Origin of the sequence: Flavobacterium sp. UBA7663 (assembly GCF_002483315.1) — a bacterium.
In the GTDB taxonomy this organism is placed as follows: Bacteria; Bacteroidota; Bacteroidia; order Flavobacteriales; family Flavobacteriaceae; genus Flavobacterium.
This window is the reverse complement of sequence record NZ_DLHR01000019.1, coordinates 346,029-403,699: the sequence shown is the minus strand read 5'-3', so window position 1 is coordinate 403,699 and position 57,671 is coordinate 346,029. Positions and strand designations below refer to the sequence as shown.

Here is a 57,671-nt window from a genome sequence, read left to right as displayed (position 1 = left end):
ATAATTATCATATTTCTTTATAATCAATGCATCAATACCAATACCCATATTGCTAAAAAAATAATGGTCATTTGCTTTTCCTACATCAATGAATTGTGCTTTGCCATTTCGAATAATTTTACTTGCCTGTTCTAACTTTTTAGGAATATTAAGGTTTGAAGCTAAACCATTTCCAGAACCTACTGGAATAATTCCTAATTTTATTTTGGTATTAATTAAACACGATGCTACTTCATTTATTGTTCCATCTCCACCACAGGCTACAATATAGTCTGGTTTGTTAGAAATTGCATTTTGAGTAAGAATGATTGCATGTTTTACATAATTTGTATAGTCAACTTTAATCTTGTAAACTTCCTTTGGAAAATGTTTTTCTAGTTCTGTTTTGCCAATATTGTGTTTGCCACTGCCAGATATTGGATTGATTATAAAATGGATATATTTCATTAGCTTTAATTGAAAAAGAGATTTTTTTTCATTTCATTTATTATTTCTTCTTGTGATGTTCCGTTTTTATCAAATCCAATACTTTTATTTCCATATGGTTCATATTTTGTTTTAAAACTGCCGCTTAATACACCTATTGTAGTTGTTTTTGAAGATGAAGACAAATGCATAATGCCACTATCAGCACCAATAAAAATTGATGTATTAGCAATTAATGCCGCTATTTCACGAATATCTTTACTGTAGAATGTTTTTGCTTTAAAATTTATTTGTGAAATATTTTCAATTGGTAATACTTCTAAAATGTTATACATTGGAAAATTTATTTTAAGAAGTTCATAAAATTGATTCCACCAAAGTTGTGGTAACATTTTATCACCAGTTGCAAATGTGAAAATAGTAATCACCTTATTATCATTATTGAATATCTCTTTTAATTTCTTTTTTCCGTTTTCCTTTTCCATCTCATCAAGTCTCACATCTAATAGAGGATATTCATTTTCATTTATTAAGTTAGTACCTAAAAATCTTCTTACTATTATAATTGGTCTTATTGCTATATGTTTTGATTTTTCATTTTCCTTTTTTGATATATATTTTAAATCTTCACTCTGACCAATTATTTTAAACTTAGATCTTGCAAGTTTAGTTGCAATTCTTCCAGAAGATGAAAATTCATCTACATTAATAATTAAATCATATTTATTGAATAATAATTTAATCCATACTTCAAAGTATTTAAAAAGATTATCAAATGGTTTTTTTGGTAATTTAATATGTTTATTAACAGCATTATAATTTTTAAATATTACTTCAGATAAATTCCCCTTCACAAATAAATCAATTGATGGATTTGAGAATGTATTTTCTATTTCTTTAATCAATGGTGTAACTAAAAGTAAGTTACCCAATCTATGGTTAGGTCTTATAATTAAAATTTTTATTTCTCTGTTACTGTAATCATTTAATTTAAATCCATTCATATTTGATTCTCCAAAGCTTGAAGTAAGCTTACGCATGATGGTTCTTCTTAATTTATTTACATTGTCCGGTACTCTCATAGTTTACTTTAATAATTTATTTGTAAATAGGTAATCGGCAGTTTGATACCACGCAATGGTTTCTTTTAAGAAATTTTTATCCATTAGTAATGGTTTCAAACTATTGTCTGCTTTATTCCATTTATAAAATGCTTGCTTTTTTTGGTCGGATAAAATCATTACTTGATCTTTTTTCATCAAGACTAATTTTCGGTAGGTTCCCATTAATGCACGATTTTCAAAATTTGAGTGGAGTACATTCTTGCCAAAGAAATCATTTTCATACGACCAATTTTGAAGAGAGAAGAATGTTGGAAAAATATCAATCTGAGAACATTGTTTATGTATTTTTTGATTTAATTCGGGAGATAGATTCACGATAAATGCAGGAATATGATAATTAGCTACATCAATTTCATCTTTACCCGCACTACTAGCACAATGGTCGGCAATAATGATGAAAACTGTATTTTTATACCAAGGCTTATTTTTTGCTTTTTTAAACATTTTTTTCAAAGAATAATCGGTATATTTCACTGCACCCTCACGACCAGTTCCTGATGGAATATCGATAGCATTATCTGGATAAGTATATGGTCTGTGATTAGAAGTGGTCATTACAAAATTGAAAAAAGGTTTATTGTTATTGTAATGTTCATCAGCCACCTTCAGCATTTTAGAATAAATGTCATCATCACATATTCCCCATGCGTTTTCAAACGTTACTTCATCATCATTAATATTATTTCTTGTAGTCTTAATTTTATCACTTAATACACTTCCACGACCTCGATCATATATTGTAAATCCGTTTCCTCCAAAATAAGCGTTCATATTATCAAAATAGCCATCTCCACCATAAAAGAAATTAGAGTTATATCCTTTGCTTTTGAAAACATTTGAAACAGTAAATAGATTTTGATTTTCGGGACGTTTCACAATGCTTTGTCCCGGTGTTGGCGGAATGCAAAGTGTAACAGCTTCCATGCCACGAACAGTTCTCGTGCCTGTTGCGTATAGGTTATCAAAAAAGATACTTTTTTGTGCTAAACTGTCTAAAAAAGGTGTGATATTTTTTTCATTTCCAAATTCTTTCATGAAGCTTCCACTTAAACTTTCAACTAAAATAAAAACAACATTTTTTTTCTTTGGTTCTTGGTTGGTTGTGTCTGTTATAGTTCGGTGAATAGAAAATCCTTCTGATTTGTATTTACTGTTTTTATCGCTTAATTTATTTCTGACAATATCAAATGCATTTTTGTTATTTATAGAAGTATAAAACTCATTATACTTCATTTGGTTATTTCTAAAAGCAGCAAAAAAGGAATAGATTCCCGATTTTGAAATTTCTGCATTGTATCGGTTACTTGACCATTCAGCTTGGTTATTGGTAATAAATGAAGTAAAGAATAAACAAGAAATAAAAGCAGTTGCTATAACCACTAATCGTTGTTTAAAAGAAGCCTTTTGAGTAAACGTATTTTGGAAATACTTTCGTTTGTAGAAAATAAATAAAATTAAAAAGGTACTAAGCAGTACGCCTGAAATCAACAAGGGTAATGGATACGATTGCTGAATGTTTGCTACGACTTCATGTGTGTAAATTAAATAATCAACGGCAATAAAATTGAATCGTGTTTTAAATTCATCCCAAAAAGTGATTTCAGCAAAAAAAACAAAAACTAATATAAAAATGGTTAAAAAAGTAAAAAACCAAATGAATATTTTATCCCCCCAAGTACCAATCCATCTATTTGGAAAGATGGTATAATAGATAATTGCAGGAAAAGCAATAAAACTAACGGTTCCAATATCAAAAAACAATCCTGTTAAGAGCGTCCCTAATACGGTGAAAAGATTGAACGAAACTTCATCATATTGCCAGAAAAAGAAGGTTACCCTAACTAGTTGAGAAACGACAAGAAACCATGTTATAAATGCGTATAAAACAGAAAATCTGCTTGGATGAATTAATTTTGGAAATTTCATTTTTATCAAATTAAAAGACAAATTTGAAAACCAATTTTGTAGAAATATTGAATTTTGAGTCAAAGTAGAAATATTATTAGACTAAACTAATTAAGGTCATGACTCATCGTAAAATACTCTATATATTTTTTGTTTTAATACTAAAAGGCTTGACCAATTCCTAAGTAAAACAGGCTATCTTCTTTTGAACGTCCATAGTCAAATGATAAAATTGTGGATTGATTCCAAGCAATTCTCAGTCCACCACCATAGGACGTTTTAATATTTTTAAAGTTTAAGTCTTGCCAACGGTCTCTTACTGTTCCTGCATCGAAAAATGGTGCAAGTCCGAAGGCAAATCTTTGCTTACCTAATTTTGTTTCTGCTAGTCGTATTCTCAATTCAACATTTGTAAACCACATAGACCTTGCTAGAAATCTATTGGCTCTGTAACCACGCAATGACTGTCTTCCACCTAAGGCGTTGATACTTCCTTCTGGACTCCATTGGTCCTGAAATTCAAAAAATGGTGCATTGTTTCCAAAAATATTACCTACACCAAATCGTCCTGCAAAAACCGTCCTTTTTCCAACAGGTATTTTCTGATAGGCTCGTGCTTGAATGAAAAGTTTGTCAAAATCAAATTGTGAACCTATATATTTACTTGAATATTCATTAGCAATTTCAAAATAATAACCTTTCGTTGGATCAGGTTCAAAATCTCTTGTATCAAAAATTAAAGCAGTTTGAATAATCGAAACCCATCCACCATCAACACCTGAAATTAAGCCATTTTCAAAATCTCTTCGTAAAAGGGAAGTTCCGTTTGGTGCTGTTGTAGTTTGTCCTGTAATTGGGTCGATGGCTTCTGCTTCTACACCTTCAAAAGTGGCATAACTCAAATGTTGAATTTCGTAACCGCCCATTATACGCCACTTTCCGTTTCCAAGTGCATAATCTGCTTTCAGGTTGAGCATATATTCTGTTTCTCTATAACGATTTGATAACGCATCTGTCACAAAATCAGCTTCTCCAACTCCACCTGGTCTTATTGTTTTTCTTGCCTTGTCGAATTGTTTGTAAGTTGCAAATGTTGTATTTTCATCAGATGGTAAGCGAAGCTGTCCAAGAGTAGCTTCTGTTAACCCGAAATATAAATTGGCTGGATTTTGTTGAGCCTTAAAATCAATTTTAAATCGCCAACGTGTTCCTTTATAATAGGGAATATCAAGTGAGAGAGCCAATTCTCTTGCATTAGATGTATAGTAAGCCGCATTTGCTTTTAGTTTTGCTAAATAGGGAGTATATGGAAATAAAGGGTTTTCACGATTTCCATTCCAATAGGTATTTGTTCTTAAACCAAAGCCAAAGCCTGTTACTGGGTCAGATGAAAAATCAGGTAATCCTGTAAAAAAAGTACCTTCTCGCTTTTTAGAAAGGTCATCATCCGACATTCGTTTTGATTTTATAAATGAAAGAGTGTCTTTTTCTTGAGCTTTTACGATTGTAATTGAGAATAAAAAGAGTAAGGGTGTAATTAAATGCTTCATGAATTGGATTTCTTTTTTAAGTTATCCTGCAAAATTCAGAAGCAATTTTGAAGTAATTTTGAATTTTTAACCTAGATGGTATCAAACAGAAGTTAAAATTGTTTTAAAAATTATAAATTACTACATTATCAAATTGCCATAAATTTGTTTAATATTAGTTTATCTTACTATTGCTAAAGGAAGATTTATAATACGTTTTATTTCCATTTTGCATCTTAAAATGTTACTTCAAAAATGTGTAATGAATCGTCAAAAGAATATTTGATTGACCAATTGTTTGCATCAACAATTTTTTTAATTATTGATAATCCTAAGCCATTTCCTTTAGAACTTGGATTTGATTTTGAAAAGCGTTCGAACATTTTTTCAGTTTTTAATGGCAATAGCACACCAGTATTAGAAAAAAGTATTGCTTTGGAAGTAATAGTAACATTTATCTGACCACAATTTATATTGTGATTAATTGTATTTATAAATAAATTATTAATCAGAGTTTCAACTAAAAAAGGATTGGCATTAACAATTACCTTTTCGTTACAATTTATATTTATGTCAATATCTTTTGAATTTGCTTGTTCCTTGAAGAAGGATATTTGATTGTGAATGATATCATAAAGATCGACTTGCTGCTTTTCAGTGTATGAGTTGCTTTCAATTTTGGATAGTACTAGTAAATTCTTGTTTAATTTTACTAATCGAGAGGTTGTGTTGTTTAAATCATCTATTATTTTGAACTGTTCTTCATTTAAATCTTTACGCTGAAGAATATTTTCGATTTTACCTTTAAAAATTGCAATTGGTGTTTGTAATTCATGAGCAGCATTTTCAATAAATTCTTTTTGACTTTTATATATACTACTGTTTTTATTAATAAGTTTAATTATTACTTTATTAAGACGGTCGAACTCCTCTGTAGTGTTTTCTATCAACTTTACTGATGTTGTTTTGTCAATTTCAAATTGTTCAAGTTTTTCTAATGCTTTATAAAAAGGAAGCCATAATTTGGAAGAAATTATTTTAGTGATGATAAAAAAGCCTAAAAAAAGTAATAATAATAATGAGATAAAAAGGATGACTGTACTTCCAATAAGATTTTCTTTTTCAACCATATTAATTTTAGCAGAAAAAGTAAACCATTTATTCTCTATTTTTAAAGGGGAATTAATTACTCTGAAAGGTTCATTGTCTTTATTTAATGCATCATAATAACTATGGTTAAATAGACTATCTTTTAGATTTCCTGTAAACTTTTCAATCTTAACATCACGGTTATATTTATTCCATTGATCTATTTCCTTAATTGTTAGCTCATCCTTTGTGAATGCATGAAATTGTTCTTTTAATACATGCAAATCTTCATCAGCTTCTTCTTCATAGAGTTTGTTTGAAACAAGATAGAAAATAGGACCTACTACTATAAGTGTTATTAAAGCGTATATGAAATAAAAATTTAGTATTTTTTGAAGTAGTTTTTTATTCAACTTCCCATTTGTAGCCTGTTCCATAAATTGATTTTAAATAGTCTGAAGCTCCCATTTCTTTTAACTTCTTTTTTAAATTTTTAATGTGTGCGTAAATAAAGTCATGATTATCTAACATATCTGCCATATCTCCAGACAAGTGTTCCGCTATAGCACCTTTAGATAATATTTTATCTTTATTACCGATTAAAAACAATAATAAATCGATTTCAGTTTTTGTAAAATCAATTTTTGAGCCATTAACTTTAACGACTTTACTAATAGTGTCTATCTCTATTTCATTAAATTTTACAATATTGCTGCCATTGAATTGTTTCCTTCTCACTAATGCTTGAATTCTAACTAATAATTCAGACAAATGAAAAGGTTTAGTTAAATAGTCATCGGCTCCCAAAGTAAATCCTTCTATCTTTGTTTCAAGTGTTTCTTTAGCAGAAATAATTATAACGCCATCTGATTTATTGAGCTTTTTCAATTCTTTTAGAATTGAAAAGCCATCACCATCTGGCAACATTAGATCAAGTAAAATACAATCATAATTATAGAGCATAATTTTTTCATATGCATTCTCAAAACTGTTAGCAGTTTCGCAATGAATTTCATTTGTTTTTAGATAAGTAAAAATACTCTCTAAAATTTCAGGTTCATCTTCAATTATTAATATTTTCATACTGCAATTTAAGAAATCAATTTAGAATAAAAACTGAATTATTTTTAATCTACGTAATAAATTATTATAAAGAAACTTTTTTCTCTCTTTCTAAAGAAATAAATTTATTTTTTAAAACAGCCATATCCTCACTAATTTTCTTGTCTAAAATCTTAGCGTAATGTTGCGTTGTTTTTAGATTGGTATGTCCTAACATTTTACTTACAGTTTCAATTGGAACTCCGTTACTCAATGTCACGGTTGTTGCAAAAGTGTGTCGTGCTATGTGGAATGTTAGTTCTTTATTGATTCCGCAAACCGTTGCAATTTCTTTTAGATACGCATTCATTTTTTGATTGGAGAGAATAGGGAGAATACTGCCTGTGTTCAAACAAACTGGATTCTCAGAATATTTATCAATAATCATTTCTGCAACTGGTAACAATGGAATTTTTGAAGCTATATCTGTCTTTTGACGATTTTTAAAAATCCATTTACTACCATCAATCCCAATGCTAATATTTTCCTTTTTAAGTTGCTGCACATCCACATAAGCTAAACCTGTAAAACAACTAAAAACAAAAATGTCTCTAACAAGTTCTAATCTTGGCACCACGAATTGTTTGTTCAACATACTTTCAATTTCAAGCGCGGTTAAATATTCTCTCTCTACAACTTTGAGTTTGGCTTTGTAGTTAGATAGTGGGTCTTTTTCTATCCAACCATTATCAAGACAGATATTGATGATTTTACCGACACTTTTTACATATTTAATAGTCGTATTGTTGTTGCACTTCAAAGTAGATCTCAGATAAAAATCAAATCCGGTCATCATTGCAAAATCTATTTTCTTAACAGGAACATCCGAAACATTATAACTCTCAACAAGATACTTTTCAAAATGTGACAAAGTAGTTTTGAAATTCTTCCAAGTGTTATAGGAATATTCAGTTCCAATAAGTTTATCCATTTTATCGTTGTGTTCTTTAAACACCTTTACAATGGTGATTGCTTTTTCTTCTTTACCAAATAACTTATTCCTTAATGTTTCAAATGTGATAACTTCATTCTCCAGAAGTAGTTGTTTTTGCGCTTCAAACAATTTGTTGCTTAGCAATGTTAGATATTCATTCACTGAACGAGCTTCTTCTGAATTTCCTTTCATTTTGCGCATTTCAGTTGACCATTTGGATTTTTCCACTTGTTTTTGTGTAGAAATTTCGAATCGTTTTCCATCTACAGTAACTCTCATGTAAATTGGAATTAGTCCTTTTGAAGTCGTTTTAGCAGACTTCAAAATAAATGTTGAAGAGATTTTTGCATTCATAGTCTGGTAACCTTTTGATTAAATAATTTACTAATTTTTTATTATTTAGTCAAGATGTTTAATGATTGAACAGCCTTATTTTATTGGGCTTTTCATCATTTTAGGGGACCCTTTTTTTGATTTTCAAAATAGGTCACCTAATTGGACACCTTGCGAATGCTATTTCTTGAATAATTTGACGGGATTGAAAATGAAAAAACCCCTTAAATCGTATGATTTAAGGGGTTTTGTATGATTTTGTAGTTAAAATCGTACAGATAACAAGCGAAAAATCGAACACAATTTATGAGGAATTATTGGTTGTGGAAAATTTAAGAGTTAAAAATAAATTGAAATAATGGCACTTGTTTTGATAAACTAATAACTAACTATCAATCTATGAAAACAGATAAAGAAATATCAGAGTATTATATTGAATCAGCTGAAAGGCATTTGATTGAAAATGATATATATTCAATTGAAAAAGCTGTTGTACACTACAAGAGAGCAATTCTTTTTGACCCAAAGAACTTAGAGCTTAGAAAAAGGCTAAATGAGGTATTTTATGAGGTCTGTAAAAAGAATAAACGTATTGAAAATGATGATATTGAAAAAAGTTTAATTATAAAAAGTTTTCTAGATTCATGTAAAAATGAGAATTCATCTTATGTAAAATCTCATTTTTCTAAAGACTTTAATTGTGAAAACAATTATTTTGGAGAGACATTAAATTCATTCATTTTAAATTTCATTAAAGAACTTAAATATAAAAAAACAAAATGCGAAATTGGTTACTTTTTTATAGCTAATCGATTTAATACTTGCTTGATAATTAATAAATATATTTTAAGATTCAATATCAAAGAAAATAAAATCAATTTTATAACCTCACAGAAATTTGAAGGAGCAGATATTAGTAACTTAATAATTTGGGTGAATAACTAGTAAATTTCTATCCCCCAAAAATAAATCCTCAAAACACATTGCAACAATATGAAACTTCTTGAAAAGCAAATTGTTTTTGTATTGAGTCTTTTTAGATGAGTTCTTAGTGAAAGGTTTTTTCTTTCGGTATGATTTGTACCAAATAGCTTTGTATTATGCACAGAATCTTTTAATATTGACTTATAATGCACTATCTTATCTTTATATATTGCTTTGGGGTTGGATAACAATTACGTATTGGTTACATATTGCAATGTTCTTTTGGTTCTTCTGACTATGCTAAAATTTACAACTTGTTTGGTTTTTCTTTCTAAGGCATATACAATCCAAATAGGCTTTTCTTTGTTTTTTACAAATGTTCTCATTTCATCAACTTCATTGATTTTGTATTTAAAAATAGGTTGATTGGGTTTTTGCTTAGCAATTGCTATTATTTTTTTATAGTGTAGTTGTCGATATTTTTATATTCTTGTTGTACTTCTTATTCCAAGACCTTCTTTTGTAAATTGAATAATTCTTTTATTTACCCAATGATTATAGGCTTTGTAGGTATAAAAATCTATAAATCTATTTTTACATGATTTACAAATAAATTGTTGTTTTCTGTTGGCAGTAAAACCGTTCTTGATAACATGATTTGAAGTACAACTTGGGCAGAATTTTGCTATCACTAAATCTGATACACAAGGTTTTATTTTTTATCATTTTCTTTATTTTAAGACATCTTATAACATAAAAAGGAACGCAATATTGCGTTCCTATTTATTACTTATTTTGAAAATATAGTTGATTTTCAGATTGTTGATTTCTAAAAATGGGTGCATCACTAAATCTGATATATTACCCTTTAAAAATTATTCCGTCAAAATATAATATTGCCAAGGCTCTATAGAAAAAATTTGCTTTTCATTTAGTTTCATTTTTTCTCCTGTCATATAATTAGTGAATTCACCCTTAATCCCAACTTTGGTTTTTATTGGATTGTTTGAAAAATTCGCGATATAAACTACTTTTTTACCCTCTTTCTCACGAGTAAAAGCTAAAATATTGGTATCGTCATCCGTTTTAATTCGAGTATATTTAGCCTTGTTTTTCCCTCCATTTAAAGCTGGATTTTCAGTTTTAAGCTTTCCTAATTTTGCTCGTAATTCCCAATCTTTTCCTTTTGTTTTTGGAATAGAATCTTTTTCGAAAAACTTCAAACTGTGATTCAAACCATATTCATTTCCGCTGTAAATCAAAGGCATACCTGGCATTACATAAGATAAAGCTGTCATTGCTTCTTCTCCTTTACCTAATCTTCCTTTAATCGTTCCGTTCCATGAATTTTCATCGTGATTATCCACAAAATTCATTAAAATGTCATTCGCTTCATAATCTTTATTTACCTTTTGAATATAAGCACCCCATTCTTTTACTGAATTTTTTCCTTGAGCGATTCTGTTCATGGTGTGATGAGCTTCCCAACCATATGCCATATCAAACAAACCTCCTTTTAATAATTCAGGTTCCCAAGCTTCTGCTAACATGAAAATATTCTTTTCTTTACGCAATTGCGGAATTGCTTTTTGCCAAAAATCTAAAGGCACATTACTAGCTACATCGGAACGGAATCCATCAATGTTTTCGTTTTTGATCCAATGCAACATATCTGCGGTCATTGCCTCACGCAATCCTTGATTGTCGTAGTTTAAATCCGCAACATCTGACCAACCCCATGACTTTCCTGTTTCTGGATTGATTGGATCTATGATTTCCCCTTTAGCATTTTTAGTATAATATTCTGGATGTTCTTTTATCCAAACGTGATCCCAACCCGTGTGATTTGGTACCCAATCCAAAATCACATACATCCCATTATCATGCGCAGTTTTTACTAAATTTCTAAAATCTTCAATAGTTCCAAATTCAGGATTTACTTTTTTAAAGTCGGAAACTGCGTAGTAACTTCCTAAGTATTTGTGTTGCTCTTCTTTTGGCATTTCTGATGCAAATTTGCTATCATCGCCACCTGTTGCTTTTCTTTTGGTTTGCGAAATAGGGAAAATAGGCATTACCCAAATGATTTTTACTCCTAATTCTTTTAATTGCGGAATATCTTTAGTAAAGGCATTGAAAGTTCCTTCTGGTGAATACTGACGGATATTAACTTCATAAATAACAGCACTTTCTTCTACTTCAGGAGAAAATTTTGCGATTTCAGTTTTTGAATTTTCTGCCGTTTTTTCTGTTTCGTTTTTACAACTCAATAAAGTTAAAACAGCTAATGCAGTAACGATCGTTTTTTTCATTTTTATAGTTTTATTTTCCAAACATAAATTCTAACGGAATATGAATCCTTTTTTGCCAAGAGGCTTCGGAATGATTTTCACCTTCGAACTTTAAATTTCGTGAATCAGCATCCGTATATTCTTTTGATTTTAAAATTTCATCAACTCGATGTTCGTATTTTAAATAAAAAGCATCTAATGTTTCCGTTCCATAATCAAAATATATTTTGTGATTCTTAGCTTCGGGTAATTTTTTTTCCATGTAGGTGAAAAAAGATTCTGGGATGGGGTTGTTTTTAAATTCTCTAAATCCAATCCAATGTGTTGACAAACAAGCCGCTTTTCCAAAAATAGTTGGATACTCACAAATAGCATACATTGAAATTAATCCGCCCATACTAGAACCTATAATGGCTGTGTGATTTGCCGTTGTAAAAACCGAATACTTTTTATCAATGTAAGGTTTCAGTTCTTTTACAATAAATTTCAAATAGTTGTCGGAATTGATTTTACTGTCATCAAATGGAAATTGTGATTTTTTAGCTTCGATTTGAATTTTCTCTTTTAACTCTTTTGAAAGTGATTCGTAAGGTTTTTTTGGATACAAATCCATGTGGCGTAAGTTGGGAATATTCCAAATAGCCACTACTATAAAATCAGTTACCTTATTTTCTTTCATTAATTGCGAGGCAACTTCATCAACTTTCCATTCTTGTTTGTTCCAAGTTTTAGTTGAATCAAATAGTATTTGCCCATCATGCATATACAAAACATTGTATTTTTTTGATTTGGAATAATCCTTTGGCAACCAAACATCAACTGTTCGTGGTACAATATATTTAGAAGGAAAGCTATCCACTCTTTCAATATTCCCCTCAAAATTTCCTAAATTTTCAAGAGCATAGGATTTTATCTTACTTTGAGAAAAAGCAAAACAAGAGAATAATATAAAGAATAATACTTGTTTCATTTATTTCAATTCTAAAATCATAGACGTTTTACCTTCAATCGACAATCCGTTTTTCAAATCGATTGTTTTTCCTGAAAGGATATCATTTCCTAAAGTAAACGATTTGATGTTTTCTTGAAAACGAGTAAGATTCAAGTTCTGAGCATCAGGAGCATTATTGATAACTACCATAACCGTTTCCTTATCATTGTGACGGAAATACACATATACATTGTTTTCAGGAATGTAATGCGTTAATTTCCCTGTATGAATAACTTCTTTATTTTTTCTCCAATTCAATACTTTTTTAGAAAAATCGAAATATTTTGCTTGTTCAGCGGTTCTTCCACTCGCAGAAAATGCATTGTTTGTATCGTCTTTCCAACCACCAGGAAAATCTTGACGAATATCGGCATCACCTTTTCCTTTATCTCCAGCCATGCCAATTTCAGAACCGTAGTACAATTGTGGAATTCCTCTCATAGTTGCCATAATGGTCATTCCTAATTGGTATTTTGCAAAATCATTTTTATAAATCTGATTAAAACGTCCTGTATCGTGATTCTCAAGAAAAATCAATAAATTATTTGGGTCAGCATACAAAAAATCATTAACGAAATTCTCGTAAAATTTAATCATTCCGTTGCTCCAATCCGCTTTATCTTCGTTGAAAACATTTCCAAAAACATCGTGCAAAGTAAAATCCATTACACTTGGACAATACGAATTGTAACTCTGAATTTTAGCAATTGGACTATCTTTTTGCCAATACGAAATTTGAGCTTGATCATGCATCCAAACTTCACCTACAATATTGAAATATGGATATTCATCAGTAATTGCTTTTGTCCATTTTGCGATTCCTTCTTTATCATTGTACGAATAAGTATCGACACGGAAACCATCTAAATCGGCATATTCAATCCACCAAATAGCATTTTGAACTAAATAATTCAACACCAAAGGATTCGATTGATTCAAATCGGGCATACTTGGCACAAACCAGCCATCCATGCAAAGTTTGGCATCTATTTTGGAAGCATTTGTATCATATTGCGTTGTCATGCGATAGTTACTTTGTTTGTAACCTGGAAATTGATGAAACCAATCGTATGTTGGCATATCTTTAAACATCCAATGTTCTGCTCCCCAATGATTTGTTACATAATCTTTGATTAATTTTAGGTCACGTTTATGCATTTCATCGGCTAACTTTTTGTATTCTTCGTTGGTTCCATATCTTGGGTCAATTCGATACACATCTGATTGTCCGTAGGTATGATACGAATAGCCTTTGTCGTTATCTTCACACATTGGTGTACTCCAAATTGCCGTCGCTCCTAATTCTTTGATATAATCTAAATTGTTGATGATGCCTTGAATATCACCACCATGTCTTCCACCAGGTAAACTTCTGTTAGCTTTTTCTTGTAATTCTGAAGAAGAATCGTTGTTTGAGTTTCCGTTTGCAAATCGGTCTGGCATCAATAAGTACATTACATCGGAAGCGTCAAAACTTTTACGAAGTGCCGAATTTGGTTTTCTTTTTTTGATTTCGTAACTTCTTTTGAATGATTTTTTACCATTGGTAAACGTAAATTGCAGTTCTTGCGCTTTTATATTTTTAGTGTCAATCGTAACGAAAAGATAGTTCGGATTTTCGGTTTTAGTTACATTCGTAATTACTACATTATTGGAAATTTGCACAGAATTCTGAGCGATATTTTTTCCGTAGAACAATATTTGAACTTCGGATTTATTCATTCCTTCGTACCAAAACGGTGGTTCCATTCGGTCAATTTGTGCCGATAGAGAAAGTGTGAATAAGGTAATTAGTGAGAAAATTATTTTTTTCATAGCTTTTATTATTTAACCTCAACAATACTAATAGCGTAGCCGCCACCAGCTGCCGTTCTCAATTGCAATTTAGTCTTATTGGTTACTTTTTGTTTTGAAATTTTGTATGCTTGTGGATTCGTTTTGTAATCCGCATCGGCAGCATCGGCGTAAATAGTGGCTTCGTATTTTTTTCCTTTTTCTAAGAAATCTAATGTAATCGTTGATGTTCTTGCATTGTATCCGTTTGAATTTCCAACGAACCAATTGTTTGAATTTTTATCTTTTCGGGCGGTTGTAATGTAATATCCTGGCTCTGCTTCCAAATATTTTGACGTTGACCAATCAACGGGAACATCTTTAATAAATTGAAAAGCGTCTAAAAAGCGGTTGTAATTTTCTGGTAAATCGGCAGCCATTTGAAGTGGAGAATACATAACCACATACAAACCTAATTGATTAGCTATTGTAGTATTGCAATGCGAGTTGTTGCCTGGATTTAATTTTGAGATGTCCATTTCGAAAATTCCTGGTGTGTAATCCATTGGACCACCAATTAATCTTGTAAAAGGTAACAAAGTAGTATGATTCGCTTTTGAACCTCCAAAGGCTTGAAACTCTGTTCCACGAGCCGATTCGTTTCCAATTAAATTAGGATAAGTTCTGCAAATTCCCGTTGGTCGAACGGCTTCGTGTGCATTTACCATAATTTCATAATCAGCCGCCTTTTCAATTGCATATTGATAATGATTTAAGATAGATTGACTGTAATGGTGCTCTCCCAAAGGTAAAATATTTCCAACATAACCACTTTTCACGGCATCATAACCGTTGTCTTTCATGAATTGATATGCTTTATCCATGTGACGTTCATAATTTCTAGTTGAACCAGAAGTTTCGTGATGCATTATCATTTTTACGCCTTTTGATTTAGCATATTCGTGAATTCCTTTGACATCAAAATCAGGATAAGGTGTAACGAAATCAAATACATAATCTTTTTCGTGGCCAAACCAATCTTCCCAACCTTCGTTCCAACCTTCTACTAAAACCGCATCAAATCCATGTTTTGCGGCAAAATCGATATGTTCTTTTACGTGAGTTGTATTGGCTGCGTGTTTTCCGTTTGGTTTTACTTTTGTGAAATCGGTCACTCCTAATTGTACTGACGGAACTTCATCAGTGTAAGCCCAAGCACTTTTTCCTGTAATCATTTCCCACCAAACTCCAATGTATTTTACGGGTTTGATCCAAGAAGTGTCTTCAATTTTACATGGTTCATTTAAGTTCAATGTCATTCTAGAAGCTAAAACATCTCTTGCATCTGAGCTTGCAATGATAGTTCTCCAAGGAGAAACACAAGGAGCTTGCAAATAACCTTTATTTCCTTTGGCATCTGGTGTTAAATGCGATTGAAAAACCAAGTTTTTATCATCTAAATTCAGGTGCATGCAGGAATAATTGATTAATGCTGCTTCGTGAAGATTAATGTAAATTCCGTCAGCGGTTTTTAGCATTAAAGAAGTTTGTACACCTGTATCAGAAAATTGTTTTTGTGAAGCATTTTCAGAAACGGCACCACGGAATAATTTTCTAATTTCGGTTAATTTACTTTCGGTAAAATCATATTCTTGTGTATCGTAATCACCTGGAATCCAAAATGCGGTGTGGTCACCTGTCATAGCGAACTCGGTGCGTTCTTCTTTTACTACAAAATACGTTAGGTTTTTTTGTTCAGGGAATTCGTAACGGAAACCTAAACCATCGTTGAATAATCGAAAACGAATGATGATGTTTCTGTCGGTTTCATTTTGCTTCAATGTAATCGCCAATTCGTTGTAGTGATTTCTAATCGCTGTTTCTTCGCCCCAAACAGGTTTCCAAGTTTCATCAAAGGTATTTCGAACTTCGTTTACCAATTTAAAATCATTCAATAACGACTTTTTATCTTTTTGAAGTTCTAAACCTAACTTACTTTTTTTGATGATTTCTTTGTTTTTCATGAAAAGTTGATACGTTGGTGTACCATCATTTTCTAAAGCGAAAATCATCTTGAAATTTCCATTTGGCGATTTTAATTCTTGAGCATTCATCCCAAAAATTGAAAAAAACATCACGAATACTGAAACAAAATATTTATACATGTCTTAATTTTTAATTAATTGCGATTCACCATTTACAAACACTTCAACATCCGAATTTCCTTCAATGGAAACGTTTGTTCCTTCTTGATTTACTTCTACTTTTACAATAGCATTTCTTAAATTTACTTTGAATGAATAGCCTTTCCATTGCGCTGGAATTTTTGGTTCAAAATGCAATTGGTTATTTCTAACACGCATTCCACCAAAGCCTTCCACGATACTCATCCAAGTTCCCGCCATGGAAGTGATGTGTAAACCTTCTTCTACTTCTTTGTTATAATCATCTAAATCTAAACGTGAAGTTCTTAAATAAAACGTATACGCTTGTTCCATTCTACCCAAAACAGCCGCTTGAATCGAATGAACACAAGGCGAAAGCGAACTTTCATGTACTGTAAATGGTTCGTAAAAATCGAAATGTTTTTCTAATTGTTCTTTGGTAAAATGATCTTCGAAGAAATAGAAACCTTGCAAGGTATCAGCTTGTTTGATGTAAGGCGAACGTAAAATTCTATCCCAAGACCATTTTTGATTGATTGGGCGTTGCGATTTATCTAAATCGGCTACTGTGATTAATTCTTTATCTAGGAATCCATCTTGTTGTAAATATACGCCGTGTTCTTCGGAATAAGGGAAATACATAGTATCCGCCACTTTTTTCATTTCTGAAATTTCGGCTTGTGATAATTTCACTTTACTCATGATTCGGGTATAATCCGATGGATATTCGTTTTCAATTTTGTTGATTTGCTCAACTGTATAATCAATACACCATTTTGCAATATAATTGGTGTAGAAGTTATTGTTTACGTTGTTTTCATATTCATTTGGACCCGTTACTCCTAAAATCACATATTGATTTCTATAGGTTGAAAAGGTCGCTCTTTGATGCCAAAAACGGGCAATTCCAATTAAAACTTCTAAGCCTTTTTCTGGAATATAAGAATAATCGCCTGTGAATCGGTAATAATTGTAAATAGCAAAAGCGATGGCGCCATTTCTGTGAATTTCCTCGAAAGTAATTTCCCATTCGTTGTGGCATTCTTCACCATTCATGGTTACCATTGGATACAAAGCAGCTCCATTTTTGAAACCTAATTTTTCAGCATTTTCGATGGCTTTGTCCAATTGGTTGTAACGATACGCTAAAAGATTTCTCGCTACTTGTTGGTCTTTGGTAGCCATGTAAAAAGGGATGCAATAGGCTTCCGTGTCCCAATAAGTGGAACCACCGTATTTTTCACCAGTAAACCCTTTTGGACCAATGTTTAATCTCGAATCTTTTCCTAAATAGGTTTGATTCAATTGGAAAATATTGAAACGAATTCCTTGTTGCGCTTTTACATCGCCATCAATGGTAATATCGCTCATTTCCCAAATTTTTGCCCAAACTTGTTTTTGGTTTTCAGTTAATTCCTTTACACCTATTTCCAAGGCAGTTGCAATACTGTTTTTTGCGCCTATAATCGTATTCTCATGGTTCATTGAAACTGTATAACCACCGATTTTTTGAATGGTAGTGGTTTGTCCTTTTGTAACCGCTACTTGATAACAAAATTGAATCTTTTCTTTCGTTTCTTCAACACTTACGGGTGCTATACTTAAATTGGAACCTTCTAACAAAATACTATTTTGCATGAAAGTAGTTGCTGTGAAATGGGTTTTGAAAGTTCTAGCCGTTACGAACGCTTCATTTCCTGAATGTTTAACGCTGATTGGTTCCCAAAATTTTTCTTCCCAATTAGCATCTTCGTTATGAACTCCAGCATCCACATAAGGTTTGAAAACAATTTTTGCATCCGAATTTAAAGCAGTGATTTCGTAATTGATAACTCCTACTTCGTCCAAATCTAACGATAAGAAACGTTTTACTTTGACAGCAATTTCGGTTCCATTTGCTAAAGTTGCTTGAAAAGAACGGTAATAAATTCCTTCTTTCATGTTCAATTCACGACGGAAATTAGAAACCGACTGACATTTGGCTAAATCTAAATTTACGCCATTAATTTCAATATCAATTCCAATCCAATTTGGTGCATTTAATACTTTTGCAAAATATTCAGGATAACCGTTTTTCCACCAACCTACTTTTGTTTTATCGGGATAATAAATTCCGGCAATGTAACTACCTTGAAACGTTTTGCCTGAATAGTATTCTTCAAAATTAGCGCGTTGCCCCATAGCACCGTTTCCGATACTAAATAAACTTTCAGAAGATTTAACTCGCTCTGCATCAAATCCTTCTTCAATAATCGACCAATTGTCGGGTTGTATATAATCTTGATTCATTTTTGTAATATGTCAATTTGTTAATGTGTCAATTGGTCAATTTCTTAACCAATTAATTGAGATAAAAAGGCTTCATCCACAAAGGTGAAATCTATAAAATTGTACTTTGCTTCGTGTAAAACGGTGGCGTCACCAATTCCTACACTTATCATGTTGGCAATATTTGCCGCTTGAATACCCGCTACCGAGTCTTCAAAAACAATAGCATTTTGATTAAAAACCCCTACCAATTGTGCTGCTCTTAAAAATACTTCCGGATCTGGTTTTGCGTTTGAAACATCATTTCCGTCCACAATAGCATCAAAAAAGTGCATGATATTGGTTTTTTCTAAAATAGGTCGCGCATTTTTACTTGCCGAACCCAAAGCAATGAAATGGTTTTTACTTTTCAGATATTCCAATACTTTTAGTACACCCGGAAGAATTTCGCTTTCGCCCATGTCTACTAAATAGGAAAGGTATTCTTCATTTTTTTGAACCAACCATTGGTTTTTATCTTCTTGGGAAGCTTGTACATTTCCCAATTCTAAAATAATGTCTAACGAACGAACACGGCTCACGCCTTTTAAACCTTCGTTATGTTCGTGTGTAAATTCGATTCCTAATTGATTGGCCAACTTTTGCCAAGCTAAAAAATGATATTTAGCCGTGTCAACGATTACGCCGTCTAGATCGAATATGAATACTTTTTTCATTGTCTAAATATCTTTTTGATCTTTAACTTTTAATACCAAAAGGGCTGCCAATAGGAAACTTACACCACTCATCATGATAGCATAAATAGCATGATCGTTATAAACGTATTTCACTAAAGGTCCACCGATTAAAGCATTAATAATTTGTGGAATTACAATAAAGAAGTTGAAAATTCCCATATAAACACCCATTTTTTTAGGCTGAATAGACCCTGCCAAAATAGCGTAAGGCATAGCTAAAATACTCGCCCAAGCAAATCCGACTAAAACCATTGAAAAGATTAAAGCTTCTTTGTTTGGCATAAAATACATGGATATTAATCCGATTCCTCCTAAAACTAAAGAAAGTGCATGTGTTTTTCTTCGTCCAATTTGTTTTGCAATGTAAGGCAATGCAAAAGCAACAACGGCTGAAACTGCATTATAAACTCCGAAAATAATTCCTACCCAATCTCCAGCGGATTGATATTCTGGAGTTTTGGTGTCATTCACTGACAACCCATAAATGTGCTGGGCAATAGCTGGAGTAGTAAAAACCCACATACCAAACAATCCAAACCAAGAAAAGAATTGTACCCAACTTAGTTGACGCATGGTTTCAGGCATTTTAGTAAAATCTGAAAAAACATCAGAAAGTTTGGCTTCTTTGGTTTCACCAATAGCTTCTTTGTGTTCTTTTTCGTCTCTAAATTGTTCTAATTCTTCGGGAGAATATTCTTTAGTTGTGAAAATGGTAACTAAAATGGAAGCGACTAAAATTAGAGCTCCAATAATAAAAGAATAAATTAAGTTTAATGGAACAGCAGAAGTTTCTGAAGGTTGATTACTAATTCCAAACCAATTGGTTAAAACATAAGGCAACCATGATCCTACCACAGCCCCTATTCCAATTAATGCGGTTTGAACACTGAAACCTAAGGTATGTTGGTCTGCTCTTAAATTATCTCCTACCAAAGCACGGAACGGTTCCATAGCAATGTTAAAAGAGGCATCCATAATCATTAACATTCCGGCACCTACCCAAAGAGCAGGCATGAAGGCAATGAAAATTTCAGCTTGTGGCATTAAAATTAAACCAACGGATGCTAGGATTGCTCCTACTAAGAAATAGGGTTTTCTTCTTCCAAATTTAGACCAAGTGTTATCACTATAATGTCCTATTATGGGTTGAACAATTAATCCCATTAAAGGAGCAATTATCCAAAACCATGATAATTCATGCACATCGGCACCAAAAAGTTGAAGAATTCTACTTGCGTTAGCATTTTGTAGGGCAAAACCCATTTGGATTCCTAAAAAACCGAAACTCATGTTCCAAATTTCCCAGAAACCTAATTTACGCTTTTCCATTATCGTAATTTATTGATTAATAAATCGATAAGCGTTATGTATGCTTATCAAAACTTATGTTTTTAGAAGTGAAGTTACAAGTTTTGATATCACAAATATAAAAGGTTATTTTAATAAATAATCCCTTTTAGTCAAATATTTTTTAATCGAATTGAGTAAAATAAATTTTTAATCGATTGATTTTCAATTTATTAAACCTAACTATCACGATTTCGTAGATTCTCGAATTATTAGATTCGTTTCTATAATTTCAGTTCTATAATGCTCATCGTCTTCATCTTCTAATTCCAATCTATTTATAAGCATTTCAGCTGCCTTTCTTCCCATTTTAATCCCATTTTGACTAATAGTAGTAATAGTTGGAGTGGAATATTTAGAGATAATTCCATCTGTAAAAGCTACTACTGATAAATCTTCAGGAATTTTAATCCCTTTAGACATAGCTAATTTTATTGCTGTAACAGCAAACAACTCATTAACCGCCAAAATAGCATCAATAGATTGATTTTCTAATAATTCATTGATTTTCTCATCACAATGCTCAGTATCTTCAATTCGAATTATTAAGCTTTCATCTACTTCGATTCCGTGATCATACAATACGTTTAAATAACCATCTGTTCTAAGTTTTCCGACACTTACATAATCAACAGTAGTAAGTAAGGCAATCTTTTTTAATCCTTTTGAAATTAAGAAATTAGTCGCCTCATAAGCCGCTAATTGGTCGTCAATGATCACTTTATCGCACATAATGTCATTGGAAATTCTATCAAATAGCACCACAGGCATTCCTTGATTAATTACTTCTTGAAGATGGTGAAAGTCTCTCTTTTGTTGGGTTTCTTTTGATAACGACATAATAAAACCATCGGTACTACCGTTGGCTAACATTTCCATATTAATAACTTCTTTATCAAAAGATTCGTCTGATAAACAAACAATAACATTATAACCGCATTCATTTGCCACTTGCTCAATACCACTAATTACCGTTGCAAAAAAGTGATGTACTATTTCTGGAATAATAATACCTATTGTCTTAGTTTTCTTATTTTTTAAACTTAACGCAATGTTATTAGGCTTATAATTATAAAGCTTTGCAAAGGCCTGAACTTTCAAGCGAGTGTCCTCGCTAATTTCGGAACTATCACGAAGCGATTTTGAAACTGTTGAGATCGACACATCTAATTCTTTTGCAATTTGCTTTAAAGTAACTTTTCTTCTCATGACAATTTAGTCGATTATAATTTTTTAATAAATGTAACTTATTTTTTTTGGTATTGCAATATTATGTTAAAAATTGGCACTTATTGATAAAGTTTTCAACACGAAAACGTTTTCGCAAGGCTTTTCACAAATCTCCGTTTTTTTATCTGCAATTTTTACATAAATTTAACATTAGAAGTGAATTTACAAGTAAATAAAAAACAATTTAACCTAAACAATTTGTATGAAAACATTGCAAAAAAAGTTATTGCTTTTGCTACTGATGTTACCCTTAGGCTTGTTGGCTCAAAACACCCTAAAAGGGGTTGTTTTAGACGGCTCTTCAAAACAAACCTTACCAGGAGTAAATGTATTAGTAGCAGGCACAACAAACGGAGTTACTACCGACTTTGATGGGAATTTCACTTTAACGAACATCAAAAAAGGAGATCGAATTGTATTCTCATATATAGGCTTTAAAGATGAAACCATAACATATGAAAATCAAAACACGATAACTATCACTTTACAAGAAGATCAAAAAGAATTGAAGGATGTTGTTGTTATTGGATACGGAACAGTTAAAAAGAAAGATGCTACTGGTTCTGTAACTTCAATAACTTCTAGCGATTTTAACAAAGGCGCTAATGTAACCGTTGATAATTTACTGACAGGAAAAGTCGCTGGAGTTACAATTAATTCAAATGGAGGTTCTCCAGGATCAGTTCCAACTATCAGAATTCGAGGAGGCTCTTCACTTTTAGCGAATAATGACCCATTAGTAGTTTTAGACGGGTTACCAATGGACTCAAGGGTTTTAGCTACTTTAAACCCTAGCGATGTTGAAAGTTTTACAATTTTAAAAGATGCATCGGCAACAGCAATTTATGGAACGAGAGCTTCTAATGGTGTAATTATCATTACCACAAAAAAAGGGTCTAAAGAATTACAAGTTGATTACAACGTTCAATATGGAACTGGCAAAAAAGTTAACAAAATTGATGTGCTTTCAGCAGATCAATTCAGACAAGTAGTAAACAATTTATATCCTGTTGGCCCAAGTGTTCCAAACTCTGCCTTTAACCAAGGCGTTAGAGACAAAATGGGGAATGCTAATACAGATTGGCAAGAAGAAATTTACAGACGTACAGATTATATAGACAATAATCTTAGTATAAAAGGTAATTTCTTAGGTCTTATTCCAACTAGATTAACTATAGCAAACACTTATCAAGAAGGAATAAGATTAACTGATTACATGAATAGAAATAATGTCTCTTTAAATTTAAGTCCTAGTTTTTTCGGTAATCACTTAAAGACTAGAATGTCTTTAAACTATACAAATACTAATAGAAGAAACGCTCCAGGTGTTGAAGGTGGAGCTATAGCAATGGATCCAACGCAGCCTGTTTATGATCCGACTTCGCCTTTCGATGGATTCTTTGAATTCAGAGACGGTCCTACAATTAATGATTTTGCTCCAATTGCAGTTGCCAACCCAGTTGCTCAACTATTACAAACAAACAACAGAAGTGAAAATTACAAACTTTTTGGTAATTTTGAAGTAGATTACAAATTTCACTTTCTGCCTGAACTAAGATGGGTTACCAATCTAGGTTATGATAGAGATGCTGGAAACAGCAGAAACTTTACTCCTATAACAGCTAGAACTTCTCCTATAAGACAAAATGCTCTAATCGGAAACAATAGTTACTCAGATGGCGTTAGCACAAATAAATTAATAGACTCCTATTTAGTTTACAATAAAACTTTCAACGATTTAACTTTTGATGTTACTGGTGGATATTCTTATCAAATTTTTGAAGGATATGGCTACACCACAAGAAATCAAAATAACGCAGATGACATTCCGCAATCTACTGTGAATGATGATATTGTATATGTAGGTTTCTTTGGAAGGACTAACTTCACTTATAAAGACAAATATTTATTAACATTAAGCTATCGTAGAGATGGAACGTCACGATTTTCAGACTCAAATAGATGGGGCAATTTTCCTGCTGCTTCTTTAGCTTGGAAATTAAAAGAAGACTTCTTTAAAGAAAACAAGATAATCAGCGAATTAAAATTAAGAGCTGGATGGGGTGTAACTGGACAACAAGATATTGGAGCTGGATTATTTTACTTACCACAATATTATTTAGGTGATCAAAACTCACAATATGCTTTTGATAGTAACTATTTTAATGTTGCACAACCAGGAGGTTTCAATCCAAATCTTAAATGGGAAGAAACAACAACTTACAATGCGGGTGTTGATTTTGGTATAAAAGATAACCGTTTAAATGGAAGTTTAGATTTCTTTTATAAAGTTTCTGATGACCTGTTCCAGGTTGCTCCTTTTGCAGACGGAAGTAACTTTACAAATGAAGGTCCTCAAAATATCGGAAGCATGAGTGTTAAAGGTTTCGAATTAAACATTAATTATGATGTTTTAAAACAAGAAAACTTAAACTGGAATGTTAATTTTAATGCTTCAAAATTTGAAAGAAGAATTGACGAAATTGCTGGTGGCGTGCCTATCTTTGTAGGAAACATAGGAATTGGAACTGAATCTCAGATTATGCAAGAAGGTTTTACACCAAATTCATTTTATGTTTTCAAACAATTATACAACAACTATGGATCACCTATTGAAGGCGCTTTTGCCGACTTAAATGGAGACGGACTTGTTAATAATAGCGATAGATATATCTACAAAAACATTGATCCAGATTTAGTTTTAGGCTTTTCAACAAGTTTTAATTATAAAAATTTTGATTTAGGATTTAATTTGAGAGCAAGTTTTGGAAATAGAATATTGAATGTCGTAAAATCTCGCTCCTCTTATTACAATCAAATTTTGAATGGTGAATTACAAAACTTACCATCATCTGTTTTAGACTATAATTTTAACACTCCTGGAGTAGGACAAATTTTGTCTGATTTATTTGTTGAGAATGGATCTTTCTTAAGAATGGACTATGCAACATTCGGCTATACATTCCCAAAATGGTTAGAAGGAAAAGCTTCTTTGAGATTATTTACTGGTGTTCAAAATCCATTTATTATAACTAAATATTCTGGATTAGACCCTGAATTTACAGGTGGTAATGACCAAACTATATATCCAAGACAAAGACAAATTTTATTTGGAGCTAATGTCAAATTTTAAAAAATTGTGAATATGAAAAAATTAAGTCAAATCTTAACACTTTTACTAATCTCGGTAAGTTTTAATTCATGTACCGACGATTTAGAAGTTGACCCAAACGATCCTCTGAGACTAGATGAGGAAGCGTTTTACTCGCAACCCGGCGCTTATTCTAGTGCTATAGCTGGTGTTTACGCAAATTTATCTCTAACAAGTACAAATGGAGCAACTTCATCAAACTTGGGAGGAATAGATGCTGGATTTAGCCAGTATGGTCGTGTTGTTTGGTATTTAAACAACATAACAACTGATGAAGTAATCTGGTCATACGAAGGCGGAAACGACATAGGTGTTCGTGAATTACAAAGAAACATTTGGGATGCATCAAATCCATTCTTTAGAGGAATGTATAGTCGCGGCATGTTACAAGTAGCATTAGCAAATGAGTTTTTAAGACAATCAACTACTGATAAATTAAACTCAAGAGGAATAAGTGCTACAGAACAAGCTGAAATTCAAATTTACAGACAGGAAGCTAGAGCACTACGTGCATTAGCTTACTATCACTTGATGGATTTCTTTGGCAAAGCCACTTTTAACTCAGAAAATGATGCAGTAGGTGTTGCGGGACCTGAGTATAATAGACAACAATTATTTAACTTTATTGAAAGTGAATTGTTAGCTATTCTACCAACGCTAAAAGCGCCTAGAACAAACCAGTATGGTAGATTAGATCAAGGTTTTGCCAGAATGTTATTAGCAAAAATCTATTTAAATGCTGAGGTGTATATTGGAACTGCAAAATATAACGAATGTGCTACACAATGTACAGAACTTATAAATGCTGGGTATGTTTTAAATCCAAATTATAAAAACAACTTTACTGCAGATAATCATATTTCTCCAGAATTAATTTTTGCTATTCAATCTGATGGTGTTAGAACTCAAAACTATGGCCCTACAACCGTTATGATTAATGGCCAAGTTGGTTCTCTAGAACAGAACGGAGACGATATGGGAATCCAAGGCTGGGGAGGTGCTTTACGATTAAGAAAGCAGTTCGTTCAAAAATTTAATGGTTCAGAATTTAGTAACGACCAACGAAACAACATAATATCTGGCTCAAGAAATATTGAAATATCTGATGTAACTGATAGAGATCAAGGATATGTTTTATTTAAATATTCAAATAGAACTTCAACAGGAATTGCTGGTTCAAACTCAACATTTGCTGATACTGATTTTCCATTATTTAGATTTGCAGATGTACATTTGATGTATGCCGAATGTGCTGTAAGAGGTGCTTCAAACGCATCATTATCACAAGCCACAACTTATATTAATCTACTTAGAGAAAGAGCTAATAATGGTTCATCAATTGCAAACATTTCTCAATCTAACTTAACTTTAGATTTTATATTAGATGAAAGATCTAGAGAATTGCATTGGGAAGGTCACAGAAGACAAGACCTTATCAGATTTAATAAGTTTACTGGAGGAACCTACAATTGGGCATGGAAAGGAAATGGAATTAATGGCATTGCTTTACCACAACACATGAAAATATTTCCATTACATCCTGCTACTTTGGCATCAAATCCTAATTTAACACAAAACCCGGGGTACTAATAAAAAATTAAAATAATATGAAAAATATATTTAAAAGTTTACTTGCTGTATCAGCTTTATCTTTAGCATTAATTTCGTGTGAGGATGAACAAGATTTATCCTTCCTTACACCAGAAGCTGAATTTGAAATTTTATCTCCAAATTCTGGTGATGCTGTCGAACTAAATCCAGAAACTACAACTAATCCAGGGCTTTCATTAACTTGGAGTGAAGCAGATTTTGGAACACCAACAGAAATTACATACACAATTGAAATTGACAAAACTGGAGACGAATTTGACAGTCCTTATGTTGTAACTTCTACTACAAATACATTTGTGACAATAAACTCTGAAGAACTTAACGGAGCTGCCCTAGCTGTTGGATTAACTCCTTTTTCACAAGAAGGAATAGATATTAGAATTAAAGCAACAATTGGAACTGGCACAAATGAATCTTATTCAAATACAATTGTTTATCTTGTTACTTCTTATTCTACAGATTTACCTAAATTAGCCGTACCAGGAAATCACCAAGGATGGTCTGATGCAAACAATTTTGAATCAGCCCCTAGAATTGCTGCTTCTGGATTTGGACTTACTGATTACGAAGGATATATGTGGCTTGATGGTGAATTTAAGTTCTTAGGACCTAATGGCTCAGGAAATTTTGCTTGGGGAAACACGGATTGGGGAGACAATGGAGATTTCTCGGGGATTTTAGCAGAAGCAAATGAATCAAACTGTACTGCTGTCGCAGGATTTTACAGAGTAAGAGCTAACACTGAAGCACTAACTTATACAACTACTGCTGTTAGTTGGGGAATAATTGGAGCAGCTACTCCAAATGGATGGGATTCTGATACAGATTTCACATATAATCCTGCAACTAAAAAATTGGAAATCGCTAGTATTGCACTAGTGCCTGGAGCATTCAAATTTAGAGGAAATAACGCTTGGAGTAATGGTTTCGATTTAGGAACAGTAAATGCGGATGGTTTCTTAGTTGAAGGTGGAGATTTAACTTTTTCTGGAGCAGCAGGAAACTACAAAGTAATACTAGACTTGTCAAATCCAAGAGAATACACTTATGAGTTTATTGCTCTTTAATATTAAAATTCAAAGGGTTGCCTAATAAGCAACCCTTTTATCAATTAGGCTATGAAAAAAACAATACTTACATTTTTACTTTTATTCACAATTGCGGCAAGCGTAGCTCAGGTCACAATAACACCCAGTAGTTTCAATGTCACAGATCAAATCACTATTACCGTTTCTACTGCAGCTCAAGGATGTAATTTAATAGGAACAAACCCAACAAAAGTTTACATGCATGCAGGAATTGGAGACGACAGTAATGCGTTTGGATTTAGCGTTATAGGCAACTGGGGGCAAGACGATAGCGTTGGTTTAATGACTAATAACGGAAATGGCACATGGAGTATTACCTTAACTCCTAGTACTTACTTTGGTTTAAATGCTACTCAACAGGCTAATACCACAAAATTAGGAATGGTTTTTAGGAATGCCAATGGAAGCCAAACTTTAAAACTACCTCCATCTTGTGGTGATTTTATATTTAATGTTGGTACTTTTCAAGTTAACTTAACAGCTCCCGCAAACAATAGTAGTACAATTATTAACTCTGGTGGTAATTTAAATATTGCAGCTACCAATACAGGTGGAAATGCTAACTATAACTTAAAAGCTAACGGAATTAGTATAAATACTAATACAACATCAAGTTACACTTTTAATCATACCAACATCACCACAAACACAAATTATGAATTAGAAATAACCATTGGAACATCAACAATTACAAGACGTTTTGCAGTTATTGTAAATCCAGGAAGTACAGCACAAACAATTCCTGTAGGCTTAGTCAATGGAATTAATTACAACACCTCAGACAACACAAGAGCAACACTAGTTTTAGAAGCTCCAGGCAAAGATTTTGTTTATGTTGCAGGTAGTTTTAACAATTATACTCCTGATACAAACTTTGCAATGAAAAAAGACCCTTCAACGGGTAAATTTTGGCTAGAACTAACAGGTTTAACACCAGGTGCTGATAATACCTATCAATATTGGGTCGTTGACCAAACACCAATTGCAAACTCTCCTTCATTAGTAAGAGCGGCTGACCCTTATTCCACATTGGTTTTATCTCCTTATGACGATCCGTGGATTCCTAGTAATACTTTTCCAAATTTACCAATTTACCCAAGTGGACAAGAACGTGAAGTTACTTGGTTCAAAACTGGAACTGCTCCTTACAATTGGCAAGTAACAAATTTTACAAAACCAAGTAAAGATAAATTAGTCGTTTACGAATTATTAATTCGCGATTTTGATGCCGATAGAAACTATCAGAATGTAATTGACCGAATTCAATACTTTAAAGATTTAGGTATTAATGCTATCCAATTAATGCCAATTATGGAATTTGAAGGAAATGAAAGTTGGGGATACAACACCGCATTTCACATGGCATTAGATAAATTTTATGGAACTCCAGAAAAACTAAAAGAATTAGTCGATTTATGCCATCAAAATGGTATCGCAGTTATCCTTGATATTGCTTTCAATCATGCATTTGGTAGAAATCCAATGATTAGAATGTGGATGAATGACCCTGAGGGAGATGGATGGGGTGGTCCTGCGAGTGATAATCCATATTTTAACACTACTGCAAGACATAGTTACAGCGTAGGAGATGATTTTAATCACGCTTCTTCTTTAACTAGAAATTATGTAAAACAAACTATCAAACATTGGATAACAGAATATAAAATTGATGGATTTCGTTGGGATTTAACTAAGGGATTTACACAAAACTGTAGTGGTGGTGATGACGCTTGTACTAATGCTTATCAACAAGACCGAGTAGATATTCTAAAAGAATATGCCGATTATTCTTGGAGCTTAGATAACGACCATTATGTAATATTTGAACACTTAGGATCTGACAATGAAGAGCAACAATGGGCAAACTATAGATTAGGAGAAGGAAAAGGAATTATGATGTGGGGAGAAATGTTTACGCAGTATAAAGAACTAGCTATGGGATTCGCTACTCAAAACATTTCTAGAATGGGACACGATAGTCGTGGTTTTACAGGAAAAAGACTAATAGGGTATCCTGAAAGTCATGATAAAGATAGAATGATGTATGAAGCTATCACCTATGGAAATGGCGGAGGATCAGCACCAGTAAATGGTAATCTTACTAATGCTTTATCAAGAATGGGAGCTCTGGGGGCTATGAGTATTTTAGTACCTGGTCCAAAAATGATTTGGCATTTTGCCGAATTAGGAAACAATCAATCTATTTATACTTGTGCTAACGGCAGTGTAAATGATGAAAGTGCCTTTTTCCCTGGCGATTGTAAATTAGACACAAAACAACAAGTTCAATGGACAGAAAACTGGTTAACAGATACCAGAAGAACAGCTATTTTAAGTGATTGGTCTAAATTTATTAAACTAAAAACTATTGAACCTGTATTTAGTTCTGATTTTACTATTAGTCCAGACGGAAGTAATATTCGTCAAAGATTATACATATACAATAATTCATATCCAACAACTCAATTAAGAAATGTTGTTGTTATTGCTAACTTTTCTGTCGGAAATCAAAACATCAATCCAAATTTCCCTACTGATGTCTATACATATCCTATGACGTGGTATAATTTAATGGACAATACCCCAATAACAATAACAAGTCCAACAGCAACAATTACTTTAACCCCAGGACAATTTCGAGTTTATGGAAACAAACCGTCAACATTATCATCTAATGATTTTGAAGTTATTAAAAATGAGATTGTAATTTATCCAAACCCTTCAAAAAACAGTTTTGCTCTTTCAGCAGATGTTACTCTAGTCGAAGTTTATAACATTACAGGGCAAATAATTAAATCGTTTAAAAATGCAATATCAAATCAGCAATTAGATATTACAGACTTAGAAACAGGAATTTATTTAATCAAATTAACAGATAGTAACGGTACAAGCCAATCAAAGAAATTACTAAAAGAATAAATTTATAGTTAGTTAAGAAAAAGCCACTTGAAATTCAAGTGGCTTTTTTAATTCTATCTAAAAATCTTAACTTTTTTTGAACTTTCAGTCTTGATAAAATAAATGTACAATATTTTTATTAAAAAATTCAAACATTTAGAAAACTCTTTTTTTGCTCTAGTAGTAACTTAAACAAATTATATTTATTCTTGATAAAAGAAATGAAAACTCACAAAAGAATCAGCTAACAAAAATGAGAACTATTTAAAAAAGGTTGTAAATAAGTTGGAATTTCTGAAGAAGTTGAGGGAGCAATAATGGACGAAATAATAACTGAAAAAGATTGCAAAAAAGAAATCATTTATAGGAAGAAAACAGGAATATATAAAAAACATGAGTTAGTTAGCTCCCACATTTGTAGACGTTCTTTTGCAACTAACTTGTATGGAAAAATTGACACATTAACCATTATGAAAATAACAGGACATAAAACTGAAGCTCAATTTTTAAGCTATATTAAAATAACTCCAAAAGAATATGCTGAAAAACTGAAAGCCTACTGGAAAAATGCACCTAAGATTTAAAACAAATATCGAACTATCCCCAAAAATAAATCCTTAAAACACATTGCAACAATATAAAACTTTTTGAAAAGCAAATAGTTTTCCTGTTCAGGCGTTTTAGATGAGTTCTTAATGAAAGGTTTTTTCTTTCTATATGATTTGTACCAAATGGCTTTGTATTGTGTACAACATTATTTAGTAATGACTTATAATGTACTAACTTATCTGTATAAATTGTTTTAGGATTAGACAACAATAACGTATTAGTTACATATTGCAATGTTCTTTTAGTTCTTCTGCCAATGCTAAAATTTACAACTTGTCTTGTTTTTCTTTCCAAGGCATAGACAATCCAAATTGGTTTTTCTTTGTTTTTTATAAACGTTCTGATCTCGTCAACTTCATAGGTTTTGTGTTTAAAAATAGGTTGGCTAGGGATTTTCTTAGCAATTGCGATTATTCTTTTCAATAAGGTAGTTGTCGATATTTTTAAAATTCTTGCTGTGCTTCGTATACCCAATCCTTCTTTTGTAAATTGAACAATTCTTTTGTTTACCTATTGATATAAGCTTTATAAGTATAAAAATCTATGAATCTATTTTTACATGATTTACAAATATATTGTTGTTTTTTGTTTGCTGTAAAACCGTTTTTGATAACATGATTTGAATTACAACTTGGGCAAATTTTGTTATCACTAAATCTGATACACGAGGTTTCATTTTTTATCATTTTCTTAGATTTAAGAGCTTTAAACATAAAAAAAGATGAACTATATAGCTCATCTTTTTTACAATTATTTTTAATTTTTGTTGATTATCAATTTGTTAAACATCAAAAAAGTGCTCATCACTAAATCTGAAACATTACCAACATCAAAAAAGTGCTCATCACTAAATCTGAAACATTACCCAGTTGTATTAATACATATCTAAACATTTTAAAACGTATTAATACGTTTTAAAACATAAAAACTAACTAGGTATCTATCAAAAAAAACACTTCGCTGAAGAATTTTTTTGAAGCATTTAATTTAATATTGATTAATTTTTATAAAAAACACATCTTTTTTTACTTTCTTTAGCTTCATTATAAGCTAGTATAGCAGTAATTATTAAAGTAGTTACTATTATACCTAAAAAATAATTCTTCTTCTCTAGAACATTATTTTTCTCAACTAAATTTTCATAATCTTGACTATTGTCAATAATCATAACATCTCTAAAATCTACCATCTCTAATTATTATTATGTTAGTATCTTTTTCTTTAAAATATATAAATTCATAAATTGCATTTGCCCACCTATTATCATACTTTGCTGTATGATTGAAAACATTAAAGAAAAAACCTTTGCCTTCAAGAATTTTCTCATCTATTTCTATTCTATCTTTAACCTTTAAAAGTTCAAGCAAAAGCATATGATTGCTATGAATTTTTTTATCTATAACTGCTCTTCTCTCTCTCAATTCATTTGCTTGTGCATTGTGATAATCAGTTTTGTTTTTTGAGTTAGCAAAAACCTGATTTCTTCGCTTTGGAATAAACTCTTCTTTAGTATATGGATCTATCTTTTTCATAATTAACCATTTATATTTTTGCTAAATTAAAAAATATTTATATATTTACCAAATGGTAAATATTTTTATTTAAAAGTTACAACAAAATGAATAGTATCGTTTATAAAGAAATTGGTGAAACTCTTGACAATAAAAGGCTTCTTCCAAAAGACATAAATATTTCTTCGAGACAAATTAATTATTGGAAAGAAAGAAAAATTGTCCCTTTTTTTGAGAAAGAAAAAAAAGGGTTTATGAATATGGCAGAGGCTTTATGGTTAATGATTATTAATGAGCTATCAAACATTGGTATTGATTCAAAGAAACTTGAAAAACTTTCTTATGATGTATGGGAAAAACCATTTTACGAGAAATATGCTGATAAGGTATTTGAATTCCATCTTAATAAAAAAGGAGATTCGTTAAGTGATGAAGATAAAGGTTGGTTAAAACATTTCTTGGAAAACGAACATATTATGGTTGATGTTTTTAGAAGAGTAATAAATCCATTTACAGATTGTATCAAAGATTCATTAATTTCAAACAGAACATTGTATTCATTTATCTATTGCCCAAATAAAGAAGAATTTATATTTTCTAAATCGGGATTACAATTGAATTCTGACCTTAACAATATTTTCTATGGAAAAACAGTAATTTCTATTCCGTTCCTTCCACATTTATCAAAATTGATAGGTTTAGAAATTGATAAAATTAATGATGATATTGAATATTTAACCAATGTAGAAAATATCATTCGAAGGACACTTGTTTATGACAAGCCAAAACTAATGGAAATAGAAGTATTAGTAGATGGTAAAAAGAAGATTTGTAAAATAACAGAGAGTCATAAAAAATCAGAAGAATTGGCAAACTTTTTCTTAAACACAAAACTTCCAAATGGTTCAAAAGTAACTATTGAAACTAGAAGCCAAGGAAATTACAAAGTAACAGTAAAATCATAATTTATGAGAATTGTAGAACTTACTCGGTTCCTGATGAATCAGCCCGTTTTATCTTTATCAAGATATGGGCCAGGAAGAAAATCAAAGTGGTTGCAATAAGCAATTACTTAACCCAGAAATAATAAAAAAACACATAACTAACGTTGACGAGGAAAATCTATATGAACTTTCATTGCAACTTTATGAATTCACAAAATTAATTTTAGAACAAATAAAAGATGAAAACTAAAAACCTTCAACTTAAAGACTTTTTTGGAACATCAGTTTGGTCGTATACAAGAGTTTCTACAAAAGAGCAATTCATGAATAATGGAAGTATAGAAACTCAAGTAAAAAGAATAAAAAACTTTGCAAAAGAAAATGGACTTAATATAACTGACGAATTTGATGCAGAATATGAAAGTTCAAAAAAAATTAATACACAAAGTACTTTAAAAGAGCTTATAAATAAGCTTAAAAAAACGCATTACTCAAAACGACCAAAAATAATCTTAATCTGGTCTCCAAGTAGGTTTGGCAGGGCTGGTGCTGAGCATATTCAACTTTTTGTTAGTCTTAGAAAGGAGTTTAATGTGTATTTGTATTCTGTAAGTACGGGTCATAACACCTTTAACGAAAGAGCTGAAAACGAATTTTCTACTCAGCTTCTTTATGCTCAGAAAGAAAACTTCAACAGACAAGACACAATTATTCCAGGATTAATTAACTCACTTAATAATGGCAAACTATTTGGAAGAACACCGAAAGGATATGATCATTATGGACCAAGAGTAACAAATCCTGAAAAAGTTCAAGCTAAACAAGAAATCAAAATCAATAAAGAAGGATTAATTTACAGAGAAGCTTTTAAAAAGAAAATTTACGAATCATACACAGATAAACAAATCATTGAATGGTTGTCGTCAAAAGGCATTAGAATGGCGTATCAATCATTATCAAACATGTGGAGAAATGAATTTTATGCAGGTAGAGTTTGTAACTCATTATTAGATGATACTTATATTAAAGGAAATTGGGAACCATTAATTTCAAAAACTGAATTTAATAAGCTCCAAAAGATTATTAATGGTACAACTAAAATTGGAATTGAAAAGTTAAGTGGTAAAATAGAAACACCATTAGTTCCAAAATATTTAATTTGTGGTGATTGCAATAATACAATGACATCCTATAAAAACAAGAAGAAAAATTTATTCTATTATAAGTGCAATTCTTGTAATAAAACTGCTAATGCAGAAACCAAACCAAGTTCAAACAGCGAAGGTGTGAATACTGCTTTTTTAAAACTAGTAGATAATTTTAAACTTAGTGATAATCTTAAAGAATTATTTATTGAACAAGTTAAAGTAATTCTAGAAGATGAAAAAGATAATTCAAAAGACAAGAAAAGAATATTGACATCAGAGATAAATGATTTAAAAGAGAAAATGGATTTAATAGAGTATAGATTTGCTGTGAATGAAATTTCAAAAGATATTTTTGAGAGACAAAATCAAAAATTAAAAGAGTCTATGAATCAAAAAATGATTGAAATTGAAAATTTACCAACAAAAAAATCTAACCAGGAAAAAGCCATAAAGTATTTTACAAAAATCGCTGTGAACCCTTCTGAATTCTATGAAAACCTAGAATACAACCAAAAGAGAGTATTACAAAAATTACTATTTCCCGAAGGTTTACAATATTCACTTAAAAACAAAGAATATCTAACCTCAAAAACAGGGGCTTTGTTCGAATTAACTAATTGTTTTTCAAATACTTATGGTGACAAAATAAAAAAGACTTATCAAGAAAATCCTGATAAGTCTCATTTAGTACCCGGAGTGGGAATCGAACCCACACACCTAAGTACACGAGTTTGAGTCGTGCGCGTCTACCAATTCCGCCATCCGGGCAATGGGAAATGATGGTTAAATCATTAAGTGGGTGCAAATGTAAAAAATATTTCTGCAATTCATAAAAAAATAGTTAAAAATATCCTTTCAGAGTTCGATTTTATTTCTAAATTTGCACCTCGTTAACACGACACAACACTAACTAACTACTAAACAATAAATTAACATGCTGTATCAAGAACCAGAAGCAAAAATTTTTGCATGTTCTCAGAGTGTGTATTTAGCCGAACAAATTGCTGAAAAGTATGGTGTTCCGCTAGGTAAGATTACGTTCTCTAAATATAGTGATGGCGAATTTCAGCCTTCTTTTGAAGAGTCAATTAGAGGATTGCGCGTTTTCCTAGTTTGTTCTACATTTCCAAGTGCAGACAATTTAATGGAATTATTATTGATGATAGATGCTGCAAAAAGAGCATCTGCTAGACATATTACCGCGGTTATTCCTTATTTTGGTTGGGCAAGACAAGACAGAAAAGATAAGCCAAGAGTGCCAATTGGAGCAAAATTAGTTGCAAAACTATTAGAAACTGCTGGAGCAACCCGAATTATGACCATGGATTTACATGCCGATCAAATTCAAGGTTTCTTTGAAAAACCGGTAGATCATTTGTTTGCTTCTACAATCTTTTTGCCTTATGTGAGAAGTTTAAATTTAGAAAATTTAACGATCGCTTCTCCGGACATGGGAGGTTCAAAAAGAGCATATGCTTATTCTAAATTTTTAGAATCAGACGTTGTAGTTTGCTACAAACAAAGAAAAAAAGCAAATGTAATTGACACTATGGAGTTAATTGGAGACGTAAAAGGAAGAAATGTTATCTTAGTTGACGACATGATTGACACCGGAGGCACATTAGCAAAAGCTGCCGATGTAATGATGGAAAAAGGAGCATTAAGTGTAAGAGCAATTTGTACGCACCCTATTTTATCTGGTGAGGCATACGAAAAAATTGAAAACTCTCAATTATTAGAGTTAATTGTTACCGATTCAATTCCTTTAAGAAAAGAATCAAACAAAATAAAAGTAGTGAGTTGTGCTCCATTATTTGCAGAAGTAATGCACATGGTTCAAAACAACAACTCTATCAGTGGTAAATTTTTGATGTAATCAAAAGCAACCACCTTAATAAGTATTTATTAATTATATATATTTTACAATGAAATCAATTACGATTAAAGGATCAGAAAGAGAAAACGTAGGTAAAAAGGCAACTAAAGCCGTACGTGATGCTGGAATGGTTCCTTGCGTTATCTACGGAGGAAATCAGCCAGTTCATTTTGTTGCAGACGAAAGAGCATTTAAAGATTTAGTTTACACTCCAAACGCACACACAGTTGTAGTTGAGTTAAACGGAACGTCTTACAATGTAATTATGCAAGACATTCAGTTTCACCCAGTTTCTGACAAAATTTTACACATTGACTTCTTCCAATTAAGTGACGACAAAGAAATCGTTATGGAAGTGCCAGTTAAAATCACAGGAACTTCTCCAGGTGTTTTATTAGGAGGTGTTTTACGTTTAAACCAACGTCGTTTAAAAGTTAAAGCTTTACCTAAAAACTTACCTGACTTTGTTGAAGCAAGTATTTCTGAATTAGAAATGGGTAATAAATTGTATGTGACTAAATTAGAAACAAACAATTTCAAATTAATGCACCCAGACAACACTGTTGTTTGTCAAGTAAGAATTTCTCGTGCTGCAATGAAAGCTGCTCAAGAAGCTGCAAAAGCAGAAAAAGGTGGAAAAAAGAAAAAATAATTTCTTTACAAACTATAAAAAAGAAGCATCAGTTTTACTGGTGCTTTTTTTATGCTTTCAACTTTCTAAACTTTGCACTACTTTTACATCATGAATTGGTTTTTAACTCTATTTAAGAAAAACAAACAAGAAGACACTATTCCAATGAAGAAATTCTTAATTGTTGGGCTTGGAAACATTGGCTCAGAATACACAAATACGCGACACAATATCGGTTTTAAAATTTTAGATTATATTGCTAATCAGGAAGGAATTTCATTTCAAACAGTAAAATTAGGTGAAGTTGCAGAGCTAAAAATAAAAGGAAGAACCTTACTTTTATTAAAACCTAATACTTACATGAACTTAAGCGGAAAAGCGGTAAAATATTGGTTAGAAAAAGAAAATGTTGAAAAAGAAAATATGCTGGTTATTACCGATGATTTGAATTTAGCTTTTGGAACTATCCGAATTAAAACTAAAGGAAGTGATGGCGGTCATAACGGACTTAAGAACATTCAATTATTATTAAACTCGACTGAATACCCACGTTTTCGATTTGGTATCAGTGATGCCTTTAAAAAAGGGCAACAAGTCAACTATGTTTTAGGTGAATGGGACGCAGAAGAAAAAGAAAAATTAAAAGAACGACTTAAAATAAGCTCAGAAATAGTAAAATCGTTTGCGTTAGCAGGATTAAACAACACAATGAATACTTATAATGGAAAATAAAAAAGGGAAGCTAATAGCTTCCCTTTTTATATAAATACTATTCAATTATTGAACTACAATTTTCTTAATTTCTTTTCTAGCTCCATCTTGCACAGTTACAAGATAAACTCCAGATTGAACATTACTTAATTGTAAATTCTCATTAAACAAGCCACTATTTGTATAAGATTTCGAATAAATTTCTCTACCTCTAATATCATGAACATTCACTTTAATTTCACCAGTGTTAGAAGTAAACTGAATATTAAAATTACCATTATTGGGATTTGGATAAATAATCAAATCTGAAATTTTAATTTCATTATCATCAATACTTAAAGGCTGAATTGTACAGATATTCAAACTCCAACTATTAAGCGATCCTCCATCTTGGTTAAAACTATCTAAGATTCTTAAAGTCCAAGTTCCTGTTGAATTTTGTCCATTAAATGCCGACAATAATTGAGATGACCTAACCGTTCCTGAAATACCTGGATTAGTCCCACAAACAACATTTGAACCAGAATCGTCAAAAGTAGCATTAATGTTTAGAATACTAGCACTTGTACAAGGCTGAGCAAACAATTGAACTTGAGTTCCTGAAGGCGAAATTAAAGTTGCCGTCATATCATTAATCCATGTATGAGAAACATTCATAGTTATATTAACATCACTTATTAAGCCACCAGATGGTATATTTAAAGTGGAGTTAATTGTTACATTAGCCGTTGTAGGAATTGTTAATGGAACATTTGTTGAAGCTACCGTACCAGGACAACTAACAACTCCAGTTGTAAATCTGTATTCAGGACCAAAAGTTCCACTACAAGCAGAATTCTTAGGCAGAACTCTCCAATAATATGTTGTTCCCTCTAAAAGTCCTGAAACAGCATAACTAGTTGTTGTTGAATTACCACTTGAAATAATATTAGTAAAAGCCAAATCTGTAGCAACTTGCACATCATAAGATGCAGCATTACTATCAGCTACCCAAGTTAAGTTTAAACTTACCCCTTGACCTACAGAATTATTCGCTGGTGAACTCAATGTTGTTGCAGCAAAGTTAGAATTCAATAAATCAAGATAAAATGGCGCTGTTTTCGTAACAGCACCAGAAGTAGCGGTTACATTAAGGCTATAAAAACCTGGCGTTACTCCTGTTGTATTTGACACAGTCATTGTAACAGTTCCAGAAGCAGACATAGATGTAGGTGAAAATACAACAGATGTTCCTGGTGGATTTCCTGTAACACTAAATGTTGTTAAACCACTAAATCCTGCTAAAGCATCATATTTAATAGTATACGAAACCGAAGATCCTTGACAAATAGCTTTATTTTGCTCTCCTTCAACACCATTAAATGAAATTGCCATTGTACTTGCAGGAGCAGTAATTGTAAAATTAGTATTGGAAACATCAAAAAATATGTTATCCCACCCTTTTACCATAATTCTATTAGTTGTTCCAGTATTATTAGGAACTGTAATTGTTTCCGAACCATCGTTAGGAACTTTACTTGCTAATAAAATTGGGAAACTTGTTCCTCCATTAGTAGATAAATAAATATCAACAAATTTTGCGTTTACACCATTTACATCTGTTCCAGCAACATTCCAAGTAACATTTTGATTTGTACCCGCTTGCCATGACACTACTGTATTAGGTACATTTACAACAAAAGGCCCAGCAACTCCATTTACAGTTACTTTCATCAAATCTGTTGCAGTTTGTCCAATACCAGAATTATTATCTCTAACGGTCAATGAAAAGTTTAAATCTCTAGCCACAGATGGACAAACTTCCCATGTATTAGATGTGGCTCCCGTTAATACCGTAGCCATACTTGGCATATATCGAATTGGCGAGGAAGTACCCCAAATAGACCTAAACATAGGGCCAGCGGCTCTTGTTGCTACTGGCGCTGCCGTAGTATTAGGGTTTTGTGGGTCATTTTGCTCCCAAGTATAAGTTATAGGGTCGCTTTCAGGGTCTGTACCTTGACCGACTAACATAAACGCTGTTGATCTTGGAATTACATAATCTCTACCAGCATTAGCTGTTGGAGGATTATTAGTTAAATTTGTCATTGGCAAAGTTGGTTGACTTACTCCAAACTTTACATTCTCCATGATATCTCTAATATTTACATACGCAAAGTAAGCATCACTAGCTCCTTGAACATTCGTATTACAAATACCAGCATATGCCATAATTGTTGATCCAGAACCAGGTTCAACTTCTGTCAAACCACTACCTGAACGACATCCAGAACTACTTTGAGTGTGATATCCTCCAAATTGATGACCCATTTCATGTGCTACATAATCAATATCAAAAGGATCTCCAGTAGGATTTGCACGACCTGTCATACCCGTACCTTTATGAAATCCTCCAAAAGGATCGTTACTTGTACTACAAACACACCCTATACAACCTGCATTACCTCCTCCAGATGTGTTGAAATTATGACCAATATCGTAATTATTAAATCCGATATTAGCATCTATAGTAACACCTGTTTGATCGTTAAACTCTCCATTCCAAGGATCAGAATTTGTAGCTCCAATGTAGATTACAGCATCATTATTAGCCACAAAAATCATAGTAATCGCTAAATCATTTTCATAAACACCATTAACACGAGTCATAGTGATTGCCATTTGGGCTTGAACCCTACCTTTTTGAGTAGCAATAGGGTCTCCGGTATTTCCTCTAAACAGATTACCATATTCCGCAGTACATGATTGAGCTAATCTATAAGTTCTTAAAACCCTATCATCTGTATCTGCTCTAAACATAGCATTTGCTCTTCTGTCACTCTCCAATGACGGCAAATGAGCTCCTTCTGAAGTTAAACACTCAAACGATTGTCCATCACCTATAAGGCTTGCTCTGTTATAGATTATATAATTTTGGGTATCTTCTGTATAAGGATCAATAAACGCAGTACTTTTTCCTGCTGACAAAGTCATACTATGTAAACCAAATTCTGTAACAGAAAATCTTGCAGTAGCAGTAACATCATCAATGCCTTTTCCAACATATGATTTTATAGTTGGAAATTTCACTGCTAATCCAGGCTCCATAATAGGTGTTTCTAATACACGGAAACTTTCTAGTTGTCCATCTACATTTGGCAACTGAATAATAACATTTGAAATACCATGAAATTCTCCTCTGACTGGAGCATTTCTTAATTGATTTTTGAAATTTTGAACATCTAATTTCCATAATTTATACTCTTGTGGAAAAGAGGCTCTTTTAACTTTTGGTTGATTCTCAATAGAATTTTCATCTATTTGCTGCCACAAAGATTTGCTTTGTGCCTTTAAAACAAAGGAAGAAAATACCAAAACAACAATTAGTAATAGTTTTTTCATTGGGGTTAAGTTTATGATTAATAAACAAATATAAATTTTTTTATTAATTTTTTAACATAATAACAAAAAAAAGAGAAGACTTTCGCCTTCTCTTTAATTAAATGTAGAATATTTTATAATTACTGAACTACAATCTTCTTAGTTTCTTTTATAGAACCATCTTCTACAGTTACTAAATAAACTCCAGATTGAACATTGCTCAATTGTAAATTTTCATTGAACAACCCGTTATTTGTATAAGATTTCGAGTAGATTTCTCTCCCTCTAATATCATGAACGTTTACTTTAATCTCATTTCCTGAAGTAGAAGTAAATTGAATATTAAAGTTTCCATTATTAGGGTTTGGATATAAAGTGAAGTTCTCTAATCCGAAAGACTCACTTGACAATGTAGCTGTTTGAGAACAAACTGTTAAAGTATAAGACACAACATTTCCTGTATCTGCAGCACCAACGTCTCTAATACCTACCAACCAATTTCCGTTAGGATTTAAGCCATTAAACACATTTAGTGGTGTTGTTGGAATTACATTCCCTGTAATGGTTGGCGCACAAACAATTCCTGCCCCTTGATCATCAAATGTAGCATTAATATTATCATTAGTTGTACAAGACTGACTAAATATTGTTGATTGAGTTGTAGTTACCATTGGCCCTTGCAAAATAATTTGTAAGTCAGACACATATGTATGTGTTAAATTAACTGCTAAATTAACATCAGAAATATTACTAGTTGTAGGAACATTTATAGCTCTTACAGTAAAAGTTGTATTGTTATCTGGTATTGCAAATCCTGTATTCATTGTATAACTATTACATACATTAGTTACAGTATATCCAATTGAAAAATTAGGAGAAACTGCATAAAAAATGTTCCCAACAGCTTCAACAAGAATTCTACAATTTACAGCCGGTGTAGCTGGCATAGTTACAACTTGAGTACCGTCATTTGCTGTATTAGCTAACAAAGTTGAAAAGGTAACTCCATTATCTGTTGATAATAAAATATTAACATTTGCTGTGTTAATTCCATTACCAGTAGTACCAGCAACATTCCAAGTTATAGTTTGAGAACTATTAGTATTCCAAGATGCATTTGCAGCAGGACTTGTTACTGTAAACGGACCAGCAGCAGCAACAGTTGTTACTGTCATATTTGCTCTTGCTGTTTGTCCTCCAGTTGGCGTTTGATTATCTCTAACTGTCAATGCGAAATTTAATGTTCTACCAATTGTAGGAGTTACTTCCCAAGTTGGAGCTAAATTACCAGATAAAACACTTTGGAAATTTGGTAAATATCTTTTGTTAGAAGTCGTTGGATTTAAAGATCTGTAAACAGGACCTGTTGTTTGAGTAGATGTCGGAAAATTTGTTCCAGCAGCTGCATTTGTTTGCTCCCAACAATAAGTTAAAGAAGCCCCAGCATTAGCATCTGTTGCATTTCCAGTTAATACAAAAGCAGTTCCTTGTGGAATTGTATAATTTGTTAATGCAGATATAACAGGAGGATTATTTCCATTAGCTGCTTGAGGAGCACAGTTTCCAGAACCAACCATAACCGCATTCATGCTTGCAATACTTACAGCATGAAAATAAGCATCTGAATTTGACTGAACATTTTCTTCACAAATTCCAGCATATGCCATAATAGTAGAACCACTTCCAGGCTCAACAGAATTCGCACTACTATTATTTCCTGAATTACAATTTCCTGCAGTATCATCATTAGAACTAAAAGTATGAGGCCCACCAAATTGGTGACCCATTTCGTGCGCTACATAATCGATATCGTAAGGATCACCTACTGGAGCAGGGGAACCTGTAATTCCTCTCGCTTTATTGGTGCTATTACAAACAACACCTAATCCAGCTAAACCACCACCACCAGTACTTACAGTGTGTCCAATGTCATAGTTTGAATTTCCAATATTAGCATCTATAACTGTTTGACTTTGATTTATTAATGTATTTGCATTAGTATTATTAAATGAATCAGAATCAACAAATATAACTAGGTCATTATTAGCAACTAAATTCATTCTTAAAGACATATCTCTCTCATAAATACCGTTTACACGAGTCATAGTTACATTCATAGCAGCTAAAACCGCAGCTTTTTTCTGAGCAAGAGTACCAGCGCCTAAACCAGCTGCAGTAACATGAAAAGCAGCATATTCTATTGTACATGCCATAGCTAATCTGTATTGTCTAAAAATACCATCAGTAGCTAAAATTTGGTTTTCAACAGCAATTCTATTTTGCTCGGCAATTTCTTCATGATTGTCTTGAAAATGACATGCAAATGTTCTTACTGTGTAAAGATCTTTTCTGTTGTAAACAATATAATTGTTTAAATCCTTAGTATATGTATCAATGTAATATGTACCTTCATCTCCTGAAGTAGACATGACATGTAATCCAAAAAGTGTAACACTAAATCTCAATTTAACAGAAGGATTATCAATACCTACAGCCGCATATGATTTTATATCTGGATATCTATCAGCAAGTCCTTTTTCCATGATTGGTGCCTCATAAACTCTAAATCTAGAAAGCTCCCCTTTTGAATTTGGAAAATTGACAATCGTATTAGAAAGAGTACCTTCGGTATCAATTGGAGCTCCAACCAAAGTTTGTTTAAAAGTATTTAAATCTAAATGCATAATTTGATAAACAGACGGTACAGATGCTCTCTCCATCTTTTCTAGACCACCCAGTTTCTCTTCAGAAACTTTTGTCCATAATTTACCTTGCCCGTAAGAAAGCCCTACAAACAAAATAAACACTAATAAAAAGTGTATTTTTTTTCTCATTCTATAATATAATTATTGGGTTAGCAAACAAATGTATAGATATTTAGTTAAATTTCAAAAAAAAAGAGAAAGCTTTCGCTTTCTCTTTTAATGGTTAACAAAGTATTTTACTTATTCTACAATAATTTTCTTTGCAATTTTTCTAGACCCATCTTGAATTTTTACAAGATAAACCCCAGATTCAACATTATCTAACTGTATTGATTCGTTGAATAATCCATTATTTTGATATTGTTTATCAAATATAACCCTTCCTCTTAAATCAAACACAACTACATTAATTTTCTCCGATGATGGAGTAAATTGTATATTGAAAGTTCCGTTATTTGGATTAGGATATAATCCTATTTCGTTAAATTCAAAACTATCTGTTGGTAAGCTTTGTTGTCTAGCAAAAGAATAAACCCCTTGAATTCCACCAGTAAATGTGGCAGTTAAAGTAACTCCTGTTCCAAAAGAACCAATTGTTACTGGCTGAATTTCTCTTGTCAATCCATCTCTAACTACATATAACAATGATCTATTATTTCCTGTAGCTGCTTCCCAACCTGCAATTTCTGCAGCTGTAAAATAAAATGTAATTGTAGCATTACCACTTACATTATTTGCTGGAGTAACTGTAAATTGTTTTGACATTGCAAAATCTACAGCATTTGTTGATGTCCCATATTGTAAAGCTCCTGTTCCTGATCTTGTAACTGAAGAAGCTGTACAGCCGTAATTTGAAGCATCATTCAAAGTAACAACATTTGACAAATCTCTTGTAACAGTATCTTTAAATGCGGTTGTTCCTGCTCCTGATAGTAAGCTACTCATAGCTGTAGGAGTATTCACATTGGTTTCAATAGTAGTAATAATATCAGACGTAACCGAAACATCATCTAACATAAACACAAACTCATCAGATGAAACACATTGTATCGCAATATAAATGTTTTGATTGTTATAAGCACTTAAATCGTACGTATACTCTGTCCAAGTTAAAGGCGGAGTTATGTAAGCTCCTGCAGAAATTGCAGTAAAACTTGCCGTGTTTGTATTAGTTGTTGAAACTAGAACTTTAAAACGTTCTCCACCGCTGTAATTATTAGTTAAACTTTTTGCCCATAATTTTAATTGTGAATTTGTTCCTAAAGGAATTTGTGGTGTAATAGCCCAATCATTATTTGCGAAGGGAGCTACACTTTCGTTATAACAATAATACCCTTTATTTCCTGAATGAGCATCATAACCACCTCCTGCAGCACTAGGAGTAGTAGCTGAAGGATTAAAAACAATATATGACCCTGTATATCCTTCATTAGGGAAATTATAAGTATCATCTGTATAAGTAGCATTGGTGTCCAAATCATACGTTGTCCAACCTCCAACATTTCCTAATGTAAAATCTGTATAGGTTTCAAAACCTTCAGAAAATATTTGTTGTCCTAAAGCAGAAGCAACTACAGCTGTATCATCGTTAACAATAGTCATGTTGAATTTAGTTCCTTCGTAAGGGTTTGCAGCCGCATTTCCTCCATTAGGATTTACTGAAAAAGTAATAATTAAATCTTCATTTGGTTCAACAGAAGCATCATTTAGAACTCTAAAAACAAAATTTTGATCTGTTGTTGAACCAGAATTAAATGTTACCGTTGGTGTCATTATTTGTATATCAGAAGCATTTGCAACCGATAAAGCATCCACACTAAAAGTTACAAGAGCATTTGCAGAAGCAGCTTTACTAATACTAACTGGCACGGTAAATTCTGTATATCCACAACCATTACCTTCAACAACAGATTTTACAATTCTTGAGCCACATGCAACCCTTTTAAATTGAATATATGGAGGTTGAGTAGTTGGCTCACAAACTGTCGAAACTAATAAATCATCCCTTCTTGGTGAGTTCATTAACACTGCCAACATTCTATCTTTTTGATTTTGTGTAAACATATTCATACAACTATCATCAGAATAATCCATGTAGTTTTGAATTTGTCTAGTATTTCCACATTGAACTGGGGCATTACATCCACCTGTACCAGCACCCGCATAATAATCAGAATCACAATTAGGCGTATCAGCGCAAAAATCATCTACCGTACAATCTCCATCTCCCCAAATATGTCTTAATCCAAACATATGCCCTACCTCGTGAGTCATTGTTCTTCCTTTGTCATATTGAGTTCCTGCATATGTTCCCGCAGGAAAAATAGTTCTAGATCCCCAAGTATTATAATTACAAACAACACCGTCAGTAGTTGCATCTCCTCCTCCTAAATCATCTACACATGGGTCTGTACCCATACCTGCTAATCCAGAACCTGAAGGAAACTGAGCATAACCTAATACACTTGCCATTGTACCCCCAAATTGGAAAGTCCACATGTTAAGATATTTTGTTGGATCCCAAATAGTAGCAGTTTTAGCCGCTTGAATAGCATTCATAGAATTATAAGTTGCTATACCTCTATTAATTCTATCAATTCCCGTTGTAGGATTACCATTTGGATCAACTTGTGCTAAACAAAATTCAATAGTTGTATCAACACCTGCGCCAAACCCTGGAGTTCCTGACATCCTTCTGAAATCTTGATTAAAAACAGTAATTTGCGACAGAACTTGACCTGTAGCAATATTTTCATTTACACCAACAGCATCTCCATTATGAATTACGTGAACCACTACAGGAATTCTTATAATAGATGGAAGCCTTCCTGCCAATCTTAGCCTTTTAATTTCTTCAACTTTAGGAGCCAACCAAGCCTCAAAAGCGTCATCCGAAACAGCTACACCCCTACTTTGTTTATCTTTGTGATATTCAACAGTAGCACATCTTACTACTCCGTTCGGAGCAAAAGTTCTTGCTTTAGCAACAGAAGTTTCAAAATCATTATTTGAATGTTTTGTTATAGGCAAACTTTTTTGTCCAAAAGCAAAATAACCAGAAAGAGCAATAACTGCAATTAGTAAATTTTTCTTCATTATTTAGGTTAATTAAATGTTATATTAAACAAATATACTAAAAAAAAACATTTTTTATACAGTATGTGATTTTTTTATGACAATAAGAAATTACCTTTGTTTCTTTAATGAAAATATTTTGGAAAAATACAATTCAATCCTTGATTTTAAAAACAATAAAAGCAAAACCATAATCACTATTGGTACTTTTGATGGCGTTCATCTTGGGCATAAATCTATTTTGGAAAAAATGAAGAATGCAACACTTGAAAACACTTATGAAAGTATTGTTTTAACTTTTTTTCCGCACCCTAGAATGGTTTTACAACAAGATTCATCTATTAAACTATTAAATACGATTGATGAAAAAGGAGAATTACTTGATAAATTTGGCATTGATAATCTAATCATTCATCCATTTGATGCGGCATTTTCAAACTTATCTGCAGAAGAATTTGTTAAAGAAATTTTAGTTGACAAACTAAACATCCATAAAATAATCATTGGTCACGATCATCGTTTTGGCAAAAACAGGAGTGCTGACATTAACGATTTGATTACTTTTGGAAAAAAATATGATTTTGAAGTAGAACAAATTAGCGCTAAAGAAATTGATGAAATAGCAATCAGTTCAACCAAAATAAGAAAAGCATTATTAGAAGGTAATGTCAAATTAGCGAATGAATATTTAGGATATCCTTATTTTATTTCAGGAAAAGTTATTGAGGGTAAAAAAATCGGGAGAACTATCGGATTTCCAACTGCAAATATTTTATTATCTGAAAACTACAAGCTACTTCCTAAAAACGGGGTTTACATTGTGTCTTGCGAAATAAAAAAAGTGTTGCATTTTGGTATGATGAATATTGGCAAAAATCCAACTTTAGGTGATAACGAACAAACGATTGAAGTTCACTTTTTTGATATAAAAGAAGATATTTACAACGAAAATTTACAAATAGCCTTTTTGGGAAATATTAGAGAGGAACATAAATTTAATTCTATCACGGAACTTCAAACCCAATTAGAAAAAGACAAAGCATTTTCACTAGACTTTATTAAAAACTTGAAATGAAATCTATATTCCAAGCAATAGACAACAGTCCGTTAATTGTTTTCCGAATATTTTTTGGATTTTTAGTTGCTTGTGAAAGTTTTGGTGCCATACTTACAGGCTGGGTAAAACGTGTTTTAATTGACCCTGAATTTACATTTTCATTTATCGGTTTAGAATGGCTTCAACCTTTACCTGGTTTTGGAATGTATTGCTACTTTTCTTTAATGGGCATTTTCGGATTAGCCATCATGTTAGGATATCGTTACCGAATAGCGATTATTTCCTATACGATTTTGTGGGCGGGTGTGTATTTCATGCAGAAATCATCTTATAACAACCATTACTATTTATTGCTTCTCATCAGTTTTTTGCTGATTTTTCTTCCAGCAAATCGATACGCTTCTTTAGATGTAAAACAAAATCGAGTTTCAGAAGAAAAAACAATGCCTTATTGGATAAGCCTTCTATTTATAATTCAAATTGGGATTGTTTATGTTTATGCCTCTCTTGCAAAATTTTACCCTGATTGGTTAGATGGCACTTTTGCTAAAAATCTTTTATCAGGAACCACCACAAGACCTTTCTTTCTAGAACTTTTTTCTCAAAAATGGTTTTACTTATTTATTGCTTATGCTGGAATATTATTTGACTTATTAATTGTACCCTTTCTATTGTTCAAGAAAACAAGAACTCTTGCCTTAATAGCTTCCATAATCTTTCACATATTTAATTCTATAACACTACAAATTGGAATTTTTCCATTTTTTGCTCTGACTTTTGCTTTGTTTTTTTACGAACCCGAAACCATCAGAAGAATATTCCTTAGAAAAAAGTCAAGACTTGAAAATGAAAATGTAAACCAAAATTTCTACGGAAAAAAAATAGTTTACTTTTTGATGATTCCGTATTTGGTTATTCAACTTTTACTTCCATTACGCCATCATTTGATTGAAGGTGATGTGCTTTGGACAGAAGAAGGCCATCGATTAAGTTGGCGCATGATGTTGAGAGAACGCAGTGGTTATATTATTTTTCGGATTAAAGATTTAAAAACTGGTGATGAATCATTTTATAATTACAGTAAAAACCTAACTAACAAACAAGCCCAAAACTTAGCCACAAAACCCGATTTCATTTGGCAATACTGCCAACGCATTAAAAAAGAATATCAAGGAAAACACATCGCAATTTACATTGATTGTAAAAACAGCATCAACAGAAAAGAACTAAAAACTTTAATCGATCCAAAATTTGATATGGCAAAGGCCGAATGGGATTATTTTGGACATAATGAGTGGGTTTTAATTGACTAAAAACAAAAATCCCGATTTTCATCGGGATTCATTTTATTTGTTCATTTCTGTGAAATATTTGTAAAATAACGGAATAGTTTCAATTCCTTTTAAATAATTGAAAACTCCAAAATGCTCGTTTGGTGAGTGAATCGCATCACTATCTAACCCAAACCCCATTAAAATAGTTTTACTCTTTAATTCCTTCTCAAATAAAGCTACAATTGGAATACTTCCACCTGAACGAACAGGAATTGCAGGTACACCAAAAGTTTCAGTATAGGCTTTGTTTGCAGCCCTATAACCAACGCTATCAATCGGCGTTACATAACCTTGTCCACCATGATGCGGTTTTACCACCACTTTCACTGATTTTGGCGCAATACTTTCGAAATGTTTTTTGAATAATTCGGTAATTTCTTCCCAATCTTGATTTGGCACTAAACGCATTGAAATTTTCGCGAAAGCTTTACTTGCGATAACCGTTTTGGCTCCTTCACCTGTGTAACCACCCCAAATTCCATTCACATCTAATGTAGGACGGATTGAATTTCTTTCATTAGTAACATAACCTGCTTCACCATGAATTTCTTCGATATCTAAAGCTTTTTTATATTTCTCTAATGAGAACGGTGCTTTTGCCATTTCGGCTCTTTCTTCAGCAGATAATTCTTCTACTTTATCGTAAAAACCTGGAATGGTAATATGATTATTTTCATCATGTAACGAAGCAATCATTTTGGTTAATACATTAATTGGATTCGCAACAGCTCCTCCGTATAAACCTGAGTGTAAATCTCTGTTTGGACCTGTAACCTCAACCTCAACATAGCTTAAACCTCTTAAACCTGTTGTGATAGATGGTTGTTGGTTAGAAATCATTCCCGTATCCGAAATCAAAATTACATCGTTTGCTAATTTTTCTTGATTTCTTTCTACAAACCAACCTAAACTTTTTGAACCTACTTCTTCTTCGCCTTCAATCATGAATTTTACGTTACATGGCAAGCAATTATTTTGAATCATGTATTCAAAAGCTTTCACGTGCATGTACATTTGACCTTTGTCATCACAAGCGCCACGAGCAAAAATAGCTCCTTCAGGGTGAATTTCTGTGGTTTTGATTACTGGTTCAAAAGGTGGCGATGTCCATAATTCCATTGGGTCTGGTGGTTGTACATCATAATGTCCATAAACCAAAACTGTTGGTGAATTTTTATCGATAATTTTTTCTCCGTAAACGATTGGGTAACCTGGCGTTTCGCAAAGTTCTACAAAATCGCAACCTGCTTTTTCTAAACTTGCTTTAACTGCTTCGGCCGTTAATACAACATCGTGAGCATAAGCGCTATCAGCACTTACAGAAGGGATTTTTAAAAGCTCTATTAATTCCTTTAAAAAACGTTCTTTATTTTCTTGAACGTATTGTTTTATATTGTCCATTGTGATTGTTTGATAAAGTTCAAAAATACGAAATTGATTTTAATTGAAATAAAAAAAGCCCAATCTTTAATCGATTGGGCTTTTCAAAAAATATTATTTATATTAATAAATTACTTTCTTCGTAATTACTTGACCGTTTGACAATGTTGTTTTCACTAATAAAGCTTGGTTTGATTTCACTATTTTAGAAATAATAACTTCGTCTTGATCTGAAACCGTTTGCTGGTGTAATTTTCTTCCTAAAACATCAAAAACAACTACTTCTGAAATTAACACTGAAGAATTTAAAACAATTTCATTGTTTGAAGTGTAAACTGTTAATACATTTTCGTTAACAAAATCTTCTCCTCCCAAAGTTGTATTTTTGTAAACCAATTCAAAACGATTTTCAAATGTTCCATCTTGTGATGTAAATGAATAAGGACCTTGTTTGATGTTGTGGATAACATTTGTATTCATATCTTTTACAAAAACATCCTGATTAACAAATAATCCATCAACATTTTCTAACGAAATAGTATAGTTTCCTGGAACTAACACTTTTAATCCTAAAGGTACAATATCCTCATCTGTAAAAGGCAATCCTTTTCCTTGAATTACTAATTTATCAGCATTTAAAACAGAATACAACATTGGTTTAGAATCATCTAAAATTCTACCATCTATTGCGTTATCAAATCCTGAAGTTGCTCCTTCTGTATATCCAACTAAAATTTGATTATAAGAAACATTGTCATCATTTAAGTTTAACCAAATTCTATGTTTTTCTGTCACAGAAGTTGTCGCATTTGAATTTCTGTAAAACTGTGTAGAAACAGAAGCATTCTCTCTCAAATCGTTTGCAAAATTTACATTATTTGCTGCAGCACTTAACACATAAAAACCTTGTCCAGTTTGAATAATTCCATTTGGAATAATAGCACTTCCGAAAGCAGCTGCACCGCCTAAAGTTGTGTAAGAAGCAAAATTATTTTGTGGATAAACTCCTCCTGAAGCTGGAGTTGTATTGGTCCAAAAATAAAGTGTTCCAACTGATGAATTATCTAATAAGAACTTATCTGCATTAATTGGTGATGGATAAGGATTTCCTAAAAGATTATAACCTACTCCAACATTTTGAGAAACAATTCCGTTAATAGGAGTTCCAAAAAACTGACCATTATAAGCCGATGCAATAGTAGGCGACCAGTTATCCGCAACACGAATCATATACCCTTTACCTGAAATGAAATTATTCGTTGGGGTAACTGATTGATAAGCCGTTGGTGTAGTAGTTCCTGTAAACAAATACTCATAAAAACGAGTACTAATTGTATTTGGTGAAAAAGCCAATAATTGTTGACCCGATACAGGTGAAGACCATGCAGTATAATCTAATCTTCTCATCGGAGATGAAACTCGCTTAACTGTTATTAATCCTGTGTTTATAGCTGTATCATTTAATTGTCTAAGAGCAGCATTATTCTCAACTGTTAAGCTTCCTCCTGCATTTACTACAACATTTCCTCCAACAATTAAAGTATGATTAGGGTTAAAAACAACATTTGCTCCACTTGAAATTGTTACCGAACAAGCTTCCACATTAGATGAAGAAGAATAATTACCACTGATTGTCACGGCGTGTAATTTTGTTGGCACACCACTACTCCAAGCAGTTCCGTTCCATGTAGTTGTAAAGTCTCCACAAATAAGCCCCGTTGCAGGACCAACAGCATAACCACCTCTTAAATTAGAATTAAAAGTAGCTTCAAACGTAACATTTGTGCCAAAAGCACCTATGGTAGCAGGAACTTCAGTAATGGTGAAATTCTCATAGTTAGTTGAATTTACAGAACTAATACTGTTATCAACCACTTTAATGATTCTTAGACTTGTTCTTGATTTACCTGTTGCGGCTTCCCATGCGGCTACTTCTGCTTCTGTAAAATACAATTTAATTATAAAATTACCCGATGCATTATCATTAGCTGGATTAACGTAAAAAGTTTTTGACAAAACTCTATTTGGGGCTGTAATATCTATAAAATTAGCTGTTGGTGCACCAGCAGAAACTTGACTTCTATCAACCTCCACTGTGGTACATCCGTAATTAAAACTAGCAGCGCTAGTTATATTTGCCATTACTCTTCCTGATGTAGTATCAGATGTATAGATTGTACCCGATGATGGTAATGTAGCTTGATAACGGGTTGGGTTATTAACCTCTGTTTGAACATTTTTAGTAGCAACTGCCTGTAGAAGGACAGAATCGACTAAAAGCAACCCTATATTTGTTGTTCCTGTATTATTATGTCTAAACACAATATAGCCTGTTTGACCAGCTAATGCCAATAAATTATATGTTCTTAATTGTGAGGTATTCTCATTAACTGTAGCATTTGCTTGGATAACTGTTCCAGCTAAAATTGCAGCTTCATTAGCAATACTTGTAGTAAAATACACACTATAGTTTCCTGCATTTCTAGTTTGAGCAGTATTATCATAACCTGCTACTATATATGAAAAAGAAACTGATGATGCATTGGCAGGAATAGTCACCTGAGGACTTATAAAATAATTGTTTGGATTTGCATTACCTGTTCCTGTACCTAAATAATTTAATCTCTTTTCAGAATAGGCACAAGTACCAGAAATTGTATTAGGAGCCGTTCCTATTCCATCTGCATTAATCAATCCCCAAACTATATTATCACCATCAGCATCAAATATCAACCAATCTGAAGGGTCTTCAAAATCTTCGTCAATTAGATTTAATGTTTCAACTAATGTTGGAGCAACATCATCATTTATAATGGTTAATGAAAAGAGATTTCCTTCAGTATTCATAACCGCATTTCCGCCATTAGCATTAACTGTAAAAGAAATTATTAACTCCTCATCTATTTCTTGTAATCCATCGTTAAAAATTCTGAATACTAAATTTTGATCCGCTGTAGAACCTGAATTAAAAGTAACCGATGGTGTCATTATTTGAATATCTGTAGCATCTGCTTGTGATGAAGCATCTATAAAGAAACTTACAACCGCATTAGCTGAAGGGGCTTTATCAATATTAACAGGTACTGTAAACTCAGTATAACCACAACCATTTCCTTCTATTATTGATTTTGCAATTCTTTGTTCACAAACTTGTCTTTTAAATTGAATATAAGGAACTGACACTGGGTTACAAACTGTGGAAGTTAACAAGTCATCTCTTCTTGGAGAATTTACAAGCACTGCCAAAATTCTATCTTTTTGATCTTGAGTAAAAATATTCATACAAGAATCATCACTATAATCCATGTAATTTTGAACCTGATCATTATAATCAACAGGAGAATCTACACAACTATTTGTCGTTGGACATCCAAAATTTGCTGCATCTGACAAAGGAGTATCATCACAAAAATCATCTACACCACAACCACCATCACCCCAAATATGACGTAGTCCAAACATATGTCCTACCTCATGGGTCATCGTTCTTCCTTTATCGTATTGCGTTCCTCCATAGTTACCTGTTGGAAAAATTGTTCTGGAACCCCACGTGTTAAAACTACAAACTACCCCATCGGTAGAAGCTTCTCCAGTTACACAATTAGCAGTAGGCATTCCTTCTAAACCTGAACCTGTTGGAAATTGAGCATATCCTAATACACTAGCTAAATCGCCTCCAAAATTAAAGGTCCACATATTTAAGTATTTGGTAGGGTCCCAAATTGTATTTGCTTTTGCTGTTTCTACAGCAGCATTATCAAAACTTACAATACCAAGATTTCTCCTATCAATTCCGTTTGTTGGATTCCCATTTGGATCTACTTGAGCCATACAAAACTCAATAGTTGTATCGGCACCCACAGGATTCGTATTGTATCCTGGAGTTCCCACCATTCTTCTAAAATCTTGATTAAAAACTGTGATTTGCGATAATACTTGACCATCTGCAATGTTTTCATTGGAGCCAATTGCATCTCCATTATGAATAACGTGAACTACAACAGGAATTGTAATCACCGAAGGCAATCTCCCTAAAGTTCTTAATCTTTTTATTTCCTGAACTCTGGGAGCTAACCATCTTTCAAAATCTTCATCAGATGGTGCTAACCCTGCTTTTTGTTTTTGTTTTGTATATTCACTTGTAGCACATCTTACTATGCCATTTGGAGAAAATTGTCTGGCTCTATTGAGCGATTCTGAAAAATTAAAATCTTGAGAATTTTCTCGAGAATTCTCATTACTGATTAAAGAATTAGAATTCTTTTTTTCAATTACTCGTTTAGATTGAGCATTTATACCTTGAAAACACGCAAGCATAAACACTACAATGAATAAGTAGGTTTTTTTCATATTTTTTTAATTTGGGGAATTAAAAGCAAACATAGTAAAGTTTTTAATATTTAACAATTATTAAAAGAATTTAACAAAAAAAGCTCGGCATTGCCGAGCTTTTCAAAAAACCTTGTATTTATTAATAAATTACTTTCTTAGTAATTACTTGACCGTTTGACAATGTTGTTTTCACTAATAAAGCTTGGTTTGATTTCACTATTTTAGAAACAACAACTTCTTCTTGATTAGTAACTGTTTGTTGGTGTAATTTTCTTCCTAAAACATCAAAAACAACTACTTCTGAAATTAACGCTGAAGAATTTAATACAATTCCATTGTTTGAAGTGTAAACTGTTAATGCATTTTCATAAACAAAATCTTCTCCTCCTAAAGTTGTGTTTTTGTAAACCAATTCAAAACGATTTTCAAATGTTCCATCTTGAGATGTAAATGAATAAGGGCCTTGTTTGATATTGTGGATAACATTTGTATACGTATCTTTTACAAAAACATCCTGATTAATAAATAATCCATCTACATTTTCTAACGAAATAGAATAGTTTCCTGATTCTAAAACTTTTAATCCTAAAGGTACGATATCCTCATCTGTAAAAGGCAATCCTTTTCCTTGAATTACTAATTTATCAGCATTTAAAACAGAGTATAACATCGGTTTAGAATCATCTAAAATTCTTCCATCTATTGCGTTGTCAAATCCTGAAGTTGCTCCTTCTGTATATCCAACTAAAATTTGATTATAAGAAACATTGTCATCATTTAAGTTTAACCAAATTCTATGTTTCTCTGTCACAGAAGTTGTCTCATTTGAATTTCTATAAAACTGTGTAGAAACCGAAGCGTTAACTCGTTGGAAGTTTGAGAAAATAGCAGAACCAAAATCAAATGCTCTAACATAGAAACCTTGACCTGTTTGAATAGTTCCATTTGGTACAAGACCTCCTGCTGCGGAAGCTACTCCTCCAAGAGTTGTGTAACTTGCAAAGTTATTTACTGGATAAACTCCTCCACTAGCTGCAATTGTATGAGTCCAAAAATATAAAGCTCCTATTGTTGCTTCATTATCACTCAAGAATCTATCTGCATTAATTGGAGACGCATAAGGATTACCTATCAAATTATAACCTCTTCCTAAATTTACTGATAGATTACCATTGAAAGGAACACCAGAATATTGTCCATTAAAAACTGTTGGAGTAGTTGGCCAGCTATTTGCAGATCTTATCATATAACCTTTACCCGAAGTAAAATTAGTTGTTGTTACGTTTGCAACAGACTGATAAGCGGTTGGAGTAGTTGTACCTGTATATAAATACTCATAGAATCTGTTATCTAAAGTATTTGGCGAAAAAGATTTGATATTTTGCCCCGAAACTGGTGATGACCAAGCTGTATAATCTAATCTTACTAAAGGAGTAGAATTTCTTCTAACTACAATATTTCCAGTATTAACAGATAACGGATTAATCTGTCTTAAAGCCGCATCATTTGCTATTGTTAAAACACCTGTTCCGTTAACAGCAACTTCATTGCCCACAATTAAGGTGTGCCCTGTATTAAACATAACATTAAAACCACTATTAATAACAACCGAACAAGCTTCTAAATCTGCAGTTGATGAATAATTACCATTAAAAATTGCAACAACATTTTTTAGCGGAGTTCCATTTGACCAAGTAGTTCCATTCCAAGTAGTCGTAATAACACCACATGCGTTTGGAGATTCTGTGATTGTAGTTGCAGATGTACAAATCTCTAAAACTAAAGAACTCAACGTACCTGCATCTGGCGAACCTGAATCAAGTGCTAAAAAAGTCCATGTTCCACTAGCTTCTTTACCATTAAAAACATTAAATGTAGAGGATGGTCTGTATGGTCCAGCACCAATAATTGTGTTTGTATTCCCTGTACAATCAATAGCATTAACCGCTTGCGAATCTAAATCAGTATTATTAAACCCATTTCTATTCGTACAAACTCCATTCACATAAACTACTTGAGTAGCATCTGGATGATTTAGAGCCAATAAAAGATCTGACATCCAAGGATGAGTTAAATTTAAGTC

The 57,671-nt window shown here is 32.3% G+C and carries 37 protein-coding genes, 1 tRNA gene and 1 pseudogene (2 of these 39 cut by a window edge); 13 read left to right on the top strand and 26 right to left on the bottom strand.

Annotated elements, in window-relative coordinates; all coding sequences use genetic code 11:
• The 7 genes from B2741_RS09080 to B2741_RS09050 form a co-directional block, all read right to left on the bottom strand.
• Positions 1-447 carry the 5' portion of a diacylglycerol/lipid kinase family protein gene (locus tag B2741_RS09080; protein WP_291137877.1) on the bottom strand. Its footprint begins 435 nt before the window's first position, so the window shows 447 of its 882 coding nt (coding positions 1-447); its start codon is at positions 445-447; its stop codon lies off the left edge, out of view.
• Between the two features lie 5 nt (positions 448-452).
• Complete coding sequence (locus B2741_RS09075) at positions 453-1,508, bottom strand: glycosyltransferase family 9 protein (RefSeq protein ID WP_291137874.1); 1,056 nt, start codon at positions 1,506-1,508, stop codon at positions 453-455.
• A gap of 3 nt (positions 1,509-1,511) precedes the next feature.
• Positions 1,512-3,476: an LTA synthase family protein gene (locus B2741_RS09070; RefSeq protein WP_291137871.1), complete on the bottom strand. Its 1,965-nt coding sequence runs from the start codon at positions 3,474-3,476 to the stop codon at positions 1,512-1,514.
• Between the two features lie 140 nt (positions 3,477-3,616).
• Positions 3,617-5,005: an Omp85 family outer membrane protein gene (omp85, locus tag B2741_RS09065; protein WP_291137868.1), complete on the bottom strand. Its 1,389-nt coding sequence runs from the start codon at positions 5,003-5,005 to the stop codon at positions 3,617-3,619.
• Positions 5,006-5,220: 215 nt separating this feature from the next.
• Entirely contained in the window at positions 5,221-6,510 is a 1,290-nt protein-coding gene (locus B2741_RS09060) for a sensor histidine kinase (RefSeq protein ID WP_291137865.1), read from the bottom strand.
• Entirely contained in the window at positions 6,479-7,156 is a 678-nt protein-coding gene (locus B2741_RS09055) for a response regulator transcription factor (RefSeq protein WP_291137862.1), read from the bottom strand. The genes B2741_RS09060 and B2741_RS09055 overlap by 32 nt, the downstream gene beginning before the upstream one ends.
• A gap of 64 nt (positions 7,157-7,220) precedes the next feature.
• Entirely contained in the window at positions 7,221-8,462 is a 1,242-nt protein-coding gene (locus tag B2741_RS09050) for a site-specific integrase (RefSeq protein ID WP_291137859.1), read from the bottom strand.
• 378 nt (positions 8,463-8,840) lie between these two features.
• On the opposite strand from B2741_RS09050, the gene B2741_RS09045 reads away from it, so the two are divergent.
• Complete coding sequence (locus tag B2741_RS09045; protein WP_291137856.1) at positions 8,841-9,386, top strand: hypothetical protein; 546 nt, start codon at positions 8,841-8,843, stop codon at positions 9,384-9,386.
• Here B2741_RS09045 and B2741_RS13110 read toward each other — a convergent pair.
• From B2741_RS13110 to B2741_RS09000, 9 genes and pseudogenes are all read right to left on the bottom strand, one after another.
• Positions 9,383-10,091: pseudogene (locus tag B2741_RS13110) on the bottom strand (IS1 family transposase). The gene B2741_RS09045 and the pseudogene B2741_RS13110 sit on opposite strands and share 4 nt — an antisense overlap.
• Before the next feature lie 149 nt (positions 10,092-10,240).
• The gene (locus B2741_RS09035) at positions 10,241-11,677 is read right to left on the bottom strand and encodes an alpha-amylase family glycosyl hydrolase (protein WP_291137853.1); all 1,437 of its coding nucleotides are present in this window, start codon (positions 11,675-11,677) and stop codon (positions 10,241-10,243) included.
• Between the two features lie 10 nt (positions 11,678-11,687).
• On the bottom strand, positions 11,688-12,626 hold the full coding sequence (locus tag B2741_RS09030) for an alpha/beta hydrolase (RefSeq protein ID WP_291137850.1): 939 nt from the start codon (positions 12,624-12,626) through the stop codon (positions 11,688-11,690).
• Positions 12,627-14,462 (bottom strand): glycoside hydrolase family 13 protein, encoded by a 1,836-nt coding sequence (locus B2741_RS09025; RefSeq protein WP_291137847.1) that lies wholly within the window; start codon positions 14,460-14,462, stop codon positions 12,627-12,629.
• Positions 14,463-14,470: 8 nt separating this feature from the next.
• On the bottom strand, positions 14,471-16,585 hold the full coding sequence (locus tag B2741_RS09020; RefSeq protein WP_291137844.1) for a glycoside hydrolase family 97 protein: 2,115 nt from the start codon (positions 16,583-16,585) through the stop codon (positions 14,471-14,473).
• A 3-nt stretch (positions 16,586-16,588) separates the two neighbouring features.
• Positions 16,589-18,874, bottom strand: a complete 2,286-nt coding sequence (locus tag B2741_RS09015) for a glycoside hydrolase family 65 protein (RefSeq protein ID WP_291137841.1) — start codon at positions 18,872-18,874, stop codon at positions 16,589-16,591.
• A gap of 44 nt (positions 18,875-18,918) precedes the next feature.
• A complete protein-coding gene (pgmB, locus tag B2741_RS09010; RefSeq protein WP_291137838.1) occupies positions 18,919-19,569 on the bottom strand; it encodes a beta-phosphoglucomutase in 651 nt (216 codons plus the stop codon).
• Between the two features lie 3 nt (positions 19,570-19,572).
• A complete protein-coding gene (locus B2741_RS09005) occupies positions 19,573-20,919 on the bottom strand; it encodes an MFS transporter (protein ID WP_291137835.1) in 1,347 nt (448 codons plus the stop codon).
• Positions 20,920-21,123: 204 nt separating this feature from the next.
• Positions 21,124-22,146, bottom strand: a complete 1,023-nt coding sequence (locus B2741_RS09000) for a LacI family DNA-binding transcriptional regulator (RefSeq protein WP_291137832.1) — start codon at positions 22,144-22,146, stop codon at positions 21,124-21,126.
• 223 nt (positions 22,147-22,369) lie between these two features.
• Here B2741_RS09000 and B2741_RS08995 point away from each other — a divergent pair, with 223 nt between their 5' ends.
• The 5 genes from B2741_RS08995 (at position 22,370) to B2741_RS08975 (ending at position 31,499) form a co-directional block, all read left to right on the top strand.
• Positions 22,370-25,300: a SusC/RagA family TonB-linked outer membrane protein gene (locus tag B2741_RS08995; protein ID WP_291137829.1), complete on the top strand. Its 2,931-nt coding sequence runs from the start codon at positions 22,370-22,372 to the stop codon at positions 25,298-25,300.
• A 12-nt stretch (positions 25,301-25,312) separates the two neighbouring features.
• Entirely contained in the window at positions 25,313-26,908 is a 1,596-nt protein-coding gene (locus B2741_RS08990) for a RagB/SusD family nutrient uptake outer membrane protein (protein WP_291137826.1), read from the top strand.
• Between the two features lie 17 nt (positions 26,909-26,925).
• Positions 26,926-27,996 carry a SusE domain-containing protein gene (locus B2741_RS08985; RefSeq protein WP_291137823.1) on the top strand — a complete coding sequence of 357 codons (1,071 nt, stop codon included), beginning with the start codon at positions 26,926-26,928 and terminating at the stop codon, positions 27,994-27,996.
• A gap of 51 nt (positions 27,997-28,047) precedes the next feature.
• Positions 28,048-30,936 carry an alpha-amylase family glycosyl hydrolase gene (locus tag B2741_RS08980; protein WP_291137820.1) on the top strand — a complete coding sequence of 963 codons (2,889 nt, stop codon included), beginning with the start codon at positions 28,048-28,050 and terminating at the stop codon, positions 30,934-30,936.
• 296 nt (positions 30,937-31,232) lie between these two features.
• Positions 31,233-31,499: a hypothetical protein gene (locus B2741_RS08975; protein ID WP_291137817.1), complete on the top strand. Its 267-nt coding sequence runs from the start codon at positions 31,233-31,235 to the stop codon at positions 31,497-31,499.
• Between the two features lie 13 nt (positions 31,500-31,512).
• Here B2741_RS08975 and B2741_RS08970 read toward each other — a convergent pair.
• The 3 genes from B2741_RS08970 to B2741_RS08955 all read right to left on the bottom strand — a co-directional run bounded on the left by B2741_RS08970 (position 31,513) and on the right by B2741_RS08955 (position 33,056).
• A protein-coding gene (locus B2741_RS08970; RefSeq protein WP_422653598.1) for an IS1 family transposase occupies positions 31,513-32,210 on the bottom strand; the annotation gives its coding sequence in 2 pieces (ribosomal slippage) (positions 31,513-32,036 and positions 32,036-32,210; 699 coding nt in all).
• 311 nt (positions 32,211-32,521) lie between these two features.
• On the bottom strand, positions 32,522-32,713 hold the full coding sequence (locus tag B2741_RS08960) for a hypothetical protein (protein ID WP_291137809.1): 192 nt from the start codon (positions 32,711-32,713) through the stop codon (positions 32,522-32,524).
• Positions 32,700-33,056 (bottom strand): hypothetical protein, encoded by a 357-nt coding sequence (locus B2741_RS08955; protein WP_291137806.1) that lies wholly within the window; start codon positions 33,054-33,056, stop codon positions 32,700-32,702. Before B2741_RS08955 ends, B2741_RS08960 begins: the two co-directional genes overlap by 14 nt.
• An 86-nt stretch (positions 33,057-33,142) precedes the next feature.
• Between B2741_RS08955 and B2741_RS08950 the strand changes: the two genes are divergently transcribed.
• Together B2741_RS08950 and B2741_RS13095 are read left to right on the top strand one after the other, a co-directional pair.
• Complete coding sequence (locus B2741_RS08950; protein WP_291137803.1) at positions 33,143-34,000, top strand: hypothetical protein; 858 nt, start codon at positions 33,143-33,145, stop codon at positions 33,998-34,000.
• 218 nt (positions 34,001-34,218) lie between these two features.
• Positions 34,219-35,862 (top strand): recombinase family protein, encoded by a 1,644-nt coding sequence (locus B2741_RS13095; RefSeq protein ID WP_414655307.1) that lies wholly within the window; start codon positions 34,219-34,221, stop codon positions 35,860-35,862.
• On the opposite strand, the gene B2741_RS08945 is transcribed toward B2741_RS13095, so the two are convergent.
• A tRNA-Leu gene (locus B2741_RS08945) sits at positions 35,816-35,895 on the bottom strand. The two genes, B2741_RS13095 and B2741_RS08945, sit on opposite strands and share 47 nt — an antisense overlap.
• A gap of 166 nt (positions 35,896-36,061) precedes the next feature.
• Between B2741_RS08945 and B2741_RS08940 the strand changes: the two genes are divergently transcribed.
• The 3 genes from B2741_RS08940 to pth all read left to right on the top strand — a co-directional run bounded on the left by B2741_RS08940 (position 36,062) and on the right by pth (position 38,366).
• Complete coding sequence (locus tag B2741_RS08940; RefSeq protein ID WP_264548338.1) at positions 36,062-37,003, top strand: ribose-phosphate pyrophosphokinase; 942 nt, start codon at positions 36,062-36,064, stop codon at positions 37,001-37,003.
• Positions 37,004-37,052: 49 nt separating this feature from the next.
• A complete protein-coding gene (locus B2741_RS08935; RefSeq protein WP_291137798.1) occupies positions 37,053-37,655 on the top strand; it encodes a 50S ribosomal protein L25/general stress protein Ctc in 603 nt (200 codons plus the stop codon).
• 144 nt (positions 37,656-37,799) lie between these two features.
• On the top strand, positions 37,800-38,366 hold the full coding sequence (gene pth / locus B2741_RS08930) for an aminoacyl-tRNA hydrolase (RefSeq protein WP_291137905.1): 567 nt from the start codon (positions 37,800-37,802) through the stop codon (positions 38,364-38,366).
• A 45-nt stretch (positions 38,367-38,411) separates the two neighbouring features.
• Here the strand turns inward: pth and B2741_RS08925 are convergent, their stop codons facing one another.
• The 3 genes from B2741_RS08925 to B2741_RS08915 form a co-directional block, all read right to left on the bottom strand.
• A complete protein-coding gene (locus B2741_RS08925) occupies positions 38,412-41,726 on the bottom strand; it encodes a reprolysin-like metallopeptidase (RefSeq protein ID WP_291137795.1) in 3,315 nt (1,104 codons plus the stop codon).
• Positions 41,727-41,845: 119 nt separating this feature from the next.
• Entirely contained in the window at positions 41,846-44,539 is a 2,694-nt protein-coding gene (locus B2741_RS08920) for a reprolysin-like metallopeptidase (RefSeq protein WP_291137792.1), read from the bottom strand.
• Positions 44,540-44,650: 111 nt separating this feature from the next.
• Positions 44,651-47,506 (bottom strand): T9SS-dependent choice-of-anchor J family protein, encoded by a 2,856-nt coding sequence (locus B2741_RS08915; RefSeq protein ID WP_291137789.1) that lies wholly within the window; start codon positions 47,504-47,506, stop codon positions 44,651-44,653.
• 118 nt (positions 47,507-47,624) lie between these two features.
• On the opposite strand from B2741_RS08915, the gene B2741_RS08910 reads away from it, so the two are divergent.
• Both B2741_RS08910 and B2741_RS08905 read left to right on the top strand, forming a co-directional pair.
• Positions 47,625-48,560 (top strand): bifunctional riboflavin kinase/FAD synthetase, encoded by a 936-nt coding sequence (locus tag B2741_RS08910; RefSeq protein WP_291137786.1) that lies wholly within the window; start codon positions 47,625-47,627, stop codon positions 48,558-48,560.
• Positions 48,557-49,855: an HTTM domain-containing protein gene (locus B2741_RS08905; RefSeq protein WP_291137783.1), complete on the top strand. Its 1,299-nt coding sequence runs from the start codon at positions 48,557-48,559 to the stop codon at positions 49,853-49,855. Before B2741_RS08910 ends, B2741_RS08905 begins: the two co-directional genes overlap by 4 nt.
• Positions 49,856-49,888: 33 nt before the next feature.
• Here B2741_RS08905 and B2741_RS08900 read toward each other — a convergent pair whose 3' ends face one another.
• The 3 genes from B2741_RS08900 to B2741_RS08890 all read right to left on the bottom strand — a co-directional run.
• Complete coding sequence (locus B2741_RS08900) at positions 49,889-51,277, bottom strand: dipeptidase (RefSeq protein WP_291137780.1); 1,389 nt, start codon at positions 51,275-51,277, stop codon at positions 49,889-49,891.
• Positions 51,278-51,379: 102 nt separating this feature from the next.
• Positions 51,380-55,606 (bottom strand): M43 family zinc metalloprotease, encoded by a 4,227-nt coding sequence (locus tag B2741_RS08895; protein WP_291137778.1) that lies wholly within the window; start codon positions 55,604-55,606, stop codon positions 51,380-51,382.
• Between the two features lie 121 nt (positions 55,607-55,727).
• Positions 55,728-57,671, bottom strand: the end of a protein-coding gene (locus tag B2741_RS08890) for a reprolysin-like metallopeptidase (RefSeq protein ID WP_291137775.1). It continues 2,121 nt past the right edge of the window; only the last 1,944 of its 4,065 coding nucleotides appear in the window; its start codon lies beyond the right edge, outside the window; it ends in the stop codon at positions 55,728-55,730.

Coding starts and splice junctions, on each gene's coding strand:
- B2741_RS08900 (WP_291137780.1), bottom strand. CDS start 51,277: ATGGACAATATAAAACAATACGTTCAAGAAAATAAAGAACGTTTTTTA.
- B2741_RS09045 (WP_291137856.1), top strand. CDS start 8,841: ATGAAAACAGATAAAGAAATATCAGAGTATTATATTGAATCAGCTGAA.
- B2741_RS08990 (WP_291137826.1), top strand. CDS start 25,313: ATGAAAAAATTAAGTCAAATCTTAACACTTTTACTAATCTCGGTAAGT.
- B2741_RS09075 (WP_291137874.1), bottom strand. CDS start 1,508: ATGAGAGTACCGGACAATGTAAATAAATTAAGAAGAACCATCATGCGT.
- B2741_RS08905 (WP_291137783.1), top strand. CDS start 48,557: ATGAAATCTATATTCCAAGCAATAGACAACAGTCCGTTAATTGTTTTC.
- B2741_RS08950 (WP_291137803.1), top strand. CDS start 33,143: ATGAATAGTATCGTTTATAAAGAAATTGGTGAAACTCTTGACAATAAA.
- B2741_RS09035 (WP_291137853.1), bottom strand. CDS start 11,677: ATGAAAAAAACGATCGTTACTGCATTAGCTGTTTTAACTTTATTGAGT.
- B2741_RS09005 (WP_291137835.1), bottom strand. CDS start 20,919: ATGGAAAAGCGTAAATTAGGTTTCTGGGAAATTTGGAACATGAGTTTC.
- pgmB (WP_291137838.1), bottom strand. CDS start 19,569: ATGAAAAAAGTATTCATATTCGATCTAGACGGCGTAATCGTTGACACG.
- B2741_RS08975 (WP_291137817.1), top strand. CDS start 31,233: ATGGACGAAATAATAACTGAAAAAGATTGCAAAAAAGAAATCATTTAT.
- B2741_RS08940 (WP_264548338.1), top strand. CDS start 36,062: ATGCTGTATCAAGAACCAGAAGCAAAAATTTTTGCATGTTCTCAGAGT.
- B2741_RS13095 (WP_414655307.1), top strand. CDS start 34,219: ATGAAAACTAAAAACCTTCAACTTAAAGACTTTTTTGGAACATCAGTT.
- B2741_RS09070 (WP_291137871.1), bottom strand. CDS start 3,476: ATGAAATTTCCAAAATTAATTCATCCAAGCAGATTTTCTGTTTTATAC.
- B2741_RS08935 (WP_291137798.1), top strand. CDS start 37,053: ATGAAATCAATTACGATTAAAGGATCAGAAAGAGAAAACGTAGGTAAA.
- B2741_RS08920 (WP_291137792.1), bottom strand. CDS start 44,539: ATGAGAAAAAAAATACACTTTTTATTAGTGTTTATTTTGTTTGTAGGG.
- B2741_RS08985 (WP_291137823.1), top strand. CDS start 26,926: ATGAAAAATATATTTAAAAGTTTACTTGCTGTATCAGCTTTATCTTTA.
- B2741_RS08960 (WP_291137809.1), bottom strand. CDS start 32,713: ATGGTAGATTTTAGAGATGTTATGATTATTGACAATAGTCAAGATTAT.
- B2741_RS09030 (WP_291137850.1), bottom strand. CDS start 12,626: ATGAAACAAGTATTATTCTTTATATTATTCTCTTGTTTTGCTTTTTCT.
- B2741_RS08955 (WP_291137806.1), bottom strand. CDS start 33,056: ATGAAAAAGATAGATCCATATACTAAAGAAGAGTTTATTCCAAAGCGA.
- B2741_RS08925 (WP_291137795.1), bottom strand. CDS start 41,726: ATGAAAAAACTATTACTAATTGTTGTTTTGGTATTTTCTTCCTTTGTT.
- B2741_RS08895 (WP_291137778.1), bottom strand. CDS start 55,606: ATGAAAAAAACCTACTTATTCATTGTAGTGTTTATGCTTGCGTGTTTT.
- omp85 (WP_291137868.1), bottom strand. CDS start 5,005: ATGAAGCATTTAATTACACCCTTACTCTTTTTATTCTCAATTACAATC.
- B2741_RS09055 (WP_291137862.1), bottom strand. CDS start 7,156: ATGAAAATATTAATAATTGAAGATGAACCTGAAATTTTAGAGAGTATT.
- B2741_RS09020 (WP_291137844.1), bottom strand. CDS start 16,585: ATGTATAAATATTTTGTTTCAGTATTCGTGATGTTTTTTTCAATTTTT.
- pth (WP_291137905.1), top strand. CDS start 37,800: ATGAAGAAATTCTTAATTGTTGGGCTTGGAAACATTGGCTCAGAATAC.
- B2741_RS09015 (WP_291137841.1), bottom strand. CDS start 18,874: ATGAATCAAGATTATATACAACCCGACAATTGGTCGATTATTGAAGAA.
- B2741_RS09025 (WP_291137847.1), bottom strand. CDS start 14,462: ATGAAAAAAATAATTTTCTCACTAATTACCTTATTCACACTTTCTCTA.
- B2741_RS08915 (WP_291137789.1), bottom strand. CDS start 47,506: ATGAAGAAAAATTTACTAATTGCAGTTATTGCTCTTTCTGGTTATTTT.
- B2741_RS09050 (WP_291137859.1), bottom strand. CDS start 8,462: ATGAATGCAAAAATCTCTTCAACATTTATTTTGAAGTCTGCTAAAACG.
- B2741_RS08995 (WP_291137829.1), top strand. CDS start 22,370: ATGAAAACATTGCAAAAAAAGTTATTGCTTTTGCTACTGATGTTACCC.
- B2741_RS09000 (WP_291137832.1), bottom strand. CDS start 22,146: ATGAGAAGAAAAGTTACTTTAAAGCAAATTGCAAAAGAATTAGATGTG.
- B2741_RS08980 (WP_291137820.1), top strand. CDS start 28,048: ATGAAAAAAACAATACTTACATTTTTACTTTTATTCACAATTGCGGCA.
- B2741_RS09060 (WP_291137865.1), bottom strand. CDS start 6,510: ATGGAACAGGCTACAAATGGGAAGTTGAATAAAAAACTACTTCAAAAA.